The sequence below is a fragment of the Providencia sp. LY12 genome (assembly GCF_057621555.1).
Genome location: NZ_CM172594.1, coordinates 2,475,078 through 2,528,799, shown reverse-complemented (window position 1 = coordinate 2,528,799; position 53,722 = coordinate 2,475,078). Strand labels below are relative to the sequence as shown.

Here is a 53,722-nt window from a genome sequence, read left to right as displayed (position 1 = left end):
CATCTCCCGCACGGACATACTGATATTTTGTGCTGTTAACTGCCCATCTTGATAATCAAAAAAGTCATCAACTTCATGATTATTTACGGTAAATGCTTCAGCGTTATCATTGATAAGCTGTTTAAGAAAAGTGTCAGAATTGGGTAGTTTGAACTTAATTTCGGCTTCAAATTTCCCGACAAAATGGTCACTCATTCTGTTATCCAAGGCTGTTTTAAATGATGGATTAGGTGAGTGGATAGTAACATAGGGAATGATGGCGTGGCTGAAGATAATGTTAAGCCGTATCAAAGAATAGCGGAATAATTAGGTACGAAAAGCTATTCTCGTACCTATGGTTTTCAATGCTAAGGTTTTCAATGCTAATGACTGTTTTAAACTCCAATAACAGCATCAAGGGAAATCGAATTCGCAACCAACAGATGCCCTGCGTGGTTAAGGTGGAGATGATCGCCAGAATCATAGATTAATGCTAATTGCTGAGGATTTTGTGAGTCGCGCACAAGTTGTTCCGTGTCAATTAATACGTCAAATTCACCACTAGTGCGTATCCATTCATTTAATTCTTGGCGAATAGCTTCTTTTTCGGGGGCATAGAAGTTATCTAATCCATATTCGTCTGTACAACGTAACGGAACAAGAGTGACGCCGACGACGCGAATATTATGCTGATGCGCCATATCAAGTAATTGACGATAACCTTCAATCAACTGGCTAGCGGAAGGCATCATATCCGCAGGCGCTAGGGCGGTTTGTGCAAGCCCAATATCATTGAGACCCACTTGTACAATGCAAGTGGTTACGCCAGCTTGCTCAATAACATCCCGAGTAAAGCGAGATAATGTACTGATGCCAATACCATCTTTGAGTAAGCGAGAACCCGATTGCCCTGCATTGATCACCGCTGTGTGCTGAGAAACGGCACGTTCAGCAAAAAAATCCACCCAACGGTGATAAGTTCCCATTTCGACACCGTTGCCATCCACCATGGAATCGCCAATAACGACAATCGCTTGGCTTGGCGCCTGATTCTGAATTTCAACAGCTTCTAATAATAAGCGCGAACTAATTGGTAGGCTTTCTTTCGTTGTTTTGGAGTGAACATCATTACCCGATGTTAGTTGAGAATAATGTCGCGCATCCCAATGAAAAGTCTCTACAAGCGTAGGATCCGGTAGATAGGTTCGTAGGGTGACTTCAGACAAATCGTCAATAGGATGAATGATTTCATCACTGTACGCTACTTGTCCTGCGGGGATAGAAACACCAGATTGTCCATTAAACAGAACAGGTGCGCTCCATGATTTGCCAGATGGTGAGTTTACAACAATGGCATTTTCACCTAATGCTAAGGCTTGAGAGCCATAACGATTCGAAAACACAAGGCGTAACTGCTGCCCGCCTAATGTGATACGCAGCGCTTGTTGTAGGGTTTGGTTATTCAATAAGGTTGGGATCTCCAATGGAAACGGAAATGCCTCTCCGGTGGTGGGTTGAGATGTTGAAAGCCATGTGCAAACCCATGCATGACTGGGAGATGAACCGAATGAGGACATAGCGATTTTTTCCTAAAATTGAAGCGAATAATCAGTGGGTAGTTGATGTTGAGATAAAAGAATCAAACGCGGTCATAGCAACGTTAACCATCGCGAGCAACTGAGCTTTACTCACCCCGTCGCGAGCTTGAATCGAAATGCCGTGAAATAGTGTCGATATATAATCGCCAAGTGCTTGGGTGTTCGTTTCCTTGGGTAAATCTCCTTGAGTTACACCCTTATTTAAACGTTGTATGATGGCGGTGGTACGGTCTTTCCGGTAATTCGCTAGCCAAGACATAATGTTTTCATTTTCACTGGCATAGTTGGTCAGTGATAAAACTACCATGCACCCCTGTGGATGCGTTTGTTGGGTGTAAGTTTCGACAGCTTGGGTTAATAACTGTGTTATTGCTAGACGCGTATTAGGCTCTTGTAACGCGGTATCTGCAAAAGCGCCTTCTTGGCTTAGATACAGGGCGATAGCTTCGCGAAATAGATTTTCTTTCGAGCCAAATGCCGCATAAATACGAGCAGAAGCGATGCCTAGAGCAGAGACTAAATCTGACATCGACGTACCTTCATAACCTCTTTGCCAAAAGACAAATTTAGCTTTATTCAATGCCGCGTCTCTGTCGAACTCTCTCGGTCTTCCCGCCATAACGATGCTCCTCTTAATACATGATAATGATGCGCTGAATGAGAATGCGTTCATACTATCACTTCTTTGTCGAATGACAAATAATTATTCTTTATCGATTGACAAAGAATTAAAAAAACCTTTAACCTATTCATTGCTGATCGACAAACAATTAATGCAATTCGTGAATGAGTGGCTTTTTACCCACATAAAAGTGTATGGAACAAATATGAATTCGGTATTTAAAAAGGTGTTACTCGTTTCTCTGATGACGCTCTCTTTGCAAGCAACAGCTACGTTAGCAGCAGGAAACCTAACTCAAACAGCCAAAAGTGCTACGCCTCCAACCATTGAAGCGAATGAGACCAGCTTTAAACATCACTATGTGAAAGTGAACGGGCAGCGCCTTCACTATGTTACCGCTGGGGAAGGTGAGCCAGTTTTATTGATCCCCGGTTGGCCACAAACATGGTACACGTGGCGATATGTGATGACGGATCTCGCTGCTAATGGTTATACCGCTATTGCTGTTGATCCATTGGGAACAGGGTATTCTGATAAGCCAGAAAGTGGTTATGATACGGGCGCTGCCGCAACCGCATTGCACGAAATGATGAAGCAACTGGGTCATGCTCATTATTCAGTGATAGGGCATGATATTGGCATGTGGGTAGGGTATGCGCTGGCCAGTGATTATCCCGCAGACGTGAAAAAGATAGCCTTAACCGAAGCGGTTATTCCAGGGTTAGCACCTGCACCGAGTATTTTCGTTGATCCTGAGGAGAATATTTTCCTCTGGCATTTTATGTTTAACCAAGTGCGAGATTTACCGGAAACGCTGACGGCAGGTAAAGAGCGTGAGTATCTTAACTTTATTTTTGATAATTGGGCTTATCGTCGTGATCGCGTTGCCGCGCAGACATATATAGATGCGTATGCTTCTCCGGGGGGGCTGCGAGCTGGTTTTGCCTATTATCGTGCTATTCCACAGACGATTGAGCAAAATAAACAGCGAGCGCAGAAAAAGCTCACCATGCCAGTATTGGCGATTGGAGCGGATCAGGCAACCCGAGATGCGCCACAATTGACATTACAGGGGCGAGCAACCCAATTACAAGGGGCGATGCTGGGGGAGTGCGGTCATTTTGTGACGGAGGAGTGTCCTGAGCAGTTGATGAGCCACATTTTACCGTTTTTGAAAAAATAATATTTGAAACAAGAAGGGAAGCTACAGTGAGCTTCCCTTTTTTATGCCAAACTGCGTGTATTGAGAGAGATTAATACTTCGCTTTCTTGGTCATTTTATCTAAATAACCCATCACAAACGCTGACAGCACGAAGGTTAAATGAAGGATCACGTACCACATCAACTTATCGTTTTCGACGTTTTTGAGGTTCATGAAAATCTTCAATAAGTGGATGGATGAGATGGCGACAATGGAGGCAGCCACTTTATTTTTCAGTGACGTCGCATCCATAGTCCCAATCCAATTTAGCTTTTCATGATGATCAGACAAATTTAATTGAGAGACGAAGTTTTCGTAACCTGAGAACATCACCATCACCAGTAATCCACCCACCAGCGCCATATCAATGAGAGATAGCAGCGTGAGGATCAAATCAGATTCTGGAATGCTAAAAATGCTTGGCAGAATATGAAATACTTCTTGGAAAAATTTGATGGTTAACGCCAGCAATGTCAGTGATAGTCCCAAATAAATGGGCGCAAGGATCCAACGTGAAGCGTACATCATTCTTTCAAAAAACTTTTCCATGGAAATCCTTCAAATAAGAGAAACCAAAATAGTGAGATGGCGGCTATTTTAGCCGTTAGGTGTGATGGGGATAAAGTTTTTTGTCATCTGAAAGTGAAAAAAATGTCTTTTTGATGATAAAAAAGTTATTAAATCGAGGTTATTGAGATATTTGTTTTACTTTGCAGGAGATGAAGGGGTTTAGTATGTTACTATCTAAATTATGTATAAATAACATAATTTACCATGTTTATATTTCCACTTTTTATACCGACAAATTCACTGCAAGGATGAAAGGAAATTTCCGATGTTGCGATTTCGCCGTAGATTGAAAAAAATAAGTAAAAATAAATGTAAACGCCGTCAGCGACTTCGCAATCGTTCTTACTACATTGATAATAGACTGCTCAGTATGCAAAACATTAACGTGGTTGTATTAACCGGTGCGGGTATTTCTGCAGAGTCAGGGATTCAAACCTTCCGTTCGGCAGATGGTTTATGGGAAGAGCATCGCGTGGAAGATGTGGCAACACCTGAAGGATTTGCTCGTGATCCACAATTAGTTCAGCGCTTTTACAATGAACGTCGTCGCCAGTTGCAACAAGATAATATTCAACCGAATGCAGCGCACTACGCATTAGCAAAATTAGAACAAGCGCTAGGGGATAGATTCCTGCTAGTGACGCAGAATATTGATAATTTACATGAGCGTGCGGGTAGCAAGCGCGTAGTTCATATGCACGGTGAATTATTAAAAGTACGTTGTAATTGGTCAAATCAAGTCCTTGAATGGAAAGGGGATTTATCCGTAGAAGAGCGTTGCCACTGCTGCCAGTTCCCGCAGCCACTACGCCCACATATTGTGTGGTTTGGTGAAATGCCGTTTGAAATGGACAGGATCTACCAAGCACTTGGAGAAGCCACGCTGTTTATTTCTATCGGGACATCGGGGCATGTTTATCCAGCGGCAGGGTTTGTACATGAAGCGCGTTTACAAGGCGCTCATACCGTGCAATTGAATTTAGAACCAAGCCAAGTGGAAAGCGAATTTGAAGAGCGCCATTATGGATTGGCGAGTAAAGTGGTTAGTGAATATGTGGATGACTTGCTGGCAAAGTTAAACCGCTAAGAATGAATATAAAAGGGAGCTTTGGCTCCCTTTTATATGCACGGAGCAAATTAGGTTGATATCACACGTTTTCATCTAACATAGCGGGCATAGTAATTTCTTTTACACAGGTGGCGCTGCTGGTGCTAAGAATAAAGCGCACTGCATTCACCACATCTTGCAGCGGAATTAACGCACCTTCACTTTTTTCAATCACCTCATTCACTGGCATAGATAACGGATATTCCGTGGCGAGATAACCTAAATTCAAAATAGAAATGCCAATATTATCTTGGCGCAAGGTTTCTCTCAGTGATTGTACAATCCCACGCAAGGCATATTTGGTTGCGCTAAAGGTGACTTCTTTACCATTATGATTATCCAACCCCCACGTAGAGCCAATTAAAATAATTTTACTATTGGTGCCTAAACGCAAGTTGCTAAGAAGTGCTTTCAAATTCAACAGGCAAGCACTGATATTGGTCTGGATCATGGTGAGTAATTCAATATCGCTGGTGGACTCGAAATCATATTCTTCAGTAAAGGCGAGCTTTTCCCAAATGCCGACATTATAAATGAGGGTATCAATGGGTTTTTCGCCTAGCTGCTTTTTGATAACTGAGGCCGATTGAGTATCACTAAGATCAGCGGGTATCCAGTGAAATTGCGTATCACCAAAAGGTGGTTCAGTGCGAGAAACACCGTACACAGTATCAGTTTGGTCAGGGACTCCTTCAACTAATGCTTTACCTAACCCTTTACTGACACCGTAAATTAAAAATGTTTTTGCCATCGTATTCCCACCTTAGAAATTATTCTATAGCGCATTTCGTTATATAAGATAGTCATTATATAACATGTTACTTAACGCGTTGCGTTATCCAAAAGTGCAGCCCAAAATGAACAATAAATTAAATTAATTAGTTATCTTCCTCACTCTTTAGCTGCAAATCTGATTTGAAACAATAATTGTTTCTGTGATCTTTCCCATAATATCCCCATTGATATTTAGGGGGAGGAAGTATGGACAAACTCTTGGAGCGGTTTTTTGAATACACTGCGTTTGATACACAATCAAAACTGAATGCAAAAACAGTACCTAGTAGCACTGGCCAGCTAAAATTTGCCCGCGCGTTAGCCAAAGAATTAAATATCCTTGGCTTTGAAAAAGTGACGCTGTCGGAACATGGCTGTTTAACGGCTATCATGCCGTCCAATGTTGATTGGGATGTGCCTGCGATAGGCTTCATTTCGCATTTGGATACCGCCCCAGATTATTCGGGCAAAAATGTGTGCCCGCAAGTACTTGAGAATTATCGAGGTGGCGATATTGCTCTGGGCATTGGTGATGAAGTTTTATCCCCCGTTATGTTCCCTGTATTGCACGAAATGATTGGCAAAACGCTGATTATGACTGATGGCAAAACCTTATTAGGGGCGGATGATAAAGCGGGTATCGCAGAAATTATTACCGCGATTGTGCGTTTAGAAGGGCAAAATGTTCCACACGGAAAAATCTGTGTTGCCTTTACGCCAGATGAAGAAATTGGTCGTGGTGCACAACATATCGATTTTAAAGAATTTGATGCTCGCTGGGCTTATACCGTTGATGGTGGTGGTGTCGGTGAACTCGAATTCGAAAACTTTAACGCTGCCAACGTCTCTATTAAAATTGTGGGTAACAATACCCATCCTGGTAGCGCCAAAGGTGTGATGGTCAATGCATTGGGTTTAGCAACGCGAATCCATTCTATGTTACCGGCGGATGAAACACCTGAAAATACGGAAGGTTACGAAGGCTTTTATCATTTAACGTCCATTAAGGGTAACGTGGAAAAAGCGGAAATGAACTATATTATCCGTGATTTTGACTTAGCCAATTTTGAAGCGAGAAAGAAAAATATTATTCGTATCGCAGAAAAAGTGGGTGAAGGGCTGCACCCAAGCTGCTATATCGAGCTGACATTGGATGATAGCTACTACAATATGCATAAAGAAGTGATGAAATATCCGCATGTTGTTGAATTAGCGAAACAAGCGATGCTGGACTGTGATATTGAGCCTGTTATTAAGCCTATCCGTGGGGGAACGGACGGTGCGCAGTTATCATACCGGGGCTTACCATGCCCGAATATTTTTACTGGTGGCTATAACTTCCATAGTAAACATGAGTTTATTACTCAAGAAGGAATGGAACAGGCGGTGAGCGTGATTATGAGAATTGCGGAATTAACCGCTATCCATGCAAAACGTAATACTGATAAATAGTTTTGATGCGTTCTTAATATAAAAATGCCCCGATGTGATGATATTCGGGGCATTTGCTGTTTGTTGGCGGTTAATTATAGGACTAATTAGTCGTCAAAATACCAATATCCGCTATTAATCAATGCTGTCATTAAGGCGATAAAATTGACATCATCTAATGCATCACCAAGATTTGCATGGTTGACGGAATCGAAACGGCACAGGCTATCAGCGGCTTCATAGCATTTAGTCTCTAAAGACTCACCGTTAACAAAGAACTGATCACCAACACGAAGAGCACGCAACCCATTGAGTTTATATAGAGTTTCTTGCTGTTCTTTCAATAAATTATAAATCTCATCTTGTTCATAAGGCGGCTCTGGCGGTGCCAAATCCAGCTCGTGACGTGATTGAGAAATAAATTCACCTAACCACTTACGGAATAGCTCTGGATCATGAATCAGTGATTCCATCATTTCGCGCAGCTTAATCTGTTCGCCTTGCAAAATTTCAGCCGGATTATCACGGAAAGAAAGGTCAGGGTCGCTGTAGCGATAGCTGCCTAAATCATTGGAAATTAAATGGTCAGCAAAGCTGCTCATTAATTCACGAGCATTAGGCGCGCGGAAACCGACAGAGAAATTCAGTGATGGCTCAATGGCATAACCTTCGTGGGGGAATCCAGGTGGGATATACAGGATATCACCGGGTTCCATCTCTTCGTCAATAATGGCGTCAAAAGGCTGCACTTGCAGTAAATCAGGATGTGGGGAGTGTTGCTTCATTGGGATCTTTTCCCCAACACGCCAGTGACGACGACCTTCGCCTTGAATAATGAATACATCGTATTGGTCGAGATGAGGACCTACACCACCACCCGGAACGGAGTAGGAGATCATTAAATCATCCATACGCCAGTCAGAAAGGACACGGAAAGGTTTCATCAGTTGCGCACTTGGGTAGTGCCAGTGGTCAACGGCTTGAACCAAGATTGACCAGTTTTTTTCACCTAAATGGTCGTAGCTTTCGAATGGACCGTGGGCGACTTGCCAGAGCCCATTTTGATGGCTGACTAAACGGCTATCAACCTCATCTTCCATCGCTAATCCCGCGAGTTCATCAGGCGAGATAGGATCAATAAAACGCGTAAAACCCTGTTTGATAAGCAGAGGTCGTTTCTGCCAATGACTGTCCAGAAAACTCTGCCAGTCAAGATTCAGTTTATAATCCATCTTATTGTTCCCTAGTTATGACAAAACTTCCTAAATAGTATACCGGAAATGGATCGTAAAACAGGGCTTAGAGGGCGTCAGTTCACAGATTAGCCATCTTCATTGACGGATGAGTGAATTATCTTCATTTCCGCCCTAGCTATCATTTGTTAATGACCTAACTATCTTCAATCACCGCTTGCTGCCTAAAGGTGACGGCGACGCGAGCACCCCCAAGTGGACTATCTGAAATGGTAATTTCGCCATCATATTGGTCGATGATATCTACTGCTATCGATAGCCCTAAACCTTGCCCCGGTCGCAGGGTATCGGCGCGTTGTCCACGCATAAATATCATACTGCGTTTACTTTCGGGAACGCCAGGACCATCGTCATCGACAAAAATGGTTAGGCTATCATGATCGGCAAGGGCAGTGACTTCCACAAACTCAAGGCAGTATTTACAGGCGTTTTCCATAATATTGCCCATCACTTCCATAAAATCATTGGGCTGACCTAACCATGTGATTTCAGGGGAGATATCGACGGTAATCGAAACGCCTTTGTTGAGATACACTTTATGCAGTGCGCTAGATAGGCTATCTAAGATAGATGGCACCGATGCAATTTCCCGTAGCATCAGGTTTTCATCCCCTTGGTTAGAGGCACGATGCAAATAGTAGCCAACTTGCTGGGAAATGCGTCCAATTTGCTCCAACATGATGGGTTCTGCTTGCTCGATGGTCATCTGTTTACCGGAGCGTAGAAGCCGCAATGTGGATTGTAAGACCGCCAACGGGGTTTTTAGGCTGTGAGTTAAATCGGACAATGTAGTGCGATATTTGCTATAGCGTTTGCGTTCGTTGCTCAGCAAAATATTCAAGTTTCGCACTAAGCCTCGCAGTTCTGCTGGCGGGTTTTCATCCAGCGTTTCGCGTTCCCCTTTTTCAAGGCTACTAATTTGCGAAATTAGTGACTTAATGGGGCGCACACTCCAATAGGCTGCAAGCCATAATAGCGGGATCACCAGTATAAAGTTGGCGAGTAACACGTAACCAAACCAGTCCCAGACAACGCCTGTGCTCTGTAAGTCTTGCGGTAACGTATCGACGACAACAATTGTCAGCGCTGGCATCGTTTCCGTTTCTAAATATTGGTTAACTGAAACGGAGTGAGTTAATGGCTCATCGATATTATCAATGTCATTGAGTCGATGGCTGTAGTCTGGGTTATTGTTCATCAATTGGCGTGTTTCATCGAAATCGGTATCAATTTCGTATAACCCATTCTTTTTCAACCAATCCAGTTGAATGAGACGCTCGACGCTGGGGACTTCACGTTGGCGCCAGACGGTTTGCCCATTTTTATCATAAATAATGATCAAAGAGGGGTTATTCAACGTAAAGTTTGGGGGAACGCGAATATCAATTTTATTATCTTGCCACTGAGCAAGGCTGTAAATTAGGTTACTTTGGCTACGTAGCAAGGTGTAGGTCGTTCGGTCAAAACTGACTAAATAGCCCACAACAGCGACAATCCCATAAGCGAGGGTTAGTGCGAGGATCACAGCAGATGTCGCACAAATAAAACGCGCCTGTAAAGAGATGGGTTTGAACCTAAATTTACGCAGTTTCATATTAGCTGTTCACATCGAAACGGTAGCCTTGACCTCGAACAGTCACAATCACTTCTTGGGCATGGAACTGTTGGATTTTTTTACGTAAACGTCCCATAAGTACATCGATAGTGTGGCTTTCTCGTAACTCTGCATCTGGATAGAGTTGGCGCATGAGGGAGTCTTTACTGACCACTTTTCCATTATTGCGCAGCAAGGTTTCAATAATGGTGTATTCAAACGCAGTGAGTTTCACTGACTCGCCGTTAACCGTAAATTCTTTACGGGAAAGGTCGATAATAAAGTTTTCTAGCTCAAGCACTTGAGAGGCTAATCCACTGTTACGGCGCATCAGCGCTTGCATACGTGCGACCAGCTCTTCTAATTGAAAGGGTTTGGTGACATAGTCATCTGCGCCACTATTGAGCGCTTGAACCTTTTCTTGCCAGCTTTCGCGTGCAGTTAAGACCAGAAGCGGAATGCTGACATGGTTGCTGCGCCAGCGTTTTATCATGGAAAGCCCATCTTCATCCGGAAGACCTAAATCCACTACCGCAATATCGGGATGGCTTTCATTCAGGAAATAGTCCGCTTCTTTTGCATCTTCAGCAGAATCCACTTGATGACCTAACTCTTTGAGTTGAACCGTTAAATGGTGACGAAGTAGGGCATTATCTTCGACGATAAGAATGCGCATCTGAGAACCTCACATAAAGAAAGCATGCAAATGATAATATTATAATGAGTATGGTAGAAAGAGATGGGATAGGGAACAAGATCTTAACTAAATATAAGTCAAACAGATCGGAAAAATAGTCAAATCTGAGATTTTTTGGAAAGCGGGCTAAACAAATAAATAGAAAAAAAGCAGGCGACACGAATGCCGCCCGTTTTAATCATTATTGATTACTTGATTTCATCAATAAAATTAACGGCATAGCCAATGTAGTTGGCAGGCGTCATTGCTTTCAGACGCTCTTTTTCGCTTTCTGGAAGCTCTAAACCATCGATAAACTGCTTCATGCCTTCAGCGGTAACGCGTTTACCACGAGTTAATTCTTTCAGTTTTTCATACGGTTTTTCGATGCCATAACGACGCATTACGGTCTGGATTGGCTCAGCCAGAACTTCCCAGTTTTGATCTAATTCATCCAGTAAGTGCTGTTCGTTAACTTCTAACTTGTTTAAGCCTTTCATTGTGGATTGGTAAGCAATCAGGGCATAGCCTAAACCGACACCTAAGTTACGCAGAACGGTTGAGTCAGTCAGGTCACGCTGCCAGCGAGAAACCGGCAATTTGCTTGCTAAATGACCTAATACTGCGTTTGCTAAACCTAAGTTACCTTCCGAGTTTTCGAAGTCGATAGGGTTAACTTTGTGCGGCATAGTGGATGAGCCAATTTCACCCGCAATCGTTTTTTGCTTAAAGTGATTTAGAGCAACGTAGCCCCAAATATCACGGTCAAAATCCAACACGATAGTGTTGAAACGCGCAACACAATCAAACAGTTCTGCGATATAGTCATGCGGTTCGATTTGGGTAGTGAACGGGTTCCATTGAATGCCCAGTGAGGTCACGAATGTTTCACTGAATTCGTGCCAGTTAACTTCCGGGTAAGCGGCAATGTGGGCGTTATAGTTACCGACCGCACCATTGATTTTACCTAAGATTTCCACTTGCTCTAACTGGCGGAATTGGCGCTCTAAACGGTACGCAACGTTAGCAAATTCTTTACCAATAGTGGATGGTGTTGCTGGTTGACCATGAGTACGTGACAGTAAAGGTAAAGTACGGTATTCGTGCGCCATTGCTTTAACTTTATCAATAATTTGACGCCATTGTGGCAGTAAAACCTCTTCACGAGCAGTTTTCAGCATCAATGCGTGGGACAGGTTGTTGATGTCTTCAGAAGTACAAGCAAAGTGAATAAATTCAGAGACCGCATGCAATGCAGGAATGTGCGCCACTTTTTCCTTTAGGAAATACTCTACTGCTTTAACATCGTGGTTAGTTGTGCGTTCAATTTCTTTGATACGCATTGCATCTTTTTCGCAGAAGTTCGCGACGATTTCATCTAAGTAAGCGATTGCGTCAGCATCAAATGAAGGAACTTCTTTGATTTGAGCGGTTGCAGCCAGTTTTTGCAGCCAGCGAACTTCAACTTGCACACGAAATTTCAGTAAGCCAAACTCACTAAAAATAGTGCGTAAAGCGCTGACTTTATCACCGTAACGGCCGTCAATCGGGGATACAGCGGTCAGTGAGGATAATTCCATTGGTAGCAACTCCAGATTTATAGGTGAGACAAAATTTGTTTCGCCTGATTAGACAGACGGCTTCGAGAAAACATCAGTTGGAGGCGACTTCCACCAACTTGCTGCCAGAGAACTGCGCAGCGGATACCTGCGAGCAATGTGGCTCTAACTTTGGCTTGAACAACGGTGTTTTTCAGAATATCAGGGGAGCCTGTCACTTGAATTCGAGGACCTGCTGGACTGACTACATCCACATAAATTCCGGCGAGTGCGTTAAAAACACCTTCAGACATCGGTTCGAAATAGCTGGCTTGACGCTCAAATTGCTCAATTCGTTGACCGAGTTGGTTCATGGCATTGTCATCTTTGCTTAAGCGGCGCTCTAGCGCCATGATGCTAAGCATATAGCGGGTCATCTCAGCAGAGATCCCGCTATTACCCCCGGTCAACATACCCAGCAGGGCAGTTAAACCGGTTTTTAAATTTGCTTCGTCATTACCGAATACATCCAGCGTGCTGGATGGATTCATGTTGGTCAGGCTATCGACCATGGTTTTACCATCTTGCTCATTAAAGGTACCTTCATGAGCGAGCTTTTGTACCATCAGACTTGCTTGGCAGATACCCGCTAAGGCTAGCGTGATATCGTAATAGTTTTTAGCCACATTTACTCCTGAATACGGGCTTCAATAACGCCGCCACCGAGGCAGACTTCGTCGATATAAAATACCGCAGATTGTCCCGGAGTAACAGCTGCAACCGGATAATCGAAAGTGACTTGGATTTTCTCGGCGCTCAATGGGGTGATTGTACAAGGGATATCCGCTTGACGGTAACGGGTTTTCACCACGCAGCGCAATGGCTCAGTTAATGTTTGTCTATCAACCCAATCTAATTGCTGAGCAATTAAGCCTGTAGACATTAAACGTGGATGCTCATGGCCTTGCGCTACAATCAATTGATTTTTTTCAACGTCTTTATCGACTACATACCATGGCTCTTCAGAACCGTCTTTGGTGCCTCCAATGCCTAACCCTTTACGTTGACCTAATGTGTGGTACATCAACCCTTCGTGCTGACCAATGGTTTCACCGTCAACGGTGACGATTGGACCTGGTTGAGCAGGGAGATAACGTCCGAGGAAATCGCGGAATTTACGCTCACCAATAAAGCAGATACCGGTAGAATCTTTTTTCTTCGCAGTCACTAAGCCAATTTCTTCAGCGATGCGACGTACTTCAGGTTTTTCTAATTCACCCACTGGGAATAAGCTTTTTGCCACTTGTTCATGGCTGAGGGTATACAGGAAGTAGCTTTGGTCTTTATTATTGTCTAAGCCCCGTAATAGCTGGCTTTTGCCGTCAACATCACGGCGACGCACATAGTGACCCGTTGCAATATAATCTGCGCCCAGATCTTCGGCAGCAAACTCTAAGAACGCTTTAAATTTGATCTCTTTGTTACACAGAATATCTGGGTTTGGGGTACGACCGGCTTTGTATTCTTCTAAAAAGTGTTCGAATACATTGTCCCAATATTCAGCGGCAAAGTTGATGGTGCGCAGTTCGATACCGAGTTTGTCGCATACCGCTTGTGCATCTGCAAGGTCAGTCGCTGCAGTGCAGTATTCTTCGTTATCGTCTTCTTCCCAGTTCTTCATAAACAGACCGACCACCTGATACCCTTGCTGCTTGAGCAGGTAAGCGGAAACGGATGAATCAACACCACCGGACATACCGACGATGACCTTAATTTGGCTGTTATCTGATTTGGTACTGTTATTTGACATGGGAAATAGTCTCAATGCGGAAAAATCAAGCCCCATACTTTAGCACGTTGCCCCCTTGTTGCACCAGCGTTAGGAGAATAATGTTACTCGTAATGGTCACCGAAGGCGGCCAAAACGCTCAAAGGATAGTGAGTACCCTCTTGGTAGCAGAGGATACTTTGGGCCACTAAAGGGGATCGAAGGCATTGGCTAGTCAGAATTTCTTCTGCGCTAACCCAATGACAAGCGCTGATATCATCATCATGGGGATGGGTTTCGCAGGGAGCATCCAGTTCAAGAGAGAATAAGACGCGAATAAATTGGGTTTTATCGGGGGCTATCCACTGGTGAATTTTAATTAATGCCTGCGGTTCGCCAATAATGCCAGTCTCTTCATACAGTTCGCGGGCGGCAGCTTTCACTAATGTTTCATCGGCTTCAAGGTGTCCTGCGGGTTGATTCCATGTGGGTTTATTATTCACCCACTCTTCGACCACTAAAAAACGTCCTTGGGCATGGACAATGGTGGCAACGGTAACATTGGGCTTAAACAACAGAGACCTCCTTCCATTCGCCGGAAGATAAGTTATCGAGCGTAAAATTCCCCATGGCGTAGCGTATTAATCGCAATGTGGGAAAACCAATATTGGCAGTCATACGACGAACTTGCCGATTTCGTCCTTCATAAAGCGTGATCTTCAACCAAGAAGTGGGAATGTTCTTACGCTCACGGATCGGTGGAACTCGCGCCCATAACCATTCTGGCTCACTGACTAACTCAATGCCTGCGGGTAGGGTGGGTCCGTCATTTAGGGTTAATCCTTGACGAAATTTTGCAAGTGCGCTTTCATCGGGAATGCCTTCTACTTGAGCATAGTAGATTTTTCCGGTTTTTTTCTGCGGCTGGGTAAGCTGAGCTTGTAATTTGCCGTCATTAGTGAGAACGAGCAGACCTTCACTGTCTCTATCCAAGCGCCCTGCGGCGTAGACATCGGAGATAGGGATATAGTTTTTTAACGTTTCTCGCCCTTGCTCATCCGTAAATTGCGGCAACACATCAAACGGTTTATTAAAAATAATCACTTTGCGTGGCTGAGTTGGACGAGCCACGCGAGAAGATGAATTCGTTGCCAATGAACGACGTTGCTTTGACGGTGAGGATGTGTGCTTGGTGCGGTTACGGTTAGGTGCGTTCATAATATTTTATTGAGAGTCATTCATGTAATGCGCAATAGAATAGCGATATTTTGTCGATAAAGTAAGGCTGTTTGGGTGGGTTATTTAAGGGAGAGATATAGCAATCAGCAAGTAGCTCTCCCTTAATTTATCGGATATTGATTTGTGACTTACTGATTTATTTCATCGATAAAACGAGAGAAAGCGATAAATATTTTCTCTATCAAATGTACACAAAGAGCGTGTTCTTCATCTGTATAATTAATGGTATCAATTAATTCTGCATCACTGCCCATCGTATGACCGGATTCGTGAGCTAAGTGAAGATCACCGCAATATTTAAGTGGTACAGGAGATAATTTAGCGATTTGATTGATGTACGTGAAGAATACGCGTCCCGTTGATTCTATGCTTTCAATGATAGCTAAGCGAATTTGGGCGGGCTGATTAGCAATGGCGCTGACCAATTCATAGGTGAGCTTACGGTTAGCTTCCATTTGTGGCGACCATAACCATACTAAGGTATCTGTAAAAAGTTGTGGCTCATTCATACGCAATGTGCGGAGATCATCGATATACCAATACCAGTGATCCGAATCTTCTAACGCATGATTATTCACCGCAATTTCTAAATCATCTTGAGGATTTTCAAAGGGAAGGATGTATTTATTAATGTCCCCAAACGCCAAGATAAAGAAAGCTATTTTGGGTAGGAACGCCAGTGACTCCTTGATGGGTAACGATGGGTCAATAGGATTGTGAAAAAAAGGATGCTGTGAAAATGCTTTTTGCTTGAAATTGATTAAGTCTGATAACTTTTCCATATATTCACCTTTTATATTATCTTGAATTAATAATTATATTTTTAATAAATAAAAGTTTATCTTTCTTAATCTATTACGGTATTTCATTATTTATTTAAATAGAATTCAATCAAATTAGTAATAATCTAAAATTGTTTAAAATCAATGTGGTTTGGGGTTGTGTACATTAAAACCATTAAATGCGAATAATTTAATTAAATCTATTAAATCATAAAGATAATATGGCAATATATTAATTTCTGTGAGCAGTACGAATGTTTGGACAGGGTATTTTAGATAAGCTATGGAATAAGGTCATTCAGTATTTAGGTTGTGATTTAGCTTAGCATTTAACTTTTTAAAGTGTTGGTGTTTGTTTTAATGTCATGATTTTATTGAATTTTTTTTGATTTCATTGAGTGTTTGGACACGGAGATAATGCGTTAAATGCGATCTGTATAAAAGCTTAGCTTAGTAATCATTGGCGTTCGACGCAGATTGCAGTAGTATTGACAGGTCTCTTACAAAAAATTAACAAGCAAAATACGCAAGTGAAGGAGAGGTTAATGGATAGCAAAGTAGTAGTTCCGGCAGAAGGCGCTAAAATTACCATTGATGCAAAAGGCAAATTACACGTTCCGAACAACCCAATTATCCCTTTCATTGAAGGTGACGGTATTGGGGTTGATGTCACTCCAGCAATGTTAAAAGTTGTCGATGCAGCAGTTAAAAAAGCCTATAACGGTGAGCGTAAAATTTCTTGGATGGAAATTTATACCGGCGAAAAATCCACTCAGTTATATGGTAAAGATGTTTGGTTACCGCAAGAAACTCTCGATTTAATCCGCGATTACCGCGTTTCTATTAAAGGCCCATTAACCACACCAGTTGGTGGCGGCATTCGTTCCCTCAACGTTGCACTTCGTCAACAGCTTGATTTATACATCTGCCTACGTCCAGTTCGTTACTACAAAGGCACGCCAAGCCCAGTTAAACAACCTGAACTCACTGATATGGTGATCTTCCGTGAAAACTCAGAAGATATCTATGCAGGTATTGAGTGGAAAGCGGGCAGCGCAGAAGCAGATAAAGTGATCAAATTCCTGCAAAACGAAATGGGCGTAACGAAAATTCGTTTCCCACAAGATTGCGGTATTGGTATTAAGCCATGTTCTGAAGAAGGCACAAAACGTTTAGTTCGCGCGGCGATTGAATATGCGATCGATAATAACCGTGATTCAGTGACTTTAGTTCATAAAGGCAACATTATGAAATTCACTGAAGGTGCATTTAAAGATTGGGGTTACCAATTAGCACAAGAAGAATTCGGTGGTGAATTAATCGATGGTGGTCCATGGGTTAAAATCAAGAATCCAAAAACTGGCAAAGATATCATTGTTAAAGACGTTATCGCGGATGCATTCTTACAACAAATCCTGCTGCGTCCAGCAGAGTATGATGTTATCGCGTGTATGAACCTGAACGGTGACTATATTTCTGACGCATTAGCGGCACAAGTTGGTGGTATCGGTATTGCACCGGGCGCAAATATTGGTTCTGAATGCGCGCTGTTCGAAGCGACTCACGGTACTGCACCGAAATATGCAGGCCAAGATAAAGTAAACCCAGGTTCTATCATTCTGTCCGCAGAAATGATGCTGCGCCACATGGGTTGGGTTGAAGCGGCAGACTTAATCGTTAAAGGTATGGAAGGCGCAATCGCGGCTAAAACTGTCACTTACGATTTCGAACGTCAATTAGAAGGCGCTAAATTACTGAAATGTAGCGAATTCGGCGACGCAATCATTAAACACATGTAATTTATTACATAGTGTGAATAATAACGGGAACTTAATAGTTCCCGTTATTTATTGTCATATTTGAAACGGTTATCAAAAAGTTATCAAAACGAATTATCAAAATGGCCTATATTATCTACTGATAATTTATATCTTAATGATATCGTCCTAAGGGAATTTGGTATGAGAGTATTTAAGTATAGAAGTGGGGATGATAAGGTGTTTTTAAGGGACTTATCTTCATTAGAACAGGATTATTTTTGGTCTCCTAATTATGGCAATCTAAATGATCCATGTGAAGGTCTAGTACTAACAGATCAGGTCTTTGAACAATTAAATGTTTTAAATAATGTGTTTGGTACTTTTATTTCACTTGATTCAGTGAAAGAGGCATTTAGAGATTTAATTGCTATTAAAGATAAGTCTGGAATTTACTCTTTAAGCAAAACTTTTACTGATGAACTATTATGGGCACATTATGCTAATAGTCATCATGGCTTTTGCATTGAATATGATTTAGATAAATTGTGCGACTTTGAAAGTACTAAATATTCTATTTTTGATGTCATATATCAAAATAAGCCACCAGTAATGAATTTTGACAGCATGTTTGCTTCAGAAAATCAAAATAAGACTCTCCAAAAATTAACAAGTGTAAAATCTAAGAGATGGCAGTATGAAGAAGAAATCAGAATTATCACTCCAAGTAAGGGTAAACAGTATTACGATTTCAGAGCTGTAAGGGCTATTTATTTTGGTTTGCGAATGAAAATGGAAAATATAGGGTCGATTATGGAAGCCCTTCAAGGAAGGGGAATTAAATATTTCCAAATGCAATTGAAAGACAATTCATATGAGTTGACACATCAACCCATAGATGATTTATATCCTACAAAACAAAAGTACAAATATTCAATTTCCCCCATAGATGAATATACTATTGATGTGCAAAGCTTAGATGAGAATTGGAGTAAATATAAGCCTTACTTATTTAAATTGGCGGAGATAGCTAGAAGAGAACCATACTGCCAAGAGGTCGCTAGGGTTGCTCTAGATACTACACAAAGTACAATTGATAATCCTATTTTCTTTGCACAATTTAAGAGAAAGGAGCACAGGTATAAGAATATATATTTAACTATCAAGGAAATAGATGATATCTTTGCGCTAATTGATGATTTGGATGAAAATTACTGCAGCATCCATCCTAAAGCTTAACTAGCAACCAATCTTTACCCCGATCATCATTATATTTATCAGTCATTTTTTGCGATTTATGGCCCAGCAAATCTTTAGTGTTTATCCCTTGTTCGCGATACAGCCTTTCAGACAAAGAACGTTGTTCATGAAATGAAGCTGGCGTTCCTTCACCCCAATCAATATCAGTTTTATTTCGCGCCTTTTTAAAATTCGTTGTTATTGTATTTGCTGTGACTTGATCACCGCGATTTGCTTGGGAAGTTGTATGAAAATAATGGATAAGATACTGACTAACAACGCGGTCACGACATCTTGAAACAACTTCTCTCAATGACATATTCAATGCATCAGATTTTAGCGCTAATGGAATAGCTAATTTACTCCCAGTTTTTTCTTGTGTGATATGTAAATGGTCATCCCAAATATCGCTAAACTTCATTGCTGAAATATCACCAAGTCGTTGTCCGGTAATTACCGCTAATAGCATCGCATTACCTAAATACTTATGCTGTTTATCTGCAATATCAAATATTTTTTGCCATTCCTCCAAGTTTAAACGCTGGCGGGTGATCCGTCGTTTTGGCTGCTTAGTGGCGAGTGCAGGGTTATACCCTGGCGGCACTTCACCAGCATGTTGTGCCTCTTTAAACACATCGATTAATACGGAGCGAATAACTTGAGCCATACGATGTTGGCCATTAGATTTATATTCATCGAGTATTGATGCGATATCTCTCGCATCAACTGCTGGCAAAGGCTTCATTGCGAGAGAGTGGCGCATTAGGTCCACAGGTTTTCTTTTTTGCTTATATGTGTTTTGTTTTATATCACCGTCAGCAAGGCGCTCTTCTTGTATTACCCAGTAGCGATCTAGCCAAGTATTTACGGTGATCTCTTTACCTTTAATTCTTGCTACCCTATCACTGATCGCCATGACTTGACGGCTGCGTTGTTCCGCTAACCGGTTATTAGCTTCAATCGCAATTTCACGAGCTTCAGCCTCATTGTCACCGAGGGCATGATATTTGCCAGTTATAGGGTGGCGATAACGCCAATAAACCTTGTTAGCTTTTCTGCTAAATAGTGGGTAGAGATTAGGGATATTGACGTTATTTTTACGTGGACGGGCAGCCATCGTTTAAAATCCTTTGTAATTTAGGGTTATCACTCTTATTGATAACCGGTGATGTCAAATTACCAACTAAGTCGGCATCTTCTCTCACGCGCCAAATACCACCTTCTTTTTGTGCTGGTGGATAGAACAAGCCACTCCTAGCATAGCGTTGTAATGTCCCCAGTCGAGGAGGGCGACTTCTATAACGTTCGCTCGCCCATTCCTCCAAAGTTAGCATTTGCATAATTACCTCCACATTCTGCCGCATACAGATTAAGTATATTTTAGCCACAATATAAATAAGACCACTGACAGTAATTAAGCACATATTTACCCGTATGGACTGATGCCAATGGTCTTATTTATATTTAGAAAAAAGAGGCGGCATGGCACCGCCAAACATTATCAATAATTACTAACTAGCACTGGCATTATTATTTTCAGCTTGGATCCGAAGATAAATTTCTTCGCGGTGAATACTTGTATCTTTTGGTGCTTCGATACCAATCCGCACCTGGCATCCTTTGATTCCCAAAACAGTGACTTTGACATCATCACCAATAACAACTGTTTCACCGGCACGACGAGTTAAAATAAGCATTCCACTAATTACTCCACATAGTTGATTAGTTGATTGCTGGTAGGCCTAGACCTGCATTGCAGATCTCAGTTTGCTCGTAAATATCATCTTCGATTCTTACCAGCTTTTCTTTGAGTTCTGCGTAGGCAGCGTTAAGGCTTTCAAGTTTTTTAAGTGCAGCAGCTTTCTCCAAAATCCACGCATGAATTTCATCTGTGGACATTGGGTTGTTAAAAGTAACGATTGGTTTTGTGTGCATGACTACCTCCTAAGTTGTCTTAGATATAAACTAATTCAACTTAGGATTTGTGTCAATGCGAAAATCTAAGAAAACTTAGAATTTAATTGGGTGGATAGTTATAACTCATACTGGACACCACGAACTAGACCGACTATTTCGCAGTTACCATTGATAGGAATGTTGTTATAGCGAGGATTTAAAGGCATCAAAAACTTGTTGGGGCCATCTACAACATAACGCTTTACTGTTACTTCATCAGAGCCTTGTAGTCTAGCGACTACAAATTTTCCACTCACAATTTCAGCTTCAGGGTCGACAATTACAGTTGAGCCTTCAGGTATAGATGGCAAGCCATACGGATTAGTCATGGAATCACCAATGACACGCAAGGCAAATGACAAGGGGGATACCCTAAGTGTGGTTTCTATAAATTCAAGGTCTTCGTCATATATCTGATTTGGAGCGTAATCAGTGAAATTACCAGCTTGAACATAGGATAGTACAGGTACTTTCTGTGCACTGGTTATGATATTCGATGATTGTTTAGATGGGATACCATACAAAATATACGCTTCAGTCGTATTGAAATATCGAGCTAATTTCAAGAGAGCATCACTTCTAGGGGTGTTTAGGTCTTTTTCCCAATACCCCACAGTAACATCTGATACGCCACAATACTTCCCAAGATCTTTCTGGGTGGTTTTAGTGACGTTTCTGAGAGCCTTTATTCTGCTTCCAATAGTGCTTTGGGTATTACTCATATACAAATCCATTTTAACTAAACCTAAGTTATCTTAGTTTTTATTGACCAAATATAAATTAACAATTATTATCTAATCTAACTTAGATTTAGGGGGCGTTATGACAACTGAACAGATTGAAAAATACTTTGGCACTACTAATAAAATCGCAGAATTTTTTTGTATTAGTCCAGAAGCATTCTATCAATGGAAAAAACGACCAAACCAATTAATCCCAAAAAACCGAGCAATGGAAGCGGATTATAGAACAAATGGTGAGCTGAAATATAACGCGGCGCTTTATCAAAACAGTACCAAAAGCAATTAACAGAGTTAACTACAAATAAAACAACGGAATTGTAGATATGTGCAAACAAACACTAAAAGAAGTCGTGAAAGAGATGTGCAAAGCATTCCCTGGTGGTCGTTCAGCGATGGCGGGTGCTTTGGGGATATCTGAAACCACTTTCAACAATAAGCTGTATGAAAAGAATGGTTGTCGATTCTTTGAGCATGACGAATTAGAGGCAATAGAAGAACTGTCGGGAACTAAGTTGCTGGTGGAGTATCACCTAGATCGCCATGGCATGACAGCGATGGAACCCATTGAAGCTGAAAAACTCGATCAGGTTGAGCTGTTTGATATTCGAATGAAGCTAGGCGCAATGCAGGGCGCGCTTGCAGTTTTAATTCAAGAAAGCATAGCTGATGGCATTTTAACTGGCGATGAAATCACTGCGATAAACAAAAAATCTCAAAAGGTTTTTGCTTATGCAAAGCACTTTATCGATTCACTACCTGTTGTTTATGGGGTTAAAGCGTAATGACCAACGTTAGGAAGGTTGACGCTCAGGATATGCGGTCCCGAGCGTCGGTGCTAATAACAACTTTTGTGGAGCAACTACTAGCATGAACAGTGTATGCCAAATTCAACCAATAAAGCAATTTAGATGCTTACCAGTCTCAAAACAAGGTTCGCTTCAATATGTAGAAATCATAACGTCAGCAGATGAGTCGGGCAACTACCGGAGAAATGAGAAATTGGTAGATATCGCTGAGTTGAGAAGTGACTGGGCTAACTTTTATTTCAATAGCAAAGGCGAGGCACATGACTGATGAAGATTCAAATAATCTCAATCGCATTTATCTCGACAAGCGCGGCATTCCTGTCCGTGTTGTTCGTTATGACCGGGAAAAGATGTGGGTCATTTACATGCGAGAAGGCTATGAGCATGAATGCTTTGCTCCGTTATACAAATTTAAAGATGAATTCAGAAGACTCGAGTAGGTAGCAACTATGAGCGTAAAACTATCAAGTTATGTTTGGGATGGCTGTGCGCCAGCAGGTTTGAAGATAACCTCGGTTGCTATCATGGCTCGTCTCGCTGACTTCTCAAACGATGAGGGCGTGTGCTGGCCATCGGTACCGACAATTGCTCGTCAAATCGGTGCGGGTGAAAGCACTGTACGTACCGCCATCAAAGATTTAGAAAAAGATGGTTGGTTATCGAGAGAAAAGCGCCGTAAAGGTAACCGTAATGCGAGCAATATCTATCAGCTTAATGTTAATAAATTAGCTTCAGCAGCGAGAGCCGCATTACCTCAACCAGCAGAATCTGATACGTCAAATCCTGACGCGTCAAAATCTGTTGCATCAAAATCCGTCCCGTCAGAATCGAGCAAAAATAATCGTTTTGACCCGTCAGAATCTGGGGGCGATCCGTTAGTAACTTCAAAACAAGATCCATCAGTAACTAACTCTTCGTCGCAGAATTCTAGCGAATCCCGCGACAAGGCTAAAATTGATTTTTTAAATCGTTACCCAGAGGCAGTGATTTACAGCCCTAACTTTCAGAAATGGGGATCTGCGGATGACCTCAAATGTGCTGAATGGCTGTTTAGCCGCAAGTGTGAAGTATTCAAAGAGCTTGGGCTGCAAGAGCCGAAAGAGCCAAACTTCACTGAGTGGGCTAACGATGTTCGTCTGATGGTTAGCCAAGACGGTCGCACCCACAAAGAGATTTGCCAATTCTACAAACGCGTTAGCCAGGATGAGTTCTGGAAGAAAAACGTTCAGTGTCCAAGAACACTGCGTACCCAGTGGGATGATTTAACCCTCCGTTTAGCGGGAGAGCAAAAGGTTTCCATCGACCAAGTTCAGCGCGATGAAGCATTCACTCGCATCATCGGCTCACAATCTAAGCCTCGAAATCGCATCGAAGAAATTGCAGCGGAGTTAGCAGGTAAATCTGGTGTGCGTCGAATGAGTGATTTTGTTGGACGTAAGGCATGGGCAGGTATTTGGCAACAGGCAGCAGAACAAGCAGCGAGAGGGGTGCCATCTGATGATTAATGTATCAAGCTTTTCTGGTGGTCGCACTTCAGCGTTTATGGTCCATTTACTTGAACGAAAAGCCGCTAAAGAAAATTTAACAATAAAACATGTCTTTATGGATACCGGTGCGGAACATCCTAAAACCTATGAATTTATCCGTAATGTTGCCAAAAACTGGAATATTGACCTTATTTGCCTGCGACTTGTTATTGATCCGGAACTTGGAAAAGCCAACACCTACAAAGTTATTTCAGTTGATGACATTGGGCATGACTTACAACCGTGGATAGATGCTTGCAGCAAATACGGCACTCCATACGTTCATGGTGCATTTTGTACTCGAACGATGAAAACAGAGGTTTTCACTCGTTACTGTACAGAAACTTACGGTGAGTACCACACATGGCTAGGCATTAGAGCTGATGAGCCAAAACGACTAAAAGAGCGTGAAGGCGTTTCATATTTGGCGGATATCAGTGATGTTGAGAAGCAAGACATTCTTGACTGGTGGGCTGAACAACCTTTCGATCTAGACCTACCTGAACACTTAGGTAATTGCGTTTTCTGCGTTAAAAAAGGCATTAATAAAATTGCTTTAGCAACTCGTGATGAACCAGAACTAGCCCAGCAATTCCTTAATGTAATTACCGATAAATCTGTTCGTGTTGTAGAACGCCGCCAACAAGAAAATAAAATCATGTATCGAGGTAATAATTCACTCGAAGGCATTATTGCCATGTTTGCGGATCATTCTCGTGATGATATAGCGGCAACTATCCGTGGTGCTGGTGGCTATGATGCTGGTTCATGCAGTGAATCATGCGAGCCATTACTATGCGAACAGGAAGAAGAACAGAGCGAGTATGTTAAAAAACTCAATGTATTGAAGTCAAAGCCTACTCACAAACTTAATGAGATTGGGGATCAGTGGCAATCTCCCGAAAACCTGGTGTACGGCGCTAACGCAATCTATGGACCATTCACGCTGGATTTATTTACTGATGGTGAAAATAACAAAGCCCCACATTTTTACACAGCAGAAGACAATGCGCTCACTCAAGATTGGTCGGAAAAGCTAAAAGAAATCGGCGGTGTGGCATTTGGTAACCCTCCATATTCAAGACCTTCATATCACGATAAACAGGCCATCACAGGTGTTATTCACATTATGAATTACGCTTCAGCGATGCGTGAAAAGGGCGGTCGTTATGTCTTTTTATTGAAAGCAGCAACAAGTGAAAGTTGGTGGCCACAAAATGCGGATCACATCTGCTTTATTCGTGGGCGTATCGGTTTCGACGTTCCTAAGTGGTTTAACCCTGCTGATGAAAAACAAAAACCTACCGGGGCATTTTTCGCCGGAGCAATTGTTGTTTTCGATAAAACTTGGACTGGCAAAGCATTTGATTACATCAATCGTGAAGAGCTAGAGCAGCGCGGCAAAGCATTCATAGAGCAAGCGCAGTGGTTAGTTAAAAAGATGGGGGTGGCTGCGTGAAAGATTACATGTATCAGCAAGGGATTGATTTGATTAAGGCGATGCGTAGCTACGATAATTTCACTGTCAAAACATTGACGAGTGGATGCGCTATTCACAATGCCACTGCACGCCGATTATTGAAGGTAATGGTTGAACTTGGGTGCGTGAAATTAATCGGTAAATATAACGGTAAGGTGACACCTGAAAATCGTTATAGAGTAGATCCTTATGCGGTAACGAAATTAAAGGCTGTAAAGTTAGAGTTTGAAAGACTGAAGGGTGAAAAGCTGGAAGCAAGAAAGGCAGCAAGGCGAGTGAAAAGGGTAGAAGTAAAACCTGTAGTTGAAATTCCAGCAGAGCCCTCTAAAAAGAAAGAAACGGACTCTTTGGGTGAAATGAGAGTTGTTGAAAAAGCTTACATCGGCGATATGGGAAGCCCTTTGCTTAAACAACTAGATAAATTGCTGGCGGGAGTTAGAGCATGAAAGACAAGATGCCAGAAATCCAGCCCTGCCGTTATTGCAATAGTTCTGACACAACAGTTGAAAGTCATAGTTATAGGACATGGTTCTATGTCCGATGTCATAGCTGTGGTGCTAAAGGTCCCGACGTTAATGATAAACCAATGGCAGTAATTGTATGGAATAAGGGGGTAATTAGTGAGTAACTCAATATCTCTAACGCTACCATTTCCTCCAAGTGTTAACGCTTGCTGGCGGAATATCAACGGTAAAACTCTGATCAGTGCAAAAGGGCGCGCGTTCCGGGCAAATGCAGCAGCAGCCATCTATGAGCAATTACGTAGAAGACCGAAAGCAATCACTGAGCATGTATCTGTCACTGTGAAGATGTATCCACCATCAAAACGCCGAATGGATATCGATAATTACTTGAAAGCGCCTTTTGATGCATTAACTCATGCTGGTATTTGGGGTGATGACGTTCAGGTTAGACGCGCAGTCATTGAATGGTGTGAAGTAGTCAAGGGTGGTCGGTTTGAAATTGAGATACACCCTCTTAATACGGAAGGGGGAAAATCAGCATGATTCATCAATGGATATTAACTCCCATCATCATTCCAGAAGTGAAGGCAGTGATGTTTAAACCAGGAGCGAGCCTAGGTATGTTTAGTGGCAGAATGCTGATCACGACATTGCCTGATGAACTAAAGCATCAACCATCGGGTTTAATTTCTCCTTCTCAACATAACTTCAGCGACGAGGTGAGTGGTGAGCGGGTATCAAAACCTGTATTAAATTTAACCATAGACGCTGAGCCATCAGCAAGCTTTATGAAGCTTCCAAAGCTTCAGCGCTGGGATAGTGTGAAATATCTGCAGTGGGTTAAATCACAGCCGTGTTGTGTTTGTGGCGCCACAGCTGACGATGCCCATCACATTATCGGCTACGGGCAGGGCGGCATAGGCACAAAGGCTCATGACTTGTTCACTATCCCACTGTGTCGAATTCACCACAGCGAGTTACACAAAGATCCAAGGCAGTGGGAACAAGAAAACGGTAGCCAGTTAGTTTTGTTATTTAAATTTCTAGATCGCTCTATCGGTCTAGGCGTATTTGGTTAATGCAGAGTGCGGTCTGCTAAAGAGGTATTAAGTGATTTATCCATTAACAACAGGTAAAGGCGAAGAACATTTAAAATTACGTACACTGGAAAGCGTATGGATCCGTGGGCGTTTAAAAATGTGGGGAAGATGGGCAGCATTTAGCAAGGTTCCTAGTGCAGCAGGAATGTTTAATCAGTTATTAGAAGAGCCAACAATCACCAAAAAAGCGTTACGAGACGCAATGAAAAGAATGCGTACTTCAGGGCTATCCAAAGAAACGCTATTGATGTTTCTTGAAGAGTTTAAGGATAAAAAAACTCTAAGTAGCATGTGGTTCTGCTCTGATGCGGAAGGCAGCAAAATGGACAAGGTCATTTGCGAGGTCATGAGTGCAGATGCTGGTTTATTGAATATTCTAAAAGAGCACTATGTTTATAAAAAATCTCAGCATGAAATTGCGCTGGAGCTTTGTGATAAAGAAGGGCGTTATTGCCTTCGTACATATCAGGATAGAGTTAAGGCGTGGTTAAGTGTTGCTGAGTTTATGTTGTATCGCCCAATGTGTGACGAATTCGACCATAAATATCATTACGGTGAATAAGCCTTGACTATTTTGCCGATAAAGTTATAGTTTTCATATATGCTGCGCGAAGCTGTACACGCAAGGCAGGAAACGAATTTAAAGCCTTGCATTAGCGGGGCTTTTTTATTGGAACTGTTAATTGTTTGGTTTAAAATTGAAAGATTGATTTATAACTTTTACAATTTAAGGGATCTAATGAGCAATGAAATTGGTTTTTTAGAATCAAATTCAACTTTATTAAATGAGATATCAAGAGTTCTTAATCGAGATGGAGCTATTGATATGTTATTTTCATCAATAAAACTTGAAGATTTAAACAAGGATGAAAAATATTTTTTATTTTCATTTCTCGATGAAATTAAAGAAACTTTTAGTTTGGCTCGTGATAATTTTAGTAAAATTGATGAATATTGCCAGATTACAGCTGAGGCTGATCTTCCTATTGAATATGGAACAGGGCGTGATATTCTATTATCGTATACAATAATATTGAGGTTTTTCACTGAGTACTTGGTTGTTCAAGCAAATGGATTTTATCAAAATTTATTTATTAAAAGAATTGATTTCATAAAGAAAAATGAAAAATATTTTTACATATTGGATGAGGTTGTTAGTTCTCAGCTTAGATATATTATCTATGAATATAGGAGTTATATATTTAGTTGTTCAATTTCAAGTCTTAAAAAAGAAATTAATGAAATAAAAAATATTAGAGATTATATTTATGATGTGAAAGTTAGCATTTCTGATACACATGAAAAATGTAAAATTGTAGAAAATAAACTAATGACCTACCAGAGTGAAATTGATGATTTTTACAAAGAGAAGTCTGAAAAAATCCATAATGACTTAGAGATTAAAGAAAATAGAATCTTAGAACTGAAAGGCTACCTTGAAAATCTTGGAGGAGATTATAATTTTGCTGGCTTAACAAAAGCTTATTCTGATTTTTATAGAACTAAAAGCATAGAAAGGTGGATATCTCTTAGTGTTCTTGTTTTACTGGCCCTGTTATCATTCTTACCTTTAGGTATTAAGCTGATAACCGAAAATGCTAACAAAGTAAGTGATGTTAATGTGCTACATTATTTTGGGTTCTCTGCATTAACTGTTATTGCACTTTATTTTTTTAGGGTGTCACTTCAAAATTACAATTCAATTAAAGCAGAGCTTACTCAAATAAAACTTAGAATGAATTTGTGCATGTTTGTTGATCATTATTCTGATTTTTCGAAAAATAAAGATAATAGAGAAGCTCTGGAGAAATTCGAAAACATTATATTTTCAAATATCCAGCCTAATGAGAATAATATTCCGTCAACATTCGATGGCTTAGAACAACTAGCATCACTGATAGAGTCAGTAACAAAACGCAGTAAGTAATAAATTAAACATCAGAAGGCTACGAATCGCGTAGCCTTTTTCACTTTTAAGCATGGTAAAATGGTACTGATTATTTCAATTTAACCGTGTTATAGAAACTTTACTTTAGCGCCAGAGTTTTAATTCCTAGATAAAAAGCAAGTCTAGACATTAAGAATGCAAAGCAGATGAATAACTTTAATCTGTTTGGCGTGTTTTCATCATAAATTGAGTATTCAGTGATCGTTGATCCATCCTTGCTTTTTACGAGCAGCGGGTCATCTATTTGCCATGCATCGGCTGGATTTTCTAGTTGAAAACCCTTTAATAAATTAACGAGCTTTTCTATTGACTCATTAGAAATTAAATTATGTCCGCTTCCATGAGCTAAATTATTTCTTATTGAATTAATCATTTTTAGAGCACTATACAGAGCGTCAGGAACTCCCAAATTTCTAGCCAATTTAAATTTATCACTGCAGTTAATTCTTACTGAATAGTTACCTTCTCCGAAAAAATTCCCGGCATCGCAAGCCGCGCAAATCCAAGCCTCGGATAATTGCTCGCTCAATAAGTGAATGCGTAAAACGGCGCCAATATCATCCTCTGTTCGAATGGCTTGCATCAATAGTTTATTGACGCCAATTTCATTAACCTTATTTATAAACATCTGTTTGTTCATATCAGTTTCCTTTGGAGGGAGCATGGATCTTAAAAATATCATGATGATCAATATATCAGATACAGGCGTCTCGTTAACCTTTAATGGAGGAGTGGCTAGCTATGACCAAGATGGGAGCCTTGAGGGGTGCATTGGTGACAGATCCATCATTCCAACTCATGTAAGCTTTGTTGATACACGGTCCAATCAAAACCAATCAGCCAAATCACCAACCTAAAGCACTAACAAATCTATAGCTACCATTGCTGGTGGCTTTCCATTAACCAAACATCGGAACACTCCGCAGGGGGTGGATATGCGTATGCACGAAAAATACTCTAGCCCCTTTTCTTATGCTCTTGGAGTTATCACCACTGCTGCAGGGGCATTATCGTTAGACCAGTGGGCGGTGCTCATCGGGATTATCTGTACAGTCGCTACATTTTTGGTGAATTGGTACTACAAGCGGAAAGAATTCAAATTAAGAGAAGGGGAGTCTAGTGGCAAAAATACCAAATAAAATAAAGAATGCTGCCGCTGGTGGCTTAATGGCCTTGACGGTAAGCATGATTGCTTACTTTGAGGGCATGGAAACTAGGCCGTATAAAGATGTAGTTGGTGTGCAAACTGTATGTTATGGCCATACAGGTGCTGACATCATTCCCACTAAAACCTATTCCGAATCAGAATGTTTAGCTTTGCTTGAAAAAGACCTCAGCAAAGTCAGAAAGGGTGTAGACCCTTTAATTAAAGTTGATATCGACGATAACACCCGAGCCGCTATTTATTCCTTTGCTTACAACGTAGGCACGGGTGCTTTTGCACGTTCTACGATGCTGAAGAAGCTAAATGCTGGTGATATCGCTGGTGCATGCAACGAACTTAAACGCTGGACATACGCAGGGGGTAAAGAGTGGAAAGGCTTGATAACGCGCAGAGAGATAGAGAATGCTGTATGTCTTGGAAAGTTCGCCTATGCATATCCGCTTTCATTATCGGGATCCTCATTTTCTTGGTCGCTGGCGTATACGTACTCCGAGATGACACATGCGGCAATACTGATAAGGTAAGTTTAGAAAAGCGCTGCCAAAGTGCGGTCAATTACAACAAAGCCCGGCAGGTTAACTTATGAAGATAGATAACTCATTTTGGCTTTTTTTAATGTTAGTTGCTGTTAGTTGGTTGGCATTGACGCTTTATGATAATAACACTGCAGTTAAGAACGACAACGACAAGTTAAAGCAAGATAACATCAAACAAAGTGCAGTCATTGCCATTCAGTCATTTCAATTCAATCGCTTCAATCAGATAGCAACAACAGCATACCGGAACGGCATTCAAGCTGATGCGAAAGCGCAGGAGAAAATCATTGAATATAAAACGATACTCAAAGCAGAGTCTTCTTGTGATTCTCTTGTGCCTCAGCTTGTTACTGATGGCTTGTTCGAGTACACAAACGAGTTACGAGCGCGCGCAATGCGTTCCAATTCCATCAACATTGACTAATTCTGTGGTACCGCCATTGCCGCCTGACAGTGACGGTAAAACCCTATCATTCAAAGCGTCTGTATTATGGAACAGATTATTGCTGGGAACGATAGAAAAAGCGAATGAGCAGCTTAAAGCAATACAGGAAATTGAAGCTGAGAGAATTAAAAAATAGACCCACGTGTCTAATGAGGGTCTGAATGTATAGGATAGTTTAAGTCTTATTATGTTTTGTCTGAGTAGACGTGTCATACATGCTCGCGGCTAGTATTAGCTTGGTAAGCGAGCCTATTCAACGTACTCCATTGTTTAAATAATAGCCAACTTATATTTGTAAAGGTTCATAACCATCAGCTAATCACCGATGACTTTTTGCTTTTGATAAATAAAAATGCCCCAGAAATCGGGGCTAAATGAGAATAAATGCTTTTGAATAGAGCTTCACTATACGTTAAACACGAAAAGCTACAACAATAAAAAAGTAGTATTCTCAAGCAGATATTACAAATCGGAGCCTCGTAATGCGGGGCTTTTTTATTGGTGTAATTATTCCAACATTTGAAAATTAATACGGAGATAACAGCATAGTGAAAACCTACAGCTTTCCGCCTTATGGCCCCGGATGCAATTCGAGTGTCGTAGTGGTACTTGACCGCATGACTCATTTCGAGGGCATTAGTTTTAATGGCATTCAAGGTGCTGAGATTCATTAAGATACAGGCGCAAATTAATCACTACATGAATTTACACAATAAGATGGTCAGTTGTGATACACCATGAAGTAATCACTATCTGTGATGGTGACGAAATTATTTATGGAGATCTTAAGGCTCTGAAGAACATGGAGTTTTACAACTGGAACGGTAGATTTAAAAAATAGACCCCGTGTCTAAAGAGGGTCTTAATGTCGTAGGCTTTAATATAACTTATTGTTTTTAGGTTTTGTTGAAAGGTCATGCATGTTTAGGTTTCAAAGCTAAAGCATACTTCAACGCGGCAACAGTACGCGCTTACCTAGACAATAGCTACCTTATATTTGTAAAGGTTTATAGCCATCAGCTAATAACTGGTGGCTTTTTCATTTGTGGAGAAAATTATGCCCCCTCGCATACCTCGATCTTGTCGCAAGCATGGCTGCAGTAAAACAACCACTGACCGTAGTGGTTATTGTCAAGAGCACATGAATACAGGATGGGAAAACCACCAGCAAGGCAAGAGCCGTCATGAGCGCGGTTATGGCTCCAAGTGGGACAAGATACGTGCTCGCGTTTTGCATCGTGATAAACATCTATGCCAAGAGTGTTTGAAGTCAGGTAGACCAACTGAAGCAAAGACAGTGGACCACATCAAACCTAAGGCGCATGGTGGTACCGATGATGATAGCAATCTGCAATCGCTGTGCTGGTCGTGCCATAGAAGCAAGACGGCAAGTGAACGAACCAGAGGATAATCGCTATATTGCGATAACTCACAAGGGGGAGGGGCGGGTCAAATCCCTACCACTCTCGCCCTAAAGTACCGCCGCCTTACCTTTTGTTATATCGCCGCAGGTTAGAAAACTTTTTTATGGGGATCCCCAGCGTTAATTAATAGGAGGTTTCTATCATGGCTGGACCACCTAAAACCCCGTCACATCTGCAATTAGTGAGGGGGAACCCATCAAAACGCCCCATTAATAAACAAGAACCAAAACCGCCGTCAGGGGTACCCAAAACACCAAAGTATTTTGATAAGCGGGGTAAGTATTGGTTCAAGAAAATGGGTGAAGAGTTAGATGCACTGGGTGTCATGAGCACACTCGATGCAAAAGCTCTGGAATTATTAGTTGAGGCATATGTTGAGTACCGGCATCACTGCGAAGTGCTCGATACTGAAGGTTATACCTACAACACCACGTCAATGACTGGCGACATTATCAAAAAAGCACATCCAGCGGCTGCAATGAAAGCCGATGTTTGGAAGCGAATTCGAGCTATGCTCAGTGAATTTGGCATGACACCTTCAGCAAGAACAAAAGTCAGTGTCAAAGGCCCTGAGCAGGAAGATCCACTAGACGTATTTCTGAAAAAGCGCAAATGATGAATGGCAACCGTAGCAGATGGAATTCAGTACGCCGAGCAGGTCGTGGCTGGAGAAATTGTTGCGTGCGAATTGGTGCGTTTAGCGTGCCAGCGTTTTTTAAATGATTTAGAGCATGGTCCTGAGCGTGACATCTATTTCATTGAAGATCGCGCACAGCACATACTCGACTTTTACAATTTTATCCCGCATGTCAAAGGGGCATTGGCTGGAAAGCCGATTGATTTAATGCCGTGGCATGTCTTTATCTTGATTAATATTTTCGGGTTTGTGATCCCGTTAATTGATGAATTAACCGGTGAACAAGTTCTTGATGATGATGGTGATGCCATCTTTGTTCGTCGTTTTCGAACCGCATTTAATGAAGTGGCTCGTAAAAATGCAAAATCAACGCTCTCCAGTGGTATCGGTTTATACATGACTGGGGCTGATGGCGAAGGTGGTGCTGAGGTGTATTCAGCAGCAACGACTCGCGATCAGGCTCGCATCGTGTTTGAAGATGCCAAAAATATGGTCAAAAAAGCGAAAGCAACGTTAGGTCGCTTATTTGATTACAACAAGTTAGCCATTTACCAAGAGCGAACGGCGTCTAAATTTGAACCACTTTCAAGTGATGCAAATAACCTCGATGGCTTGAATATTCATTGTGGGATAGTCGATGAACTCCATGCTCATAAGACTCGTGATGTGTGGGATGTTCTTGAAACAGCAACGGGTGCGCGATTGCAGTCGCTTTTATTTGCAATCACAACGTCGGGTTTTAACAAAGAGGGGATCTGTTACGAGTTACGGGATTACGCAATTAAAGTTTTAACGGGTGTTGTTGATGATGACACTTTCTTTGCCATTATTTATACCCTCGATGAGGGAGACGATGATTTTGATGAATCCATTTGGATAAAAGCTAATCCTGGGCTTGGTGTCTGTAAGCGTTTCGATGATATGCGACGTCTGGCCAAGAAGGCGAAAGAGCAAATTGCTGCTCGTCCTAACTTTCTCACTAAGCACCTTAATAAATGGGTGAATGCTGAATCTGTCTGGATGGACATGAGTAAATGGGACGCCGCTCCAGCTAACGCACCTGATGATGAGTTGAAGAATTATCCTGTTTGGGTTGGCGTTGACTTGGCTAGCAAAATTGACGTTGCCGCAGCAATTAAGATGTATGAGGACGGGCAGGGAAAAACGCACATTAAATGCAAGTTCTGGTTGCCAGAAGATCGCATTGACACTGCACCGAAACACATCGCAGAGCTTTACCGTAAATGGGCTGATGCAGGTTACTTAGAATTGACCGATGGTGAAGTGATAGATCATGACATTATCAAAGATGACATCCTGAAGTGGTGTGAGGGTGATGATGTACGTGAATTAGGGTTTGACCCATGGAGTGCAGTTCAGTTTTCTCGCCGGCTAGCGGAGGAAGGCGTTCCGTTAGTTGAGGTTACTCAAACAGTTAAAAATATGTCTGAAGCCATGAAAAGTGTTCAGGCTGATGTGTATGCAGGTAAGTTCCACCATGATCACAACCCAATGATGGCTTGGATGTTATCCAACGTTACTGTCAAACCGGATAGAAACGAAAATATCTTCCCCAACAAATCCACACCAGAAAATAAAATTGATGGTCCGGTTGCCATGTTTACGGCAAAAAGCCGTCAATTGGTTGGAGGTGGTTCTGATGGTGATTTTCTTTCCTCACTTAATCCTGACGAAGATCTACTATTCCTATGAAAAACTTATTTCTCGATATCACTGCATTGATTGGTTTCAGCGCGGTGATGGCAGGCTGTTATCTAAATTATGGGCTCCCCAATACATTAATGATCGGCGGTTCCGTGCTGGTGGTTTATGCATTAGTGGCAGCAATGAGGGGGAAACGTGCTTCTTAATGCATTATTTCGTAGCGATGGACCGACAAACATTGAAAATCCATCGGTACCCATTACTTCTGATTCTATTGATACAGATGGAATTTTCACTGCTGATGTGCACGTTAGCCCTGAAACGTCGATGAAGCTTGCGGCAGTATATGCGTGCATTTACATACTTTCTTCGTCTATAGCTCAAATGCCGCTACATGTTATGCGTAAATCTGGCAATAAAGTTGAAACAGCGCGTGATCATCCTTTATTTTACCTCGTTCATGATGAACCGAATGAATGGCAAACTAGTTATAAATGGAGAGAAACAAAACATCGACATGTGCTTGGTTGGGGAAACGGCTACACACAGGTTGTGCGTAACCGCAAAGGTGAAGTGACTAACCTTGAAGCATGTATGCCGTGGGAAACAACCCTGTTAAATACAGGAGGCCGTTATACCTACGGTGTTTACAACGAACTCGGCAATTTTGCCATCAGTCCTGATGACATGATCCACATTCGTGCGTTGGGGAACAATCAACGTATGGGGATTAGCCCTATTGTACAGCATGCCGAAACTATCGGTATGGGAATGAGCGGGCAGAAGTATACGAGCTCATTTTTCGGTGGTAACGCCAGACCTGCGGGTATTGTTTCAGTCAAAGGGGAGTTAAAAGCAGAAGGCTGGACCAGGCTAAAGGAAATGTGGCAAAAAGCATCGGCGGCTTTACGTAGCCAAGAAAATAAAACGATGTTGTTACCCGCTGAGCTTGATTATAAAGCGCTGACAGTTTCCCCTGTCGATGCTCAGCTAATCGATATGCTGAAATTGAACCGTTCAATGATTGCGGGGATCTTTAACGTTCCTGCCCACATGATAAATGACCTCGAAAAAGCCACCTTCTCTAATATTTCAGAGCAAGCTATTCAGTTTGTTAGACACTCGATCATGCCGTGGACGGTGAATTGGGAGCAAGAATTAAACCGACGTTTATTTACGCGACAAGAGCGAAAGGCGGGATTTTATGTTCGCTTTAACCTTGCGGGTTTATTGCGTGGTACCGCGAAACAGCGCGCTGAGTTTTATCATTACGGCATCTCTGATGGATGGATGAGTCGAAATGAAGTGCGTTCTTTTGAAGATATGAACCCAGTTGATGGGCTGGACGAAATGTTAGTCAGCGTTAATGCTGCTCAGCCTGTTGGTAGTCAAACAGATAAACCCAAAGGGGATAATGATGAGCAGTAATCAAGAAACTCGCTGCTATATGGGAGAAGTGAGAGCCGAACCCGGAGAAGAGAATCAAGCAACCCATATTATCGGGCTGGGCTCTGTTTTCGACTCTCGTTCTGAGTTGATGTATGGATTTAAAGAAATCATTAAGCCGGGGGCGTTTGATGACGTGCTTAATGATGATGTTCGCGGATTATTCAACCATGATCCTAACTATATTCTCGGAAGAACAGCGGCAGGAACGCTGTCTTTAAGTGTGAATGAGCGTGGTTTGGTTTATGACATCACCGCACCGGATACTCAAACTATCCGTGATTTAGTGCTAGCACCGATGCAGCGTGGCGATATTAACCAAAGTTCTTTTGCCTTTCGTGTCGCCCGAGATGGTGAAGATTGGTATCAAGATGATGAAGGCGTGATTATTCGTGAAATTCACAAATTCTCACGCTTATTCGATGTGAGTCCAGTGACTTACCCAGCCTATCAAGACGCAGGTGCCGCAGTTCGCTCAATGGAAGCTTGGAAGGAAGCCAGAAATGGCGGTGATCTGCAAAAAGCGATTAATCAAAAATTAGCGCGTGAGCGCATTTTAACTTTACTCAATGCATAAGGTAATACTATGACTATGAAGCTTCATGAATTAAAACAGAAACGTAACACTATCGCTGTCGACATGCGTGCTATTCACGAAAAAGTGGGTGAAGGTGTGATGACTGATGAGCAGCGCACCGAGTGGAATAAAGCGAAAACAGAGCTTGAAAACTTGGAGGCTCAGATTGAACGTGAAGAGCAGCTTCGTTCATTAGACCAGGAGTTTGTTGACGATAAAGAGCAAGAGCAGCGTCGTAATCCTGAAAATGACCCTGAAGCGGCAAAAGTCGAACGTCGTAATTTAGCCTTTGATCGCTTTGTGCGTAGCGGGTTCGGTGAGTTATCAACGGAAGAGCGTCAAGCGCTTAAAGAATTACGTGCGCAGGGAACATCGCCGGATGAAAAAGGCGGGTATACCGTACCGACACAAATGCTGAATAAAATTATTGAGCAGATGAAGGCATATGGTGGCATTGCCAGCGTCGCACAAATTTTAACAACATCAACAGGACAAGATATTACATGGTCCACTTCGGATGGCACAGAGGAAGAAGGGGAATTATTAGGCGAAAATACAGCGGCTAGCGAACAAGATGTAGAATTTGGCACTGCAATCTTAGGTGCGAAAAAGCTTTCCTCTAAAATTATTCGCGTATCAAACGAGTTACTTCAAGATAGCGGCGTGAATATTGAAGCATATTTAGGTAGCCGTATTGCTCAGCGGATTGGTCGCGGTGAAGCGAAGTATTTAGTTAAAGGTACAGGGACTGGATCGCCGTTGCAGCCTAAAGGGCTAGATGCTTCCGTCACTGGTACGATTGATGCATCCGCAACGTTTGGGTGGAAAGATATTAACGCTTTAGAACATGCGTTAGACCCTGCCTACCGAAATGGACCTAAGTTCCGTTTAGCGTTCAATGATGACACATTGAAAAACCTGAAAGAAATGGAGGATGCACAAAAACGCCCACTGTGGTTGCCATCGATTGCTGGCGTTGCTCCTTCGACTATCTTGGGTATGCAATATGTGGTTGATCAGGCCATTGATAAAATGGAAGCGGGTAAGAAATTCATCTTCTGCGGTGACTTTGACCGATTCATTTTGCGTCGTGTGACCTACATGACTCTGAAACGTTTAGTTGAGCGTTATGCAGAGTATGATCAGACCGCATTTTTGGCGTTCCACCGCTTCGATTGTGTCCTTGAAGATACTTCAGCGATTAAGGCGCTGGTCGGTAAAGGCGCCACAAAATAATTATTAATCTCCCCCAGTCAAGTGCCGCTTAATTGCGGTTTTTTTGTGCCTGCGATCTGGTCATGGTCGCAGGCATTAAGGTGAAAACATGCCATTACCCACATTGGAGAAGTTAAAGGCGCAATGTCGGATTGACGATGACAATGCAACAGAAGATGACTTGCTGATCACGTATATGCTGGCGGCTAAGAAGCGGGCAGAAAACTACGTCAACAGAACGCTTTATGACGGTGATATTCCTGAATCCGATCCAGATGGTTTGCAGATCTCGGAGGATATTGAGCTGGCCATTATGTTGGCGGTTGGTCATTACTATGAAAATAGAGAAACAACGGGAATGTCTGCCGGGTTTAAAGCGCTATTGGAGCCATATCGCTATATCAATATTTAGGGGGTGATATGAAAGCGGGCGAACTCAATAAGCGGATTTGGTTATCGCGTATCGAGGAAGTGAGGGATGAGTTCGGCGTCCCTAAATCTAGCGTGGTGAAAATCAAAGATGTTTGGGCAAAAGCGGAGGCGATGTCTAACCGGAAAATACGCACCGCCGATCAACAGCAGGTTATTGAAACGTACCAATTCACTATTCGACCACGCAGCGACGTTAATATCGGGTGGATCATCACTTATCAAAATCGCAACTTTACGGTTCGCGCTGTTGATAGAAACCAGTCAGACCGACTAATCATAACGACGGAGGCTGACAATCAGCATGATAGAAACTGACATTAAAGCCGATTTGGAGCGACTAACAGGATTAAAGGCATATCCGTTAGGGCTTCCATCCGAAGTGTTGGAAGGGGTTATTTATCAGCGCATCAGCGACCCTAAAGCGCTTACCGGGCTCGCTAAAACCTCCCTTGTTCAATCACGTTTTCAAATTACCTTTCAGATCCCCAATGATTATGCCAAAGCGTTGAAGCTAGAAACCTTAGTGCTTAAAGCTTGGGAAAACATTACGCATGGTCATATCGGCTCATATCCTGTACAAACCGTTCAGCGTGGGGCTTTCATGCAGTCACGAGAGGAGCAGACAGATAAGCGCGTTATTTTCAGAGTGATGCGTGATTTTGTTCTTACTTATCCAGAGGACGCCACATGAGAATGACGGTCGAAGTGAAGGGGTTAAAAGACCTTGAGTATGAACTCAATAAACTAGGAGAAGAAATTACCACAAAGGTGTTAAGGCAAGCTGGGCGAGAGGCAATGGCACCTGTATTAGACGACATGAAAAAGCACGCTGGTTATGATGCGACAAGTGAAGCTGAGCACATGAGAGACAGCATCAAAATTACCACCATAAGCCGAATGAAGGACAACAAAACACTTTCGGTCATGACAGTCAGAGTGGGACCTACTAAAGCGCATTATATGAAAGCGAAGGCTCAAGAATTTGGCACCGTCAAACAGATACCGAATCCATTCATCCGACCCGCGCTAGATTATAACCGTCAATTTATTCTCAACACACTTGCATCGGAAATACGTGCAAGCATCGAAAAATATCGTTAATTAAACTATTGGAGTCATCATTATGGCTGATAAAAAATCATCCCCTGAATATGCAATGTTGCCTGCCGGCACTATCGTTAAATTTGGTAAGCCGGGTGATACCGTTGAACAGATGAAAGCACTGGAAAACTGTAAAGCAACAGGTGCAACGGGGCTAACTGGCGGGTTTGTTGATTGCACCACGCTTATCGATAAAAACAAACAATCAATCTCTGATTTACCGGATGGACCTGAAAAATCTCTTGGTTTTATCGATGACCCTGAGAATGCGGATTTTGCTGCATTTTTGAACGCTGCTAATGCCCGTGAAGTCGTGCAGTTTTACCTTGAATTACCGAATAAACGCACTTCAACGATGATTTTGGCATTATCCGGCTGGGAAATGAATAGCCTTGAAGCACCTGCGAATGAGGTTATCCAAATTACCGTAAAAGGTAAGCAAAACAACATCACATGGGGCACGGTTACTGCAGGAGGTACAAAATAATGTCGCTGAAGTCATCTCTCCTGAAACCTACACCCCACATTGAAGAACATTCAATTTTAGGTACCAAAGTATTTCTACGCCGGCTAACAATTGCTGAACTTGATGAATATGAGCATGACCTTCAGGACGCTCAAAAAACCGGATTTAGTTCAGATGCCAGCAAGGCTGGCGCTGAGTTGATCTTAAAAGCGATTTGCGATGAAAAAGGCAATCCAATTCCTGAAGATGAGTTACCTACAGCAGATGAATTAGTGGCAGTACATGATACGCCAACACTACTTTCTGCGATGGCATTCGTACAAAAATACAGTTATGGCTCGGTTGAGGAAGCCAAAAAAAACTAGCCGACTCACCCTATCTTAAGTTGATTTTCCAACTGGCGGACAGATGGGGTGAGCCAGACCCACGCAAAATAGCACAATTGCCTGCGGATATTATCACTCACTGGCAGGCTTTTTTCTCTCATGAGCCTAATCCGGAGCCGGAGCAAGGCGAACACCCTCCAATAACCCAAACACCGCTTCCATCTAGTGTGGAAGAGCAGTGTAATAATGTCATGAGGATCTTAAATGGCTGACGTTGCAAGTTTAGCGGTTGCGTTACACCTCAACGCAGCCTCTTTTAAATCACAAGTCTTTGATGCATATGACTCTGCACGAAAAGAATCCCAAAAATTCGCACAAGCGGCAACGAAAGATGCGGGTAATACAGCGGAAAGATTATTAGAAGTGTCAGCCAGTGCCAGAAAGGCGGGTGCTGATTTATCTGCTTCTGGCCAATTAGCGCGGCATTCACAACTTGGATTTGCTCAACTAAGAAATGCACTTACCAGTGTTTCTGCTGGTTCATCGGTTGATATGAACCACAAACAATGAGAAACAAAAGATATAGGGAATTGGCGAAAATAAACGGGATTTCGCGGATAAGAATCTAGGTGATTCGCGGGTTTGAGAGGAGATAGGTAGAACTGTTTAAAAATTTGTGCAAGATTGCCGAAATGAGAAAAAATTTGAATTAATTATTTTGATTCACTTATTTTGGTAAATACGTAATGCCCATGAAAATCATTTAAATCATATTTAAAATCTATTTGAAAACGTGCCAGCCACATTTAGCTGGCTTTGGTTTTATCGCTTAAACTGCGGTTAGCTTGGTTGTACTGCTCTTTATTGACAGATTCCAAAAAACTCTTTTTATCTTCGTCAGTTAAAGATGAGTACATTCTAGCTATAAGGGTCTCTTCCGCTGATAAGTCATCAACAGAGCGGTCATTGGATTTAACATATGTTTTGCCTAGCAATACATTAATTCCTTGTCTAAACACATTGTCTAGAACTTGCTCCCTTTCATCTGGCGTCATTCTTTCTAGTATCTCTAACCATACTTTTTGTTGTTTATCCGATGCGCGGCTAACTTCATGTCTAGGATTGTTGTCTGGAATTAATGGGTTAGTGGTTGTCATATCACACCCAGTGGCTAGCCATTCAAAAGAGCAGCCCGTTACATTAGCTATATGGGCTATCCGATCTAGTGATGGATATGTTTTACCTGCAACATAGTCCCTTATCGCTTTATCTGACATATCACACTTTTTTGCAAATGACTTGAAAGACTCTCCCTTTATTAGCGTGGATAATCTCTCCCCGAAGCGTGTTATTCCACTCTGACTAATAGTATGGGATGTGTTTTTATCTAATTCAGCATGTAATTCTTTCATAGTTAGCTCTATCACTCGCATTGACTGTACAAAGTCTCATTTCTTTTGTTGGGTATAAAAACACGCCAATCTATTTACATGCGTGTTTTTATACGCTATAGTTTTATCAATACCGATAACCGTGCCGGATTATCGGCACAGATACCTATAAGGATCGCACGATGTCATTAAACACGCAAGATTGGCACCGCGCAGATATTCGCGCGGCATTAGAAAAACGTGGCACAAATCTACGCACCTTATCAACCGCCGCTGGCTTAGCGGCTGATACATTGCGTAATGCCTTGGTTAGACCGTGGCCTAAGGGTGAGCAGATTATTGCTCATGCTATTGGGGTTGAGCCGTCAGTAATTTGGCCTAGCCGTTACGATAAACAATAAATACTCAAGGAAGGGTCATGGATATTTGGGTTACAGCACAAGAATGTATAGGGCTTCCTAACTTACCTTCAGCCCCCTTTAACATTTCTAACCGATTAAAAAAACACGCGACTGAGGATATGGTCAGAAAGCGTGAAGGTTCAAAGGCGTTTGAATTTCATATCAATTGTTTACCTCCTGTTGCTCGTGCCGCCGCGCTCAAAAAGCAAGGGGTTATTGAGGTCGCAGGTACACCAATTGAAATCAAGAAACGTCCAAGTGGTGACTACTCTCGCGAGCTACTTTGGCAAAGCTGGAATAACGCCAGTGAAAAACAGCGTGAAAAAGCACGCGAACGTTGCGAAGCGGCGATTGCAGTTGCGGGTCTATTGAGTAGTGGTGTGGATGTTTTAACTGCTTTCGAGTCAGTTGGTGAAGCCTTAAACGTTGCCCCTGCTTCTGTGCGTCGTTGGTATTACCAAGTTAAGTCGTTTGAGCGTTCTGACTGGCTTCCTGTGTTGATTGGAAAGCACGGCAAAGACCAAGATACACGGAAAAGTAAAGAAGCGGTATGCAGTGCTGAAGCATGGGATTTCTTTTGTGGTGATTATTTACGTTTAGAAAAACCTGCACTTCGCACAAGTTATGCGCGTTTAGAAGAAGCCGCAGAAGTTCACGGTTGGGCGATACCGAGTTTATCCAGTATTCGTCGCAAGATTGAGCGTGAGATCCCTCATGAGCAATTGGTGTTATTGCGGGAAGGTGAGCACGCCTTAATGACGTTATACCCAGCACAAGAGCGTACTGTCCTTGATTTGGATGCGATGGAATGGATTAACGGTGATGGCTATCAACATAACGTTTTTGTGCGTTGGTTTAATGGTGAAATCATTCGCCCGAAAACATGGGTATGGCAGGACATTCGTACCCGTAAAATTTTAGGTTGGCGTACTGATGTTTCAGAAAACAGTGACAGCATACGTTTAGCGCTTGCAGATGTTATTGAGCAATACGGTATTCCTAAGCATGTCACTATCGATAACACCCGCGCAGCAGCGAATAAATGGATGACGGGCGGTGTGCCTAACCGTTATCGATTTAAAGTAAAAGAAGATGACCCAAAAGGGATCATCCCATTACTGGGCATTGAGTTGCATTGGACGACCGTACAGTTTGGGCGCGGTCATGGGCAAGCAAAACCGATTGAACGTGCATTTTCGCACGGTGGTTTAGGTGAGGTTGTTGATAAACACCCGCTACTGGCAGGTGCATATACAGGCGCGAATCCAATGGAGAAGCCCGATAATTATGGTGAACGGGTTGTAGAAGCGGATGTGTTTTTAAAGGCTTTAGCTGAAGGGATCGCCTTTTGGAATCGTTTACCTAAGCGCAATACCGAAGCCTGTCAAAAACAGTTGTCTTTTGATGAAGCTTTTGAGCAAAGCTACCAAGAAAGCGCTATTCGCAAAGCGACTGCAGAGCAGCGCAACTTGTTATTGCTGACCGCGGAATCTACCACGGTGAAAAATGGTGCATTTACATTAGAAGCAGGCGGCAGGATCAAGTCACGTAAAAACCGTTATTACAGTGAGTTACTGATGGGGATTAAGGGCAAGGTTGTTATTCGCTTTGACCCTCAAGCATTACATGACTCTGTATTGTGTTACACCTTAGATGGTCGCTTTATTTGTAAAGCTGACTGTATTGAGAAATCCGGATTTGGTGATACCCAAGCGGCGCGTGAGCATCATCGTAATCGTATGCAGTTTGTTAAACGTAATAAAGAAGCCGCGAAAGCGAAAAAACGCATGACCGCATTGGAAGTGGCTGAATTAATGCCGGATATTTCCCCACCGGAGCCGCCGCAAACACATGTTGTGGAAATGTTCAGACCTGCTGGAAATACCGTGAGACGTGAGCAGGTTGTCGTGGAGTCCGAAAGTGACAGTGACTATGACGAAGCTTTTGAGAATGCGGTTTCACAATTTTATGCACAAAGCACTAAGAACACGATTTAGGAGAAGCCATGAATAACATTGTTACATTAACTCAATCCGTTATGGATTATAGCGCAACGCGTTCAGCACTGCGGGCGATTGTGGATAACGATGGCATGACCTATACCGCTATCTCACGTGAAGCGGGGTTATCCAGTACGGCGGTTTCTCATTTTATGAATGAGAAGTACAAAGGCGATAACGACGACGTCAATACCAAGTTAAACCTGTGGTTAGAAAACCGTACTCGTCGTGCGAATGAAATGCCCCAAGCACCGGATTTCATTGAAACCAAAACCTCAAGACAGATTGATAGTGCGTTGCAATACGCGCAATTAGCGCAATGTATTACTGTCATTTACGGTGTGCCGGGTGTAGGGAAAACTAAGTCATTGCAACACTTTGCACAAAATCGCCCGAATGTTTGGCTCATTACGATCTCTCCATCCCGTGCGAGTCTGAGTGAATGTTTGTATGAGCTGGCACTGGAGTTGGGTATTGGTGATGCGCCACGTCGAGCAGGTCAATTGGGTCGCGCCGTTCGTCGTAAGTTACGCGGTACAAACGGCTTGCTTATTATTGATGAAGCTGACCATTTAGGTTACCCCGTTTTAGAGGAACTTCGGATTTTACAAGAAGATACAGGTATTGGTTTAACGCTTGTGGGGAATCATCAAGTGTATTCAAAACTGACTGGGGGTAACTCTCGTGATATGGATTTTGCTCGCTTATTCAGTCGAATAGCTAAAAAAGTCTCTATCTTGAAACCAAAGACGGAAGATGTAAAAGCGATTGCCGCAGCTTGGAATCTAGGTCAAGCGGAGAGAGCTTTAGTGTTTGAGCTTGCCAAGAAACCCGGAGCTTTGCGTGTGATATCTCACACCTTGCGCTTAGCGTCCATGTTTGCCACAGGAGCCAGTGAAATGCTGAATGAAAAGCACATTCGCCGCGCAGTCAAAGACTTAGAAGGTATTGAGGAGACAGCATAATGAATATTTCCATCACCCCGGACAACCAATCCATTGTCTCGAAATTTATGCATGCAGATATGGCGTGTAAGAAACTGACTGATTTGGGTTTTACTGTTATTGATACTTCCGTCCAGTACGGAAAAATCAGTATTCGTATTGCGTATCATGGTGCTTGTGACTCTCTTATTAAGGCGGGTCAAGCAGCTTACACTTATGTGTCAGGTGTTAAACAAGGTGTTTATAACTTTGGTGAGTGCCGTGTTTACTGGTCAGAATCAACACACTAAGGAGGGCGTTTATGCCAGCAAAAATTACCATTGTTATTACGGAAAATATTCAAGGAACTTTTCTCTATTCTGTTGATGGCGCCTGTGTCGGTGAAATGACTCAGGGCGAAATTGAAGCGGCTAAATTATTGGTGCATGGCATCAATGGTAAGGCGATTGATTTAACACCGAACAAAGAAGGAAAAACAACATGTTAGCAAATGATAAGCAGTTTACTGCACATGAAGTCCCAGAGGGGTTTTGGATTAATGCGAAGGGTCATAACGTACCGCTTAAGACAATTAAACAAATTGACCGTCTGCGTGATGCGTTAGTGGGCGATATCGTGACGCCTGCAAAAGCGTTAAATCAAGCACTTAAAGATTTAAAAACCACGGCGTTTAATTCAATTGATGCGTTTCGTGAATTATCGGCTGAGCAATTTGACGCCCCTGTTGGTGGAGAAAAAGGCAATGTCAAACTCTATGCTTTTGATGGTGAGCATTGTATTCAGGTCGCTATTCAAGACCGTATGGCTTTTGATGAACGCTTGCAAACAGCAAAAACCTTAATTGATGCGTGTATTTTTTCGTGGTCGGAAGGCGCGAACCCTAACATTCTCGCCATTATCAATGATGCCTTTCAGGTGGATAAAGAAGGCAAAATCCGCATCCGTGAAATTTTAAGTTTACGCCGCTTAGATATTCAAGACGATAAATGGCTTAAAGCGATGGATGCAATCAGCGAGTCGATTCAAATTGTTGATAGCTGCCGTTACATCCGTATTTATGAGCGTACAGGCGATACCAATAAATACATTCAAATTTCACTCAATATCACAGGTGTTTAACCATGGCTAGACAAATTAAAGTGAGTTCAGGCTCTTGGCAACTAGATTTAGAAATGGTTATCACCGTTATCGATGAAGATAAATTTAAAACCCAGTGTGAGCAAATTAATAAATTCTATTGTGATGCAGAGTATAGAGCTAAAAAATATGGAAGCCATGAAAAAGCAGGTTTTACCATGTTCTGTGCAGAATGTTTCCAACAAGTGGCATTTAATAACTTCAAAGATGAGGAATGGGTTACCGAACAATTCGATTGGTCTAAAGATAAGGGAATTGATGGATATCCTTCATTAGATGATATGGGGATTAGAATTGATGAAATTGAACCATGGTTTATTAATAGTGAAGATATAGAAATAACTGGGTGGGAGGAGAATAAAGGCTAGCCACATAGTATGTATTGTAATAACAAATATTACATTTTATTTGAAAATAATTTAACTCACTAAAAATAAACACTTTTTAATTAATGGCGTAAACCCGTCAGGACGCGCTTACGCCTAAATCCAGATAATGAGGTATTTATTTAAATGAATAGTCCACACCTTACCCAATATACAGGCACGCCAATACAGCAAATTAAATTGGTTTCTGCCATTTTGTTTGAAATCTCAAATCAACACCCGGGCATTGAGATTAGTCAGAGTGAACTCAATACGATCACCGTCGCAGCCAATGGTATTTGTGCGGCATTTCTTACTCCAGTTACTGAAGGTAATAACAATGACTAATCCATCGACCTGTAGCATGAAACAGCCTCAGTTTGTTATTACCGCTGAGCCAGTGTGTTTTGTTAAACCTTATCAACCAGTGTCAGAAACAATTTCTATCTCTCGGCGTGGTGACAAGCAGCACACCACGCCACTGTTTATGGCGCTGAGTGATGACGATATTCAGTTATCCGATGACTATCTACGAGAGTTACAAGCGCAAGGTGTGGATAAACTGGCGGACTCATTACAAGACTCGTTGGCTGCTCTCAATGAATGCCATTACACAGGTGCCGTCACGCAAACTATTCAGGATGAAATTAACCTCTGCCGTGCGTTTGCTGAGCGATTACGCCACCCCATTGTTAGCGCATGTCTATGTGATAGTTGTAATGACTGGATGCGTGGTGGCTGTTCGTCTACATGTGCAGCATATGGTGAGAGAACATTACAAAACCCTATGTTACCACCCGTAAAATCACGAATCCTTGGAAAAAAGGGAGTGACTTTATGACCAATGATCAACTGGTACGTCTCATTCATATCGCTAAATCCAAATTGAAATTGGACGATGAAACTTATCGCGCGATGTTGGTAACAGCAACGGGCAAGGATTCCTGTCGCAAAATGCGTCATGGTGAACTTCAGCTAGCGTATGACGCCTTTGTTGAGCGTGGATTTAAACGCAGTTTTAAAAAGCATAAACCACGGGTTAAACCCCGTTTAAATGGCGGTGATAAAGCCGCGGAGATTAGCAAAATCAGAGCGATTTGGATCACAATGCATCGCCATGGCTTTATCGTGGATAGCTCTGAAGAGGCGCTCAATAAGTTTGTACAACGCCAAACCGCCCGCTTGAACAACGGTATCGGTGTGAACGAGCTGGGTTGGTTGGATGCTGAGTTGGCTTACCGTGTACTGGAGTCACTTAAACAATGGCATTTGCGTTTGATGCTGGAAGGTTTACGCGCATTGGGTAAGCCGCTCCCAGAACGTCGTGGTTATGATGCGGTCTGTGATGCTTACGGAGGGACTCGATGAAAATTGGACGTTGCCCTATCTGTCATTCTGACTTTCATCTTGATGCGATTATGGAGGATGATGCCAGCCGCCAGTTAATGGACAAAATCAGTAAGTTATCTCATGGTTGTGCTCGTCATTTGGTTAACTATATCGGCTTATTTCGTCGGGAGAAAAACAATCTGTCTAATAGCCGAGCATTAAAATTGGTTGAGGAAGTGCTTGAACTCTACCCCTCGAATCGAGTGCTGTCCCATGCACTGAGTGAAACCGTCGAGCGTATTCGTGAAAAACGGGCGCAAGGTGATACAAAGCCGTTGTCGAATCACAATTACCTCAAGACGGTTTATAGCTCTTCCCAGCAGTTATTTGCGCAAGGCAGTAATGTCAAAGAGCGAGAGAAACAACAGGTATCGGGTTCTGATAGCCAAGATGCTTACTTTAAACAAATGCAGAATTATGGTGTTGATTTAGCTACACTACCGGGCGGCAAAGAGTGGTTAGATAAAAAAGGAGGCTTAAATGGATAGTGATCTGCTCATTACATTAACAATCATTGGCTGTTCTTGGTGGGTTTATTTTGATGCATCTAGTCATCAAATAGGTTCATATCGTGATGAACTAAATAGAGTTAGAGGATGGTCTTCAATCTCTTGGGGAATAGGTTCTTTAATTCTATTTGTTATCTTTTTTCCGTTGTATCTAATACGCAGAAAAACGCTTTTAAAAATAGCGGAAAAACATCCTGCAAAAAGCGATAAGAGTTTAGGAATTCTAGTTATAGCGATGATTAGCGTTTTCTTACTCTGGTATTTTCACTTTCGCTAACTATAGGTTAACAACATGAATAATCTACCTCTCTTTGCCGATGATCATACCGATGTAGGACAGTTGCTTGACCAACTGGATAATATTCCGGTTAGCGAACTTCAGTCACGCTGGCCTCAGTTGTTAGCGGATATCGTGGATTTATTTCATACTGAGCTGATTCGTCAAGGCTACGATGAACCCAAAGCTCGATTAGCCGCCAGTAAGTTGGTCGGTGCTCTGTCCCATTACTATGGTGGGCGAGCGGTTTACTTACCAACAGGCGATTCCCTAAAATCCGCTTTGCGCGATAACCAATTGTTTATCGAATGGAGTTTAGAGTCGCGCGGGGATATCGACGGATTAGCGAAAAAATTTGGTCTGACTAATTCCACCGTTTATGCCATACTGCGCCAACAGATGGCACTGCACCGAAAACGCTATCAACCTGATTTGTTCTAATACTCAGACCCGCCACCTTGGCGGGTTTTTTTGTTTGATTCCCCACAAACCCACCATTCCCATGAAAACCCCGAATATAAGTCATTGTTAATTCTATTTTGGGGCATTCATGAAAAAGCCATTTGTCTTTTCTCAGCGCAGTAAAAGCAACCTTGTGGGTGTTGACCCACGCTTAGTTAAAGTAATTACCCGCGCGCTTGAGCTTACCTCTGCCGATTTTGCCGTCATTGAGGGTGTCCGTTCCCAAGCTAAGCAGGCCGAATATGTCAATAATGGCGCGTCACATACGTCTAATAGTCGTCACTTAACAGGCCATGCCGTTGATATTTTGCCGTCAGCCATGAAGCCCGGCATGGTGTGGGATGACCATCCAGAGCTATTTGACCCAGTGTTACGTGCGATTAAGCAGGCGGGTGATGAACTCGGCGTACCGCTACGTTTTGGTAAGAACTGGACAAATGACCCATCTTTGCCCGTTAAGACGACGTTCCCGGATTATCCTCACGTTGAAATTCCACGCTAAGCGGAGGTGCGCTGATGTTTCCCCCTGCGATTGCTGACACCGTGCTACTTAAGCTTAATCCCGCGCTGCGTAATCCGCGTTATTACGATACGTATCAGGCTGGACGTCAACAATGCTTAGCGTTGGCGCTTGCTGGGGGTGACATTAAAGACGTGCCGCTTTATAGCCATAACCAAACCTATCAATCGTTTTTTCGGCAAGGTTGGCAATCTGTCAATGCGCAAGATATTCGATTGGCTAAAGTGGAGGTCAATCATGTTCGCTCGGCTTAAACAGTTGATCACTAACCCCGCCACCGGGCGATTATCCACCTCGGACACCACCTTATTTGGGGCTTTTATTGCCAGTACCTTTGTACTGATTTGGGTCACGTTATCAGGGCGAATGGTGGATTGTGAGTGGCTTTATGCTGGATACCTCACCGCATGGGTGGTGCAAAACCAAGCCTCAAAACAAGCGGCGATCAAACGCGATAAGGAAGTGAATCAATGAACAATCCCCTCATCAGTTATGTCGTCACTGCACTCATTAGCGCGGGGTTTGTGGGCGGTTTGAGTGCGTTTGTGGCAACCAATGCCATGCAGTCTAAAGTCGATGATGAAATTAAAAAGCGTCAAGGCATCGAACTGGCATTCAGTCAGGCGCAGCAAACCTCTGCCGAAAACCATGCAAATGCGCTTGAGCAGCTCGTCGCCAAGCAACAGGAGCAATTGAACGTAAATGCGAAACTCTCTCAGCAGGTCTTCAGTGAACTTAAAAAAATTGCCGGGGCTGCCAACCGTATTGAGCAACAAATTCCCAACGCCGTGGCTTCTGATGGCGCTGATTATACTGGTCTTGGCGCTCATGGGTTGCAGCTCTACCGCGAAGCCTTCGGTTACGGTGACGCCGCCTTTGGTGATTTCAGCATGCCCAATGCCGCCGAGCGATTTGCTCCAGCGCCCCGTCAAGCCACTCCCGCCGACCTCGGGGGAGCCGGAAGCCCTTCTCAAGCACGCGAGCGCGTATGGTCAGTGGAGCCAAACCCTCGAAGCAAAGCTGATAGGACTTCAGATGTGGGTCGAAAACCAACTCAGGACGCCGAATGAAAATCATTGATAGGGCTTGTGAGCTTGAGCAATGGCATCGAGACCGCGAGTTAGAAAGTCACTTTAAACATCAAGCCACATTGGCTGGAACAGGTACATGTTGCGATTGCGGTCAAGAAATTGACCCCGCCCGGTTAGCGATTAACCCGCATTTTGAGCGATGCGTACTGTGTCAAAACCTTGTTGAAAACAGGACGAAGCATGTTAGACGCACTTAAAGAACATTGGTCAATCATTTGGGCTGTCGTCACCAGTGTTGCCAGTCTCGTGTTGTTGTTGCTCAGTAAAACCTATGCGAAGCGGGATGACGTTGAGGTGATGAAAATGCAATTAAGCCAGCTTGAAACGTCGCTATCGACCCTACCTAACCGCCAAGAACTGCATAATTTACAACTGGAAATAGCCAGCTTATCGGGTGACCTCAAGGCAGTTTCTCCCGAACTGCGCCAGCTACGTCATCTCAGTGACTTGTTATTACAAAACGAACTGAAAGAGAAAAAATAATGTCAATGCGTGAAATTTTAAAAGAAGACCAGCGTTTAGTGTTATTGCGATCATTGGAAGAGTGCGGCGGTGATGCTAATGAGTCCGTTTTGCAAACTTGCCTTGATACGTATGGTCATCGTGTGAGCCGTGATGTGGTTCGCTCCCACATTGCATGGCTAGAAGAACAAGGTTTGTGTGCCACCAAAGACATTGCGGGCTGCCTCGTTGCCACTGTCACGGGGCGTGGTTTGGATGTTGCTGAAGGTCGTAGCACCGTACCGGGTGTCAAGCGTCCTCGCCCCCGGAGCTAGTTATGAGTGACAAAAAAACGCGGGGACGTCCGTCTAAAATAGACTTGCTTCCCGAAGGTATTCGAGACCAGCTTCACGCGCTATTGCGTGATAAGCGCCATACGCAAGAAGACATTCGCGCCGCCGTCAATGAACTCATTGATGATGCAGGCTTACCCGATGACCTGAAAATCTCCCGCACGGGGTTAAATCGTTATGCGTCCCGTATGGAAACCTTGGGTGCAAAAATTCGTGAAGGTCGCGAGATTGCTGATGTGTGGGTGTCTCGTCTGGGGTCTGCCCCGACATCAGATATCGGTAAATTGCTGCAAGAGTTTGTGAAGTCACTGGCATTTGAAACCACCATGTCTTTATCTGAAAGTGAAAAAGTGGTTGAGCCTAAAGCCTTGGCGCAGCTTGCGCTAGTTGCTGCCCGTATCGAGCAAGCCGCCATGATGAGCACCAAGCGCGAGAAGGAAATCCGCGCTGCCTTTGCGGCTGAAGCCGCGACTGAAGCTGAAAAACTGGTGAAGCAAGCCGGATTGACCCAAGAGGCGGCTGCCAATATTAAACAGTTTATTTTGGGGATCGCCTGATGATAAAAACACCGCTTACACCGTCTGCCGCCTTGGTTTTAGATACCTTTTCGCAGCCTAATTTTAATCGTAATGATGTCTTACTGGGCTATCAGAAGCGCTGGATAGCGGACGATTCTCCCCTCAAGATTGCAGAAAAGTCCCGTCGTACTGGTTTAACCTGGGCGGAAGCGGCGGATGCTGCGCTCACTGCGGCACTTTCGCGTGAAGCCGGAGGCACAAACCATTTCTATATTGGCTCAAATAAAGAAATGGCGCGTGAGTTTATCGATGCGGTGGCGATGTGGGCAAAAGCCTATGGACTCGCTGCGAATGAAGTCGGCGAGGAAGTCTTTGAAGATGAAGACAAAGATATTTTGACCTTTGTCGTCTACTTCAGCAGTGGCTTTAAGGTGCAAGCCCTATCCAGTAACCCCAAGAACTTGCGGGGGATGCAAGGTAACGTCACCATCGATGAAGCCGCGTTTCATGAAAAGCTTGCAGAAGTGCTAAAAGCTGCCTTGGCGCTGACCATGTGGGGGGCGAAAGTCCGTATTATCTCCACCCATAATGGCAATGAAAACCTGTTTAATGAGCTGATTAAGGACTCGCGAGCGGGTCGTAAACGCTATAGCGTCCATACCATTACCTTAGATGATGCCTGTAACGATGGTCTGTATCGTCGTATTTGCCAAGTGCGCCGCCAAGAGTGGACGCAAGGTAAAGAGGATGAATGGAAAGCCAATTTACTCAAAGACACCGCAACGGAAGAAGATGCGCTCGAAGAGTATTATTGCGTGCCGAAGCAAGGCTCAGGTGCCTATATTCCGCGCGTCTTGATTGACCGTGCCACCGATGAAAACTGTCTTGTGGTGCGTTTTAGTATGCCTGATGGACACATGACTTGGTCAGAAGATGAGCGTGTGAGCACGGTCGATACGTTTATTGCTGAAGACGTGACTCCCATCATTAACCAGTTTGACGCTGATACGCGCCATGCCTATGGGCAAGACTTTGCGCGCAGTGGTGACTTATCAGTCATTGGTGTGGGCACCATTGAGCAAGATACACGCCGCAGAGTCTTACTGACGATTGAGCTGCATGATGTGCCTTACAACCAACAGCGTCAAATTGCTTTAGCGGTCATTGACGCATTGCCTCGTTTAGTCGGGATTGCGGTCGATGCCACGGGGAACGGGGGCTATTTGGGCGAGGCGTTACTGCTGCGCTACGGTGAGGACATGGTGGATGCCATTCACATTACGGATAATTTTTATCGTGAGTGGTCGCCTAAGTACAAAGCGCTGTATGAATCTAA

At 42.8% G+C, this 53,722-nt stretch carries 75 protein-coding genes (2 of these 75 only partly in view); 54 read left to right on the top strand and 21 right to left on the bottom strand.

Translation table 11 applies throughout. The features are described from left to right. The 3 genes from ACY3ZI_RS12095 to ACY3ZI_RS12085 all read right to left on the bottom strand — a co-directional run. On the bottom strand, positions 1–195 hold the beginning of the coding sequence (locus ACY3ZI_RS12095; protein WP_487375255.1) for a class IV adenylate cyclase. The gene continues 357 nt to the left of window position 1, outside the view; 195 of the gene's 552 nt are visible here — the first part of the coding sequence; the start codon lies at positions 193–195; its stop codon lies off the left edge, out of view. Positions 196–374: 179 nt separating this feature from the next. After that, a complete protein-coding gene (locus ACY3ZI_RS12090) occupies positions 375–1,556 on the bottom strand; it encodes an SGNH/GDSL hydrolase family protein (RefSeq protein WP_211885906.1) in 1,182 nt (393 codons plus the stop codon). A 31-nt stretch (positions 1,557–1,587) separates the two neighbouring features. Continuing rightward, the gene (locus ACY3ZI_RS12085; RefSeq protein ID WP_487375254.1) at positions 1,588–2,196 is read right to left on the bottom strand and encodes a TetR/AcrR family transcriptional regulator; all 609 of its coding nucleotides are present in this window, start codon (positions 2,194–2,196) and stop codon (positions 1,588–1,590) included. Between the two features lie 208 nt (positions 2,197–2,404). Between ACY3ZI_RS12085 and ACY3ZI_RS12080 the strand changes: the two genes are divergently transcribed. Continuing rightward, positions 2,405–3,382 (top strand): alpha/beta fold hydrolase, encoded by a 978-nt coding sequence (locus ACY3ZI_RS12080; RefSeq protein ID WP_487375253.1) that lies wholly within the window; start codon positions 2,405–2,407, stop codon positions 3,380–3,382. A gap of 70 nt (positions 3,383–3,452) precedes the next feature. Here ACY3ZI_RS12080 and ACY3ZI_RS12075 read toward each other — a convergent pair whose 3' ends face one another. Beyond that, complete coding sequence (locus ACY3ZI_RS12075) at positions 3,453–3,950, bottom strand: TIGR00645 family protein (protein WP_036953122.1); 498 nt, start codon at positions 3,948–3,950, stop codon at positions 3,453–3,455. A 289-nt stretch (positions 3,951–4,239) separates the two neighbouring features. Between ACY3ZI_RS12075 and cobB the strand changes: the two genes are divergently transcribed. Continuing rightward, entirely contained in the window at positions 4,240–5,058 is an 819-nt protein-coding gene (cobB, locus tag ACY3ZI_RS12070) for a Sir2 family NAD+-dependent deacetylase (RefSeq protein ID WP_211886428.1), read from the top strand. 61 nt (positions 5,059–5,119) lie between these two features. Here cobB and ACY3ZI_RS12065 read toward each other — a convergent pair whose 3' ends face one another. Next, positions 5,120–5,830, bottom strand: a complete 711-nt coding sequence (locus ACY3ZI_RS12065) for an SDR family oxidoreductase (RefSeq protein ID WP_211885894.1) — start codon at positions 5,828–5,830, stop codon at positions 5,120–5,122. Positions 5,831–6,060: 230 nt separating this feature from the next. On the opposite strand from ACY3ZI_RS12065, the gene pepT reads away from it, so the two are divergent. Next, positions 6,061–7,305, top strand: coding sequence for a peptidase T (gene pepT / locus ACY3ZI_RS12060; RefSeq protein ID WP_036953126.1), 1,245 nt, complete (start codon positions 6,061–6,063; stop codon positions 7,303–7,305). Between the two features lie 86 nt (positions 7,306–7,391). Here pepT and ACY3ZI_RS12055 read toward each other — a convergent pair whose 3' ends face one another. The 9 genes from ACY3ZI_RS12055 to ACY3ZI_RS12015 form a co-directional block, all read right to left on the bottom strand. Beyond that, the gene (locus tag ACY3ZI_RS12055) at positions 7,392–8,516 is read right to left on the bottom strand and encodes a ribosomal protein uL16 3-hydroxylase (protein ID WP_211885892.1); all 1,125 of its coding nucleotides are present in this window, start codon (positions 8,514–8,516) and stop codon (positions 7,392–7,394) included. A gap of 157 nt (positions 8,517–8,673) precedes the next feature. Beyond that, positions 8,674–10,131 carry a two-component system sensor histidine kinase PhoQ gene (gene phoQ, locus ACY3ZI_RS12050; protein ID WP_487375252.1) on the bottom strand — a complete coding sequence of 486 codons (1,458 nt, stop codon included), beginning with the start codon at positions 10,129–10,131 and terminating at the stop codon, positions 8,674–8,676. Between the two features lies 1 nt (position 10,132). Then, a complete protein-coding gene (gene phoP, locus ACY3ZI_RS12045) occupies positions 10,133–10,807 on the bottom strand; it encodes a two-component system response regulator PhoP (protein ID WP_211885882.1) in 675 nt (224 codons plus the stop codon). A 209-nt stretch (positions 10,808–11,016) separates the two neighbouring features. Next, positions 11,017–12,387, bottom strand: a complete 1,371-nt coding sequence (gene purB, locus ACY3ZI_RS12040; RefSeq protein WP_154627130.1) for an adenylosuccinate lyase — start codon at positions 12,385–12,387, stop codon at positions 11,017–11,019. Positions 12,388–12,404: 17 nt separating this feature from the next. Next, positions 12,405–13,031, bottom strand: coding sequence for a high frequency lysogenization protein HflD (gene hflD, locus ACY3ZI_RS12035; RefSeq protein WP_211885881.1), 627 nt, complete (start codon positions 13,029–13,031; stop codon positions 12,405–12,407). A 2-nt stretch (positions 13,032–13,033) separates the two neighbouring features. Continuing rightward, a complete protein-coding gene (gene mnmA / locus ACY3ZI_RS12030) occupies positions 13,034–14,155 on the bottom strand; it encodes a tRNA 2-thiouridine(34) synthase MnmA (RefSeq protein WP_036953133.1) in 1,122 nt (373 codons plus the stop codon). Between the two features lie 83 nt (positions 14,156–14,238). Then, positions 14,239–14,688: an NUDIX domain-containing protein gene (locus ACY3ZI_RS12025; RefSeq protein WP_211885880.1), complete on the bottom strand. Its 450-nt coding sequence runs from the start codon at positions 14,686–14,688 to the stop codon at positions 14,239–14,241. Next, positions 14,681–15,331 (bottom strand): 23S rRNA pseudouridine(2457) synthase RluE, encoded by a 651-nt coding sequence (gene rluE / locus ACY3ZI_RS12020; RefSeq protein ID WP_487375251.1) that lies wholly within the window; start codon positions 15,329–15,331, stop codon positions 14,681–14,683. Before rluE ends, ACY3ZI_RS12025 begins: the two co-directional genes overlap by 8 nt. A gap of 149 nt (positions 15,332–15,480) precedes the next feature. Beyond that, entirely contained in the window at positions 15,481–16,134 is a 654-nt protein-coding gene (locus ACY3ZI_RS12015; RefSeq protein ID WP_211885878.1) for a hypothetical protein, read from the bottom strand. Between the two features lie 545 nt (positions 16,135–16,679). Here ACY3ZI_RS12015 and icd point away from each other — a divergent pair. Continuing rightward, complete coding sequence (gene icd / locus ACY3ZI_RS12010) at positions 16,680–17,933, top strand: NADP-dependent isocitrate dehydrogenase (RefSeq protein ID WP_108477970.1); 1,254 nt, start codon at positions 16,680–16,682, stop codon at positions 17,931–17,933. Between the two features lie 162 nt (positions 17,934–18,095). Next, positions 18,096–19,130 carry a DUF2971 domain-containing protein gene (locus ACY3ZI_RS12005; protein WP_272533636.1) on the top strand — a complete coding sequence of 345 codons (1,035 nt, stop codon included), beginning with the start codon at positions 18,096–18,098 and terminating at the stop codon, positions 19,128–19,130. On the opposite strand, the gene ACY3ZI_RS12000 is transcribed toward ACY3ZI_RS12005, so the two are convergent. The 5 genes from ACY3ZI_RS12000 to ACY3ZI_RS11980 form a co-directional block, all read right to left on the bottom strand. Further along, entirely contained in the window at positions 19,120–20,247 is a 1,128-nt protein-coding gene (locus tag ACY3ZI_RS12000) for a phage integrase Arm DNA-binding domain-containing protein (protein WP_272533638.1), read from the bottom strand. The genes ACY3ZI_RS12005 and ACY3ZI_RS12000 overlap by 11 nt on opposite strands. Next, positions 20,228–20,470, bottom strand: coding sequence for an excisionase (locus tag ACY3ZI_RS11995; protein ID WP_154609795.1), 243 nt, complete (start codon positions 20,468–20,470; stop codon positions 20,228–20,230). Before ACY3ZI_RS11995 ends, ACY3ZI_RS12000 begins: the two co-directional genes overlap by 20 nt. 171 nt (positions 20,471–20,641) lie before the next feature. Continuing rightward, a complete protein-coding gene (gene csrA, locus ACY3ZI_RS11990; protein WP_132495236.1) occupies positions 20,642–20,827 on the bottom strand; it encodes a carbon storage regulator CsrA in 186 nt (61 codons plus the stop codon). A gap of 25 nt (positions 20,828–20,852) precedes the next feature. Beyond that, positions 20,853–21,065: a hypothetical protein gene (locus ACY3ZI_RS11985; protein WP_132495234.1), complete on the bottom strand. Its 213-nt coding sequence runs from the start codon at positions 21,063–21,065 to the stop codon at positions 20,853–20,855. 98 nt (positions 21,066–21,163) lie between these two features. Then, on the bottom strand, positions 21,164–21,808 hold the full coding sequence (locus ACY3ZI_RS11980) for a LexA family protein (protein ID WP_132495232.1): 645 nt from the start codon (positions 21,806–21,808) through the stop codon (positions 21,164–21,166). Between the two features lie 100 nt (positions 21,809–21,908). Here ACY3ZI_RS11980 and ACY3ZI_RS11975 point away from each other — a divergent pair, with 100 nt between their 5' ends. From ACY3ZI_RS11975 to ACY3ZI_RS11930, 10 genes are all read left to right on the top strand, one after another. After that, on the top strand, positions 21,909–22,115 hold the full coding sequence (locus tag ACY3ZI_RS11975; RefSeq protein ID WP_132495230.1) for a Cro/CI family transcriptional regulator: 207 nt from the start codon (positions 21,909–21,911) through the stop codon (positions 22,113–22,115). A 37-nt stretch (positions 22,116–22,152) separates the two neighbouring features. Then, positions 22,153–22,611 (top strand): YmfL family putative regulatory protein, encoded by a 459-nt coding sequence (locus tag ACY3ZI_RS11970; protein ID WP_132495228.1) that lies wholly within the window; start codon positions 22,153–22,155, stop codon positions 22,609–22,611. 284 nt (positions 22,612–22,895) lie between these two features. Continuing rightward, positions 22,896–23,075 (top strand): DUF4222 domain-containing protein, encoded by a 180-nt coding sequence (locus tag ACY3ZI_RS11965; RefSeq protein ID WP_132495226.1) that lies wholly within the window; start codon positions 22,896–22,898, stop codon positions 23,073–23,075. A gap of 9 nt (positions 23,076–23,084) precedes the next feature. Continuing rightward, positions 23,085–24,140 (top strand): helix-turn-helix domain-containing protein, encoded by a 1,056-nt coding sequence (locus ACY3ZI_RS11960; protein WP_243698964.1) that lies wholly within the window; start codon positions 23,085–23,087, stop codon positions 24,138–24,140. Next, entirely contained in the window at positions 24,133–25,620 is a 1,488-nt protein-coding gene (locus ACY3ZI_RS11955) for a phage N-6-adenine-methyltransferase (RefSeq protein ID WP_487375250.1), read from the top strand. Before ACY3ZI_RS11960 ends, ACY3ZI_RS11955 begins: the two co-directional genes overlap by 8 nt. Beyond that, entirely contained in the window at positions 25,617–26,087 is a 471-nt protein-coding gene (locus tag ACY3ZI_RS11950) for a hypothetical protein (protein WP_487375249.1), read from the top strand. Before ACY3ZI_RS11955 ends, ACY3ZI_RS11950 begins: the two co-directional genes overlap by 4 nt. 174 nt (positions 26,088–26,261) lie before the next feature. Beyond that, positions 26,262–26,648 (top strand): RusA family crossover junction endodeoxyribonuclease, encoded by a 387-nt coding sequence (locus tag ACY3ZI_RS11945; protein WP_487375248.1) that lies wholly within the window; start codon positions 26,262–26,264, stop codon positions 26,646–26,648. Next, positions 26,645–27,184: a DUF968 domain-containing protein gene (locus ACY3ZI_RS11940; protein WP_487375247.1), complete on the top strand. Its 540-nt coding sequence runs from the start codon at positions 26,645–26,647 to the stop codon at positions 27,182–27,184. Before ACY3ZI_RS11945 ends, ACY3ZI_RS11940 begins: the two co-directional genes overlap by 4 nt. Before the next feature lie 31 nt (positions 27,185–27,215). Next, positions 27,216–27,767, top strand: coding sequence for a DUF1133 family protein (locus tag ACY3ZI_RS11935; RefSeq protein WP_487375246.1), 552 nt, complete (start codon positions 27,216–27,218; stop codon positions 27,765–27,767). A 177-nt stretch (positions 27,768–27,944) separates the two neighbouring features. Further along, positions 27,945–29,132, top strand: a complete 1,188-nt coding sequence (locus ACY3ZI_RS11930; protein WP_487375245.1) for a hypothetical protein — start codon at positions 27,945–27,947, stop codon at positions 29,130–29,132. 100 nt (positions 29,133–29,232) lie between these two features. Here ACY3ZI_RS11930 and ACY3ZI_RS11925 read toward each other — a convergent pair whose 3' ends face one another. After that, complete coding sequence (locus ACY3ZI_RS11925; protein WP_036979586.1) at positions 29,233–29,793, bottom strand: hypothetical protein; 561 nt, start codon at positions 29,791–29,793, stop codon at positions 29,233–29,235. A 295-nt stretch (positions 29,794–30,088) separates the two neighbouring features. Here ACY3ZI_RS11925 and ACY3ZI_RS11920 point away from each other — a divergent pair, with 295 nt between their 5' ends. From ACY3ZI_RS11920 to ACY3ZI_RS11840, 17 genes are all read left to right on the top strand, one after another. Further along, the gene (locus ACY3ZI_RS11920) at positions 30,089–30,292 is read left to right on the top strand and encodes a phage holin family protein (RefSeq protein WP_006658966.1); all 204 of its coding nucleotides are present in this window, start codon (positions 30,089–30,091) and stop codon (positions 30,290–30,292) included. Beyond that, positions 30,273–30,842: a lysozyme gene (locus ACY3ZI_RS11915; RefSeq protein WP_487375244.1), complete on the top strand. Its 570-nt coding sequence runs from the start codon at positions 30,273–30,275 to the stop codon at positions 30,840–30,842. The genes ACY3ZI_RS11920 and ACY3ZI_RS11915 overlap by 20 nt, the downstream gene beginning before the upstream one ends. Before the next feature lie 58 nt (positions 30,843–30,900). Continuing rightward, on the top strand, positions 30,901–31,278 hold the full coding sequence (locus tag ACY3ZI_RS11910) for a hypothetical protein (protein ID WP_036975510.1): 378 nt from the start codon (positions 30,901–30,903) through the stop codon (positions 31,276–31,278). Positions 31,279–32,356: 1,078 nt separating this feature from the next. Next, a complete protein-coding gene (locus ACY3ZI_RS11905; protein WP_036975514.1) occupies positions 32,357–32,710 on the top strand; it encodes an HNH endonuclease in 354 nt (117 codons plus the stop codon). Positions 32,711–32,865: 155 nt separating this feature from the next. Then, the gene (locus ACY3ZI_RS11900; RefSeq protein ID WP_487375243.1) at positions 32,866–33,339 is read left to right on the top strand and encodes a phage terminase small subunit P27 family; all 474 of its coding nucleotides are present in this window, start codon (positions 32,866–32,868) and stop codon (positions 33,337–33,339) included. A gap of 3 nt (positions 33,340–33,342) precedes the next feature. Then, entirely contained in the window at positions 33,343–35,073 is a 1,731-nt protein-coding gene (locus ACY3ZI_RS11895; RefSeq protein ID WP_487375242.1) for a terminase large subunit, read from the top strand. After that, positions 35,070–35,231, top strand: coding sequence for a hypothetical protein (locus ACY3ZI_RS11890; protein ID WP_195848261.1), 162 nt, complete (start codon positions 35,070–35,072; stop codon positions 35,229–35,231). The genes ACY3ZI_RS11895 and ACY3ZI_RS11890 overlap by 4 nt, the downstream gene beginning before the upstream one ends. Next, on the top strand, positions 35,221–36,453 hold the full coding sequence (locus ACY3ZI_RS11885; protein WP_487375241.1) for a phage portal protein: 1,233 nt from the start codon (positions 35,221–35,223) through the stop codon (positions 36,451–36,453). The genes ACY3ZI_RS11890 and ACY3ZI_RS11885 overlap by 11 nt, the downstream gene beginning before the upstream one ends. Next, positions 36,443–37,048: an HK97 family phage prohead protease gene (locus ACY3ZI_RS11880; protein ID WP_154628574.1), complete on the top strand. Its 606-nt coding sequence runs from the start codon at positions 36,443–36,445 to the stop codon at positions 37,046–37,048. The genes ACY3ZI_RS11885 and ACY3ZI_RS11880 overlap by 11 nt, the downstream gene beginning before the upstream one ends. A gap of 15 nt (positions 37,049–37,063) precedes the next feature. After that, complete coding sequence (locus ACY3ZI_RS11875) at positions 37,064–38,284, top strand: phage major capsid protein (RefSeq protein ID WP_487377532.1); 1,221 nt, start codon at positions 37,064–37,066, stop codon at positions 38,282–38,284. 88 nt (positions 38,285–38,372) lie between these two features. Then, entirely contained in the window at positions 38,373–38,675 is a 303-nt protein-coding gene (locus ACY3ZI_RS11870; protein ID WP_487375240.1) for a head-tail connector protein, read from the top strand. Between the two features lie 8 nt (positions 38,676–38,683). Next, entirely contained in the window at positions 38,684–39,010 is a 327-nt protein-coding gene (locus ACY3ZI_RS11865) for a phage head closure protein (RefSeq protein ID WP_487375239.1), read from the top strand. Next, a complete protein-coding gene (locus tag ACY3ZI_RS11860) occupies positions 38,997–39,386 on the top strand; it encodes a hypothetical protein (RefSeq protein WP_487375238.1) in 390 nt (129 codons plus the stop codon). Before ACY3ZI_RS11865 ends, ACY3ZI_RS11860 begins: the two co-directional genes overlap by 14 nt. After that, the gene (locus tag ACY3ZI_RS11855) at positions 39,383–39,796 is read left to right on the top strand and encodes an HK97-gp10 family putative phage morphogenesis protein (protein WP_487375237.1); all 414 of its coding nucleotides are present in this window, start codon (positions 39,383–39,385) and stop codon (positions 39,794–39,796) included. The genes ACY3ZI_RS11860 and ACY3ZI_RS11855 overlap by 4 nt, the downstream gene beginning before the upstream one ends. A 22-nt stretch (positions 39,797–39,818) precedes the next feature. After that, positions 39,819–40,283, top strand: coding sequence for a phage tail protein (locus tag ACY3ZI_RS11850; protein ID WP_487375236.1), 465 nt, complete (start codon positions 39,819–39,821; stop codon positions 40,281–40,283). Beyond that, a complete protein-coding gene (locus tag ACY3ZI_RS11845; protein WP_036983292.1) occupies positions 40,283–40,627 on the top strand; it encodes a hypothetical protein in 345 nt (114 codons plus the stop codon). The genes ACY3ZI_RS11850 and ACY3ZI_RS11845 overlap by 1 nt, the downstream gene beginning before the upstream one ends. A 225-nt stretch (positions 40,628–40,852) precedes the next feature. Next, on the top strand, positions 40,853–41,158 hold the full coding sequence (locus ACY3ZI_RS11840) for a hypothetical protein (protein ID WP_487375235.1): 306 nt from the start codon (positions 40,853–40,855) through the stop codon (positions 41,156–41,158). A gap of 236 nt (positions 41,159–41,394) precedes the next feature. Here the strand turns inward: ACY3ZI_RS11840 and ACY3ZI_RS11835 are convergent, their stop codons facing one another. After that, positions 41,395–42,000: a helix-turn-helix domain-containing protein gene (locus ACY3ZI_RS11835; protein ID WP_487375234.1), complete on the bottom strand. Its 606-nt coding sequence runs from the start codon at positions 41,998–42,000 to the stop codon at positions 41,395–41,397. Between the two features lie 161 nt (positions 42,001–42,161). Between ACY3ZI_RS11835 and ACY3ZI_RS11830 the strand changes: the two genes are divergently transcribed. The 22 genes from ACY3ZI_RS11830 to ACY3ZI_RS11725 form a co-directional block, all read left to right on the top strand. Further along, positions 42,162–42,380 (top strand): helix-turn-helix domain-containing protein, encoded by a 219-nt coding sequence (locus tag ACY3ZI_RS11830; RefSeq protein ID WP_487375233.1) that lies wholly within the window; start codon positions 42,162–42,164, stop codon positions 42,378–42,380. Positions 42,381–42,397: 17 nt separating this feature from the next. Continuing rightward, positions 42,398–44,377: a transposase domain-containing protein gene (locus ACY3ZI_RS11825; protein ID WP_487375232.1), complete on the top strand. Its 1,980-nt coding sequence runs from the start codon at positions 42,398–42,400 to the stop codon at positions 44,375–44,377. Between the two features lie 8 nt (positions 44,378–44,385). Continuing rightward, positions 44,386–45,345: an AAA family ATPase gene (locus ACY3ZI_RS11820; RefSeq protein ID WP_487375231.1), complete on the top strand. Its 960-nt coding sequence runs from the start codon at positions 44,386–44,388 to the stop codon at positions 45,343–45,345. Further along, the gene (locus ACY3ZI_RS11815) at positions 45,345–45,614 is read left to right on the top strand and encodes a hypothetical protein (protein ID WP_487375230.1); all 270 of its coding nucleotides are present in this window, start codon (positions 45,345–45,347) and stop codon (positions 45,612–45,614) included. Before ACY3ZI_RS11820 ends, ACY3ZI_RS11815 begins: the two co-directional genes overlap by 1 nt. An 11-nt stretch (positions 45,615–45,625) precedes the next feature. Further along, complete coding sequence (locus ACY3ZI_RS11810; protein WP_487375229.1) at positions 45,626–45,811, top strand: hypothetical protein; 186 nt, start codon at positions 45,626–45,628, stop codon at positions 45,809–45,811. Further along, the gene (locus ACY3ZI_RS11805; RefSeq protein WP_487375228.1) at positions 45,805–46,443 is read left to right on the top strand and encodes a DUF3164 family protein; all 639 of its coding nucleotides are present in this window, start codon (positions 45,805–45,807) and stop codon (positions 46,441–46,443) included. Before ACY3ZI_RS11810 ends, ACY3ZI_RS11805 begins: the two co-directional genes overlap by 7 nt. 2 nt (positions 46,444–46,445) lie before the next feature. Further along, entirely contained in the window at positions 46,446–46,829 is a 384-nt protein-coding gene (locus tag ACY3ZI_RS11800) for a DUF2528 family protein (RefSeq protein WP_487375227.1), read from the top strand. A 144-nt stretch (positions 46,830–46,973) separates the two neighbouring features. Continuing rightward, on the top strand, positions 46,974–47,174 hold the full coding sequence (locus tag ACY3ZI_RS11795) for a hypothetical protein (protein WP_487375226.1): 201 nt from the start codon (positions 46,974–46,976) through the stop codon (positions 47,172–47,174). Then, positions 47,167–47,667: a hypothetical protein gene (locus tag ACY3ZI_RS11790; RefSeq protein WP_487375225.1), complete on the top strand. Its 501-nt coding sequence runs from the start codon at positions 47,167–47,169 to the stop codon at positions 47,665–47,667. Before ACY3ZI_RS11795 ends, ACY3ZI_RS11790 begins: the two co-directional genes overlap by 8 nt. Next, positions 47,664–48,194 (top strand): gp16 family protein, encoded by a 531-nt coding sequence (locus tag ACY3ZI_RS11785; protein WP_487375224.1) that lies wholly within the window; start codon positions 47,664–47,666, stop codon positions 48,192–48,194. The genes ACY3ZI_RS11790 and ACY3ZI_RS11785 overlap by 4 nt, the downstream gene beginning before the upstream one ends. Beyond that, on the top strand, positions 48,191–48,703 hold the full coding sequence (locus tag ACY3ZI_RS11780; RefSeq protein ID WP_487375223.1) for a hypothetical protein: 513 nt from the start codon (positions 48,191–48,193) through the stop codon (positions 48,701–48,703). The genes ACY3ZI_RS11785 and ACY3ZI_RS11780 overlap by 4 nt, the downstream gene beginning before the upstream one ends. Then, a complete protein-coding gene (locus ACY3ZI_RS11775; RefSeq protein ID WP_487375222.1) occupies positions 48,696–49,001 on the top strand; it encodes a hypothetical protein in 306 nt (101 codons plus the stop codon). The genes ACY3ZI_RS11780 and ACY3ZI_RS11775 overlap by 8 nt, the downstream gene beginning before the upstream one ends. Positions 49,002–49,016: 15 nt before the next feature. Beyond that, positions 49,017–49,442, top strand: a complete 426-nt coding sequence (locus tag ACY3ZI_RS11770; protein WP_487375221.1) for a Mor transcription activator family protein — start codon at positions 49,017–49,019, stop codon at positions 49,440–49,442. Positions 49,443–49,551: 109 nt separating this feature from the next. Further along, on the top strand, positions 49,552–49,965 hold the full coding sequence (locus ACY3ZI_RS11765; RefSeq protein ID WP_487375220.1) for a M15 family metallopeptidase: 414 nt from the start codon (positions 49,552–49,554) through the stop codon (positions 49,963–49,965). Between the two features lie 14 nt (positions 49,966–49,979). Continuing rightward, positions 49,980–50,237, top strand: coding sequence for a hypothetical protein (locus ACY3ZI_RS11760; RefSeq protein WP_487375219.1), 258 nt, complete (start codon positions 49,980–49,982; stop codon positions 50,235–50,237). Then, on the top strand, positions 50,221–50,457 hold the full coding sequence (locus ACY3ZI_RS11755; RefSeq protein WP_487375218.1) for a DUF2644 domain-containing protein: 237 nt from the start codon (positions 50,221–50,223) through the stop codon (positions 50,455–50,457). Before ACY3ZI_RS11760 ends, ACY3ZI_RS11755 begins: the two co-directional genes overlap by 17 nt. Further along, on the top strand, positions 50,454–51,053 hold the full coding sequence (locus ACY3ZI_RS11750) for a hypothetical protein (RefSeq protein ID WP_487375217.1): 600 nt from the start codon (positions 50,454–50,456) through the stop codon (positions 51,051–51,053). Before ACY3ZI_RS11755 ends, ACY3ZI_RS11750 begins: the two co-directional genes overlap by 4 nt. Then, the gene (locus tag ACY3ZI_RS11745; RefSeq protein ID WP_487375216.1) at positions 51,050–51,271 is read left to right on the top strand and encodes a TraR/DksA C4-type zinc finger protein; all 222 of its coding nucleotides are present in this window, start codon (positions 51,050–51,052) and stop codon (positions 51,269–51,271) included. Before ACY3ZI_RS11750 ends, ACY3ZI_RS11745 begins: the two co-directional genes overlap by 4 nt. Then, complete coding sequence (locus ACY3ZI_RS11740) at positions 51,255–51,557, top strand: DUF2730 family protein (RefSeq protein WP_487375215.1); 303 nt, start codon at positions 51,255–51,257, stop codon at positions 51,555–51,557. Before ACY3ZI_RS11745 ends, ACY3ZI_RS11740 begins: the two co-directional genes overlap by 17 nt. Positions 51,558–51,562: 5 nt before the next feature. Beyond that, positions 51,563–51,850, top strand: coding sequence for a VpaChn25_0724 family phage protein (locus ACY3ZI_RS11735; RefSeq protein WP_487377530.1), 288 nt, complete (start codon positions 51,563–51,565; stop codon positions 51,848–51,850). A 2-nt stretch (positions 51,851–51,852) separates the two neighbouring features. Beyond that, on the top strand, positions 51,853–52,425 hold the full coding sequence (locus ACY3ZI_RS11730; RefSeq protein WP_487375214.1) for a DUF3486 family protein: 573 nt from the start codon (positions 51,853–51,855) through the stop codon (positions 52,423–52,425). Further along, positions 52,425–53,722, top strand: the 5' portion of a protein-coding gene (locus tag ACY3ZI_RS11725; RefSeq protein ID WP_487375213.1) for a terminase large subunit domain-containing protein. Its footprint extends 262 nt past the window's final position; 1,298 of the gene's 1,560 nt are visible here — the first part of the coding sequence; the start codon lies at positions 52,425–52,427; its stop codon lies off the right edge, out of view. The genes ACY3ZI_RS11730 and ACY3ZI_RS11725 overlap by 1 nt, the downstream gene beginning before the upstream one ends.

Excerpts from the sequence above, each read along its gene's own strand:
- ACY3ZI_RS12090 (WP_211885906.1), bottom strand. The coding sequence starts at position 1,556 with ATGTCCTCATTCGGTTCATCTCCCAGTCATGCATGGGTTTGCACATGG.
- ACY3ZI_RS12085 (WP_487375254.1), bottom strand. The coding sequence starts at position 2,196 with ATGGCGGGAAGACCGAGAGAGTTCGACAGAGACGCGGCATTGAATAAA.
- ACY3ZI_RS12080 (WP_487375253.1), top strand. The coding sequence starts at position 2,405 with ATGAATTCGGTATTTAAAAAGGTGTTACTCGTTTCTCTGATGACGCTC.
- ACY3ZI_RS12075 (WP_036953122.1), bottom strand. The coding sequence starts at position 3,950 with ATGGAAAAGTTTTTTGAAAGAATGATGTACGCTTCACGTTGGATCCTT.
- ACY3ZI_RS12065 (WP_211885894.1), bottom strand. The coding sequence starts at position 5,830 with ATGGCAAAAACATTTTTAATTTACGGTGTCAGTAAAGGGTTAGGTAAA.
- pepT (WP_036953126.1), top strand. The coding sequence starts at position 6,061 with ATGGACAAACTCTTGGAGCGGTTTTTTGAATACACTGCGTTTGATACA.
- ACY3ZI_RS12055 (WP_211885892.1), bottom strand. The coding sequence starts at position 8,516 with ATGGATTATAAACTGAATCTTGACTGGCAGAGTTTTCTGGACAGTCAT.
- phoQ (WP_487375252.1), bottom strand. The coding sequence starts at position 10,131 with ATGAAACTGCGTAAATTTAGGTTCAAACCCATCTCTTTACAGGCGCGT.
- phoP (WP_211885882.1), bottom strand. The coding sequence starts at position 10,807 with ATGCGCATTCTTATCGTCGAAGATAATGCCCTACTTCGTCACCATTTA.
- purB (WP_154627130.1), bottom strand. The coding sequence starts at position 12,387 with ATGGAATTATCCTCACTGACCGCTGTATCCCCGATTGACGGCCGTTAC.
- mnmA (WP_036953133.1), bottom strand. The coding sequence starts at position 14,155 with ATGTCAAATAACAGTACCAAATCAGATAACAGCCAAATTAAGGTCATC.
- rluE (WP_487375251.1), bottom strand. The coding sequence starts at position 15,331 with ATGAACGCACCTAACCGTAACCGCACCAAGCACACATCCTCACCGTCA.
- ACY3ZI_RS12015 (WP_211885878.1), bottom strand. The coding sequence starts at position 16,134 with ATGGAAAAGTTATCAGACTTAATCAATTTCAAGCAAAAAGCATTTTCA.
- icd (WP_108477970.1), top strand. The coding sequence starts at position 16,680 with ATGGATAGCAAAGTAGTAGTTCCGGCAGAAGGCGCTAAAATTACCATT.
- ACY3ZI_RS12005 (WP_272533636.1), top strand. The coding sequence starts at position 18,096 with ATGAGAGTATTTAAGTATAGAAGTGGGGATGATAAGGTGTTTTTAAGG.
- ACY3ZI_RS12000 (WP_272533638.1), bottom strand. The coding sequence starts at position 20,247 with ATGGCTGCCCGTCCACGTAAAAATAACGTCAATATCCCTAATCTCTAC.
- ACY3ZI_RS11995 (WP_154609795.1), bottom strand. The coding sequence starts at position 20,470 with ATGCAAATGCTAACTTTGGAGGAATGGGCGAGCGAACGTTATAGAAGT.
- csrA (WP_132495236.1), bottom strand. The coding sequence starts at position 20,827 with ATGCTTATTTTAACTCGTCGTGCCGGTGAAACAGTTGTTATTGGTGAT.
- ACY3ZI_RS11985 (WP_132495234.1), bottom strand. The coding sequence starts at position 21,065 with ATGCACACAAAACCAATCGTTACTTTTAACAACCCAATGTCCACAGAT.
- ACY3ZI_RS11980 (WP_132495232.1), bottom strand. The coding sequence starts at position 21,808 with ATGAGTAATACCCAAAGCACTATTGGAAGCAGAATAAAGGCTCTCAGA.
- ACY3ZI_RS11975 (WP_132495230.1), top strand. The coding sequence starts at position 21,909 with ATGACAACTGAACAGATTGAAAAATACTTTGGCACTACTAATAAAATC.
- ACY3ZI_RS11970 (WP_132495228.1), top strand. The coding sequence starts at position 22,153 with ATGTGCAAACAAACACTAAAAGAAGTCGTGAAAGAGATGTGCAAAGCA.
- ACY3ZI_RS11965 (WP_132495226.1), top strand. The coding sequence starts at position 22,896 with ATGACTGATGAAGATTCAAATAATCTCAATCGCATTTATCTCGACAAG.
- ACY3ZI_RS11960 (WP_243698964.1), top strand. The coding sequence starts at position 23,085 with ATGAGCGTAAAACTATCAAGTTATGTTTGGGATGGCTGTGCGCCAGCA.
- ACY3ZI_RS11955 (WP_487375250.1), top strand. The coding sequence starts at position 24,133 with ATGATTAATGTATCAAGCTTTTCTGGTGGTCGCACTTCAGCGTTTATG.
- ACY3ZI_RS11940 (WP_487375247.1), top strand. The coding sequence starts at position 26,645 with ATGATTCATCAATGGATATTAACTCCCATCATCATTCCAGAAGTGAAG.
- ACY3ZI_RS11930 (WP_487375245.1), top strand. The coding sequence starts at position 27,945 with ATGAGCAATGAAATTGGTTTTTTAGAATCAAATTCAACTTTATTAAAT.
- ACY3ZI_RS11925 (WP_036979586.1), bottom strand. The coding sequence starts at position 29,793 with ATGAACAAACAGATGTTTATAAATAAGGTTAATGAAATTGGCGTCAAT.
- ACY3ZI_RS11920 (WP_006658966.1), top strand. The coding sequence starts at position 30,089 with ATGCGTATGCACGAAAAATACTCTAGCCCCTTTTCTTATGCTCTTGGA.
- ACY3ZI_RS11910 (WP_036975510.1), top strand. The coding sequence starts at position 30,901 with ATGAAGATAGATAACTCATTTTGGCTTTTTTTAATGTTAGTTGCTGTT.
- ACY3ZI_RS11905 (WP_036975514.1), top strand. The coding sequence starts at position 32,357 with ATGCCCCCTCGCATACCTCGATCTTGTCGCAAGCATGGCTGCAGTAAA.
- ACY3ZI_RS11900 (WP_487375243.1), top strand. The coding sequence starts at position 32,866 with ATGGCTGGACCACCTAAAACCCCGTCACATCTGCAATTAGTGAGGGGG.
- ACY3ZI_RS11895 (WP_487375242.1), top strand. The coding sequence starts at position 33,343 with ATGGCAACCGTAGCAGATGGAATTCAGTACGCCGAGCAGGTCGTGGCT.
- ACY3ZI_RS11890 (WP_195848261.1), top strand. The coding sequence starts at position 35,070 with ATGAAAAACTTATTTCTCGATATCACTGCATTGATTGGTTTCAGCGCG.
- ACY3ZI_RS11880 (WP_154628574.1), top strand. The coding sequence starts at position 36,443 with ATGAGCAGTAATCAAGAAACTCGCTGCTATATGGGAGAAGTGAGAGCC.
- ACY3ZI_RS11875 (WP_487377532.1), top strand. The coding sequence starts at position 37,064 with ATGAAGCTTCATGAATTAAAACAGAAACGTAACACTATCGCTGTCGAC.
- ACY3ZI_RS11870 (WP_487375240.1), top strand. The coding sequence starts at position 38,373 with ATGCCATTACCCACATTGGAGAAGTTAAAGGCGCAATGTCGGATTGAC.
- ACY3ZI_RS11865 (WP_487375239.1), top strand. The coding sequence starts at position 38,684 with ATGAAAGCGGGCGAACTCAATAAGCGGATTTGGTTATCGCGTATCGAG.
- ACY3ZI_RS11860 (WP_487375238.1), top strand. The coding sequence starts at position 38,997 with ATGATAGAAACTGACATTAAAGCCGATTTGGAGCGACTAACAGGATTA.
- ACY3ZI_RS11855 (WP_487375237.1), top strand. The coding sequence starts at position 39,383 with ATGAGAATGACGGTCGAAGTGAAGGGGTTAAAAGACCTTGAGTATGAA.
- ACY3ZI_RS11850 (WP_487375236.1), top strand. The coding sequence starts at position 39,819 with ATGGCTGATAAAAAATCATCCCCTGAATATGCAATGTTGCCTGCCGGC.
- ACY3ZI_RS11845 (WP_036983292.1), top strand. The coding sequence starts at position 40,283 with ATGTCGCTGAAGTCATCTCTCCTGAAACCTACACCCCACATTGAAGAA.
- ACY3ZI_RS11840 (WP_487375235.1), top strand. The coding sequence starts at position 40,853 with ATGGCTGACGTTGCAAGTTTAGCGGTTGCGTTACACCTCAACGCAGCC.
- ACY3ZI_RS11835 (WP_487375234.1), bottom strand. The coding sequence starts at position 42,000 with ATGAAAGAATTACATGCTGAATTAGATAAAAACACATCCCATACTATT.
- ACY3ZI_RS11830 (WP_487375233.1), top strand. The coding sequence starts at position 42,162 with ATGTCATTAAACACGCAAGATTGGCACCGCGCAGATATTCGCGCGGCA.
- ACY3ZI_RS11825 (WP_487375232.1), top strand. The coding sequence starts at position 42,398 with ATGGATATTTGGGTTACAGCACAAGAATGTATAGGGCTTCCTAACTTA.
- ACY3ZI_RS11820 (WP_487375231.1), top strand. The coding sequence starts at position 44,386 with ATGAATAACATTGTTACATTAACTCAATCCGTTATGGATTATAGCGCA.
- ACY3ZI_RS11815 (WP_487375230.1), top strand. The coding sequence starts at position 45,345 with ATGAATATTTCCATCACCCCGGACAACCAATCCATTGTCTCGAAATTT.
- ACY3ZI_RS11810 (WP_487375229.1), top strand. The coding sequence starts at position 45,626 with ATGCCAGCAAAAATTACCATTGTTATTACGGAAAATATTCAAGGAACT.
- ACY3ZI_RS11805 (WP_487375228.1), top strand. The coding sequence starts at position 45,805 with ATGTTAGCAAATGATAAGCAGTTTACTGCACATGAAGTCCCAGAGGGG.
- ACY3ZI_RS11800 (WP_487375227.1), top strand. The coding sequence starts at position 46,446 with ATGGCTAGACAAATTAAAGTGAGTTCAGGCTCTTGGCAACTAGATTTA.
- ACY3ZI_RS11795 (WP_487375226.1), top strand. The coding sequence starts at position 46,974 with ATGAATAGTCCACACCTTACCCAATATACAGGCACGCCAATACAGCAA.
- ACY3ZI_RS11790 (WP_487375225.1), top strand. The coding sequence starts at position 47,167 with ATGACTAATCCATCGACCTGTAGCATGAAACAGCCTCAGTTTGTTATT.
- ACY3ZI_RS11785 (WP_487375224.1), top strand. The coding sequence starts at position 47,664 with ATGACCAATGATCAACTGGTACGTCTCATTCATATCGCTAAATCCAAA.
- ACY3ZI_RS11780 (WP_487375223.1), top strand. The coding sequence starts at position 48,191 with ATGAAAATTGGACGTTGCCCTATCTGTCATTCTGACTTTCATCTTGAT.
- ACY3ZI_RS11775 (WP_487375222.1), top strand. The coding sequence starts at position 48,696 with ATGGATAGTGATCTGCTCATTACATTAACAATCATTGGCTGTTCTTGG.
- ACY3ZI_RS11770 (WP_487375221.1), top strand. The coding sequence starts at position 49,017 with ATGAATAATCTACCTCTCTTTGCCGATGATCATACCGATGTAGGACAG.
- ACY3ZI_RS11765 (WP_487375220.1), top strand. The coding sequence starts at position 49,552 with ATGAAAAAGCCATTTGTCTTTTCTCAGCGCAGTAAAAGCAACCTTGTG.
- ACY3ZI_RS11760 (WP_487375219.1), top strand. The coding sequence starts at position 49,980 with ATGTTTCCCCCTGCGATTGCTGACACCGTGCTACTTAAGCTTAATCCC.
- ACY3ZI_RS11755 (WP_487375218.1), top strand. The coding sequence starts at position 50,221 with ATGTTCGCTCGGCTTAAACAGTTGATCACTAACCCCGCCACCGGGCGA.
- ACY3ZI_RS11750 (WP_487375217.1), top strand. The coding sequence starts at position 50,454 with ATGAACAATCCCCTCATCAGTTATGTCGTCACTGCACTCATTAGCGCG.
- ACY3ZI_RS11745 (WP_487375216.1), top strand. The coding sequence starts at position 51,050 with ATGAAAATCATTGATAGGGCTTGTGAGCTTGAGCAATGGCATCGAGAC.
- ACY3ZI_RS11740 (WP_487375215.1), top strand. The coding sequence starts at position 51,255 with ATGTTAGACGCACTTAAAGAACATTGGTCAATCATTTGGGCTGTCGTC.
- ACY3ZI_RS11735 (WP_487377530.1), top strand. The coding sequence starts at position 51,563 with ATGCGTGAAATTTTAAAAGAAGACCAGCGTTTAGTGTTATTGCGATCA.
- ACY3ZI_RS11730 (WP_487375214.1), top strand. The coding sequence starts at position 51,853 with ATGAGTGACAAAAAAACGCGGGGACGTCCGTCTAAAATAGACTTGCTT.